Raw genomic sequence first — 42414 nt, forward strand, 5'->3', positions numbered from 1 at the left:
CGGCGGCCGCGCTCGCCCTCGCCTACGGGTGGGGGCGCCGGGCCGGGCGCCTGGCCGCGCGGCGCGACCCCGGCCCGGTCGCCCTCCTCTTCGAACGCCTCGGCTGAGCGGGCGGCGCTCCCCCCTCGCGGGAGGCCGGTGCGCGTCGGGACGCCGCCCGGCCCTCCCTCCCCCTTCCCGTCAGCGTCCTCATGGAGGTCGATCCGCGTGGTCCCCCTGCTTCTCGTCCTGCTCCTGGCCCTCCTCCTCTTCGGCGCCGGCTTCGCCGTCAAGGCGCTCTGGTGGATCGCCGTCATCGTGCTCGTCCTGTGGCTGCTGGGCTTCGTGGCCCGGCCGAAGGGCGGGACGGGCCGCTGGTACCGCTGGTAGGCGGCCCCGTCGCGTGCGCCCGCCCGCGGCGTGACCGAGCCCGGCACCTCCGTCAGGAGAGGGCCGGGCTCGGTCGTGTGGGGCCGGGCCCGGCCCGGCGCCTCCGTCGGAGGGCTCCGGACCGGGCCCCGTGCTCAGGCGCTCAGCACCGAGTCGTCCTCGGGACGCGCGCCCGGCAGGCGGTGGCGGGCCGCGATCAGCGCCGCGTCCACGTCACGCGTACCGGTGGAGACGCACAGCGTGTAGGCGAGGTCGTCCATGCGCCGCCGTACTTCTCCGCCGCCGTTCTCGGCCTGGAGCGCCCTGAGCGTCTCGTACTCCTCGATGAGACCGCGCAGGACCGCGGGGTGGGCCATCAGCACGTACTGCTCCCCTCGTCGTCGGGGCGGGGGACCGCCCGGTTCGACGCGCGTGTACCCCGATCGCGGCGTCGTACGCCCTCCGCCCGGGGCCGGAGAGGGGCGGGTTCCGGCCGGATGACCCGGTACCGCCCTCCTCCTGTCGATCACGGCGGGGTAGTGTCGTCACCATTGCCGTACGGCAACGATCGCGGCAGCCGGAGCCGTCCCGGGGGAGCGGACGTCCGGCGCGCGGTACGGGGCCGTACGGTCCGTGCGCGAGCTTGGTGGGGAACGAGGATGGGGCATGTCTGAGACGACGACCAAGGGCTCCTCCGGCCGGGAGCACCCCGGACCGGCCGCGGTGGTCGAGCCTGAACTCCGTCAGCTGCTGGCCGGACTCACGGCCGTGCGGGACGGCGACTTCGGCACCCGTCTGCCGGACGAGGCGGACGGGCTGATGGGCGAGATCTCCCGGGTCTTCAACGGGATGGTCGACCAGCTGTCCCTGTTCACCTCCGAGGTGACGCGGGTGGCCCGCGAGGTCGGCACCGAGGGGACGCTCGGCGGGCAGGCCGCCGTGCCCGGGGTCTCCGGCACCTGGGCCGACCTGACCGACTCGGTGAACGCGATGGCCGGCAACCTCACCACCCAGGTCCGTGACATCGCCCAGGTGGCGACGGCCGTCGCCAAGGGCGACCTCTCCCAGAAGATCGACGTGGACGCGCGCGGCGAGATCCTGGAGCTGAAGAACACCATCAACACGATGGTGGACCAGCTCTCGGCCTTCGCCGACGAGGTCACGCGCATGGCCCGTGACGTGGGCACCGAGGGCATCCTCGGGGGACAGGCCGACGTGAAGGGCGTCTCCGGCACCTGGCGCGACCTGACCGACTCCGTCAACTCGATGGCGGGGAACCTCACCGCGCAGGTGCGGGCGATCGCCCACGTCGCCACCGCCGTCGCGGGCGGCGACCTGTCGAAGAAGGTCGACGTGGACGCGCGCGGCGAGATCCTGGAGCTGAAGAACACCATCAACACGATGGTGGACCAGCTCTCGGCCTTCGCCGACGAGGTGACCCGGGTCGCCCGCGAGGTCGGCACCGAGGGCAATCTCGGCGGCCAGGCCACCGTCCGGGGCGCCTCGGGCACCTGGAAGGACCTCACCGACAACGTCAACGTGATGGCCTCCAACCTCACCGGACAGGTGCGCTCGATCGCCCAGGTCGCCACCGCCGTGGCCCGCGGCGACCTCTCCCGCCGGATCACCGTGGAGGCCAAGGGCGAGGTCGCCGCCCTCGCCGACACCATCAACACCATGGTGGACACCCTGTCCGCCTTCGCCGACGAGGTGACCCGGGTCGCCCGCGAGGTCGGCACCGAGGGAAGGCTCGGCGGCCAGGCCCGGGTGCCGAACGTGGCCGGCACCTGGAAGGACCTCACCGACAACGTCAACTCCATGGCGAACAACCTGACCGGACAGGTCCGGAACATCGCCCAGGTCACGACCGCCGTCGCCAACGGCGACCTGTCGAAGAAGATCGACGTCGACGCCCGGGGCGAGATCCTGGAGCTGAAGACGACCATCAACACGATGGTCGACCAGCTGTCCTCGTTCGCGGCCGAGGTGACCCGCGTGGCCCGCGAGGTCGGCAGCGAGGGCCGGCTCGGCGGCCAGGCCGAGGTCGAGGGGGTCTCCGGCACCTGGAAGCGGCTGACCGAGAACGTCAACGAGCTGGCGGGCAACCTCACCCGCCAGGTTCGCGCCATCGCCGAGGTGGCGAGCGCCGTCGCCGAGGGCGACCTCACCCGCTCGATCACCGTCGAGGCGTCGGGCGAGGTGGCCGAGCTCAAGGACAACATCAACGCCATGGTCGGCTCGCTGCGCGAGACGACCCGGGCCAACCAGGAGCAGGACTGGCTCAAGTCCAGCCTGGCCCGGATGTCCGCGCTGATGCAGGGCCACCGCGACCTGGCCGTCGTCGCCGAGCTCGTCATGGACGAGCTGACCCCGCTCGTGGCCGCCCAGTACGGCGCGTTCTACCTCGCCGAGGAGGGCGCCGACGGCGTCGAGCTGGGCCTCGTCGGCTCCTACGGACGCCCCGCCGGCGACCGGGACCGGGTCCGCTTCCGGCTGGGCGAGTCGCTCGTCGGACAGGCCGCCCGCAGCCGCCGCACCATCACCGCCGACCACGTCCCCGCCGACTACGTCACCCTCTCCTCGGGGCTCGGCAGCACCTCCCGGGGCAGCCTCGTGGTGCTGCCGATCACCGTCGAGGAACAGGTGCTCGGCGTCATCGAGCTGATGTCCTTCAGCCCCTTCACCCCCGTGCACCGGGACTTCCTGGAACAGCTCATGGAGACCGTCGGCGTCAACCTGAGCACCATCGTCGCCAACGCCCGCACCGACGAACTCCTGGAGGAGTCCCAGCGCCTGGCCGGCGAACTCCGCTCGCGCACCGAGGAGCTCCAGGTGCGCCAGGAGGAACTCCAGCGCTCCAACGCCGAGCTGGAGGAGAAGGCGGCCCTGCTCGCCACGCAGAACCGCGACATCGAGGCCAAGAACCTCCAGATCGAGCAGGCCCGCCAGGAGCTGGAGGACCGCGCCCAGCAGCTCGCCCTGGCCTCCACGTACAAGTCGGAGTTCCTGGCCAACATGAGCCACGAACTGCGCACCCCGCTCAACAGCCTGCTGATCCTGGCCCAGTTGCTGGCCCAGAACCCGACCCGCAACCTCACGGCCAAGCAGGTCGAGTACGCCGGCATCATCCACTCGGCCGGATCCGACCTGCTCCAGCTGATCAACGACATCCTCGACCTCTCCAAGGTGGAGGCCGGGAAGATGGACCTCAACCCGGAGCGCGTGCCCCTGCGCAGGCTCCTCGACTACGCCGAGGCCACCTTCCGCCCCCTCACCTCGCAGAAGAGCCTCGCCTTCGCGGTCTCCACGGCCGCCGGCGTCCCCGTCGACCTCGTCACCGACGACACGCGGCTCCGGCAGGTGCTGCGCAACCTGCTGTCGAACGCCGTCAAGTTCACCGAGCGCGGCGGCGTCGAGCTGCGCATCGAGCCGGCCTCGGACGGCGAGCTGCCCGCCTCCGTGCACCGCGGCGGCCCCGTCGTCGCCTTCCGCGTCACCGACACCGGCATCGGCATCGCCCCCGAGAACCTGGAGGCCATCTTCGGCGCCTTCCAGCAGGCCGACGGGACGACCAACCGCAAGTACGGCGGCACCGGCCTCGGCCTCTCCATCAGCCGCGAGATCGCGCAGCTGCTCGGCGGCGCCCTCACCGTCACGAGCGTGCCCGGCGAGGGCAGCACCTTCACCCTCTACCTCCCCGTCACCCGCACCGACTTCACCGAGCAGCCCGGCCCCGCCGCCCCGCCGGCGAACCCCTCGGCGGTGCCCACCGTGCCGGCGCCGGCCCGGGGCGGCGTGCTCGCGCCGCCCGGCGCCCCGGCCGCCCGGCCGACCCGGCGCCTCCTCGTGATCGAGGAGCGTCCGCGCGGGCTCCTCGCCGTCGTCGCCGAGAACGCGGTCGGCCAACTCGCGGCCGACGGCGGGCACACGGACCGGGCGGACATCGAACTGATCGCGGTCGCCGGCCCCCAGGAGGCCGCCTCCGCGCTCGCCGCCCGGCCGTTCCACTGCGTCGTGCTCGACGTCGACATGGCGGACGGCGACGCCCTGCGCTTCCTGGAGGCCATGGACGGCGACGAGGCGCTGCGCACCGTCCCCGTCCTCGCCCACAACAACCGCCGGCTCCCCGCCGACGAGGAGGGCGCCCTCCAGGACCTCGCCCGCCGGCGTCCGCTGGAACTCCTCTCCAGCCTCGACGAGCTGCGCGAGCGGATCGCCCTCCACCTGTCCGCGGAGCAGCCCGGCGACGTCGTGCCCCTGGTGCGCGGCGACCACCGGGCGCCCGCGCCCCGGGCCGTCGACACCACCCTGCGCGGCAGGACCGTCCTCGCCGTCGACGACGACGCCCGCAACCTGTACGCCCTCAGCGGCATCCTGGAGCTGCACGGCATGACCGTGCTGCACGCCGAGAACGGCCGGAAGGGGATCGAGACGCTCCTGGCGAACCCGGACGTCTCCCTCGTCCTGATGGACGTGATGATGCCGGAGATGGACGGCTACACGGCGACCGCGCGGATCAGGGAGCTGCCGCGGTACGCGGACCTGCCCGTGATCGCCGTCACCGCGAAGGCCATGCCCGGCGACCGGGAGAAGAGCCTCGCCTCCGGGGCCAGCGACTACGTCACCAAGCCCGTCGACGCCGACGAACTCATCGCCTGCGTCAGCCGCTGGCTCGACGGCGGGGCGGCCTCGTGACCGCCCCCGCGGGGTCGCCCCGCACCGCCCGCCCGGCCCCGGAGCGCCGCACCGGCGCGCCCCGGCCCCGTCCGTACGGCGGCCCCGGCGCCGCCCCGACCGAGGAGTCGCCGACGTGAGCGGCCCTCGCTTCCCGGCCGGTGACCCGTCCGCCGACGCCGTCGGCCCGTACCCCGCCGCCGACGCGCCCGCCGACGCGTCCGGCGACGGCCGGCTGGCCGCCACGGTGGAACGGCTGCGCGGCGAGGTGCGCGCCGCGCACGCGGCGGCCGAGGGCCGCGCCCTGATCGAACTCGCCAAGGGGGTCATCGTCGAGCGCCTGGGCTGCGGCCCCGCCCAGGCGGCCCGTCAGCTCGCGGAACTCGCCGACCGGGCCGGACTGTCCCGGCTGGAGCTCGCCGCGGACATCATCAACCAGGCGGCCCGGGACCGGATGGCCGAGGCGGCGGACGAGTTCGTGCGGACGGCCGTCGGCGAGCCCGCCGCCCCCGCCGCCTCGGTCGCCGTGCGGCTGCGCACGGCGGAGAGCGCGGCGCTCGGCGCCGGCGACACCCAGGCCGTCGCCGAGTCGCTGCTCCGGCACGCCCTCGAACCCCTGGGCGCCGTCGCCGTGGCGATCTGGACCACCGGCCCGGACACCTCGCTGAGCCTGCGCGGCCACGCCGGCTTCGGCCTCGACGAGGCGGCCCGCTGGCACTACGTGCCGCCGGGGGTGACCACCGCGGCCCGCCAGGCGCTCATCGGGCGCCGCACCGTCCGGTACGCCTCCCTGGCGACCGCGGGCATCCCCTCGATCGGCCGCGCGCGCCATCCCGACGGCGGCCGGGTCGTCGTCCCCGCCGGGACCGGCGGCCGCATCCACGGCGTCCTGGAGATCTGCTGGGCCCGCCCGCTCGACCCCCTGCCGCAGGCGGTGGAGCGCCAGATCGAGGCCCTCGCCGAGCTCTGCGCCCACACCCTGGAGGCGCTGCCCGAGGCGTCCCCCGGGGGCTTCCCCGTCCCCGCCGGCCTCCCGTTCCCCGGCGGGGACGGGGCGCCGGCACTGGCCGAGCTCTCGGACGGGCTCTACGACCCCGCCCTCGTCCTCACCCCCCACCTGGACGAGGCGGGGAGGCTCGTCGACTTCCGCATCCGGCACGCCAACGCGCACTTCCAGGACCCGGCCGGGCGGCCCCGCGGCTCCGTCGACGGGGCCCTGCTCCTGGAGGCGTACCCGGCGACGGCGGGCGGCGGCGAACTCTTCGAACGGATCGAGCGGGTCTACGCCACGGGAGAGCCGTTCCGCGCCCGCCGGGTCCGGCTCACGGCGCTGGTGGACCAGGTGCCGCTCGCCTCGCTCGCCGACATCAGCATCAGCCGGCACGGCGCGAGCGTCCTGCTCATCTGGCGCGTCGAGGACGAGTCGGCACGCCTCGCCAGCCTCCTCCAGCACGCCCAGCGCCTCGGCCGGGTCGGCGCCTTCGAGGAGGACGTCGTCACCGGGGACATCACCTGGCACGGCCAGCTGTACGAGCTCTTCGGCCGCAGGCCGACGGAGCCGCCGGTCGCCCTGCGCGACCTCGCCGCGCACGCCCACCCCGACGACGCCGGCCCCATCCGCCGCTTCCTCCAGAAGGTGCTGGACCAGCGGCGGGTGGGCTCCACCGCCTTCCGCATGCTCCGCCACGACGGCGTCACGCGGCACATCCGGGTGACCGCCGAACCCGCCCTGGGCACCGACGGCGACCTCCAGGCCGTCCGGGGCGCCTACCAGGACATCTCGGCGCAGCACTGGACCGAGGTCGCCCTCACGGCCACCCGCGACCGGCTGGCGGCGACGGAGGAGGCGGCCGAGGAACGCAACCGGCTGACCCTCCAGCTCCAGCACGCCATCATGCCGCCGGTCAAGCCGCCGCTCGACGTGCCGGGGATCGACGTGGCCGTGCGCTACCGCCCCGCCGAGTCCGAGTCCCTGGTCGGCGGTGACTGGTACGACGCGGTCGTGCTCCCGTCCAAGAAGGTGCTCCTCTGCGTCGGGGACGTCGCCGGCCACGGCGTGGAGGCGGCCACCGGGATGGTGGTGCTGCGCAACGCCCTCCGCGGCCTCGCCGTCACGGGCGCGGGCCCCGGGCAGCTGCTGTCCTGGCTCAACAGCGTCGCCCACCACCTCACCGCCCAGGTCACGGCCACCGCCGTCTGCGGCGTCTACGACCCCGAGAACCGCACGCTGCGCTGGGCCCGCGCCGGCCACCTCCCGCCGGTGCTGGTCCGCGGGGAGGAGGCGGACGACCTGCCGCTGCTGCGCGGGATGCTGCTGGGGGCCCTCGCGGAGGCCGAGTACGAGGAGGCGGAGCTGCGGCTCGAACCCGGCGACACGGTCCTGATGTACACCGACGGGCTCGTCGAGCGGCGGGACACCGCCGTCCACGACTCCATCGCCCAGCTGCTCACCGTCGCCCGGCAGCCGTCCGACGGCCTCGAACGCCTGCTGGACCGGCTGTTGGCGCGCAGCAAGTCGGACACGGACGACGACACGTGCGTGGTCGGCGTCCTGGTGTCCTGACCCCGTCCGTCCGCCCCGAGACCGGCCCCGACCCCCATGGAGAGCAGGGAACATGTCCGAACGAGAACCGAACCTGGACGTCGACGTCGAGATCCGCGACGACCGTACGGCGGTGCTGTCCGTGGAGGGCGAGCTGGACATGGAGACGGCCGGCCGGCTGGAGGGCCTCCTGACGGAACAGCTCGGCCAGGGGCGGCGCCGTCTCGTGCTGGACCTGTCCGCCCTCGCCTTCATGGACTCCTCGGGGCTGAACGTCCTGATCAGGGCGGTCAACAGGGCGCGGGGGACCGGCGGCGACCTGTACCTCGCCGCGCCGACCCCGGCCGTGCGCCGCATCCTGGAGATCACCGGAGTGACGACGACGATCCCGCCCCACGACGGTGTGGCGGACGCGCTGGCCGCGGCCGGCGGCGCGAGATAGCGGACGGACGGCCCGGTCCCCGTGCACGGAACCGGGCCCGGGCAGGAGGAAGGGGAAGGGCAGACCGTGCACGAGATCGCCGAGATCGAGCAGGCGCTCCGCCGGGCGGCTCCGCACCGGCTCGTGGAGGTCGTCGAGGACGCCCTGAGGGAGCGCTGCGGGGTGCTGCGGGTGGAACTCCGCCTGGCCGACTACGGCGTGCGGACGCTCCAGCTCGTCGGCCACGTCTCCGGGGCGGACGCGTCGGTGCCGATCCACGACAGCCCCCAGGGGCGCGCCTTCGGCGCCCAGGAGCCGCACGTGGTCCGGGAGTCCGGGGCGCTCCGGCTCCACCTGCCGGTCACCGTCCGCGGGGACCGGCTGGGGGTCCTGACGGCCGAGCTGCCCCCGGAGGCCGATCTCAGGCCGCTGCTTCCCGGCTTCGCCCAGGTCTGCGAGGCGCTCGGCCACGAGATCCTGGTGGCCGAGCGCGACACGGACCTGTACGTCCTGGCCCGGCGGGCGACGCGGCTCACGCTCGCGGCCGAGATGCAGTGGCAGCTGCTGCCCGGCCGTGCGTGCTCCCGGCCCGAGTTCGCCCTGGCCGCCCACCTGGAGCCCGCGTACGCCATCTTCGGCGACAACTACGACTGGTCGGTCTCGGACGGCCGGCTGACCCTGACGGTCACCAACGGCATGGGGGAGGGCATCGAGGCCGCCCTGCTGACGAACCTCGCGATCAACGCGCTCCGCAACGCCCGCCGCGCCGGTCTCCCGCCGGCGGACCAGGCCGCGCTGGCGGACCAGGCCGTGTACGCCCAGTACCGGGGCGAGGCCTTCGTGTCGGTGCTGCTGCTCCGCTTCGACCTGGCCACGGGCGAGGTGGAGGCCGTGGACGCCGGTTCGCCCCGTCTGTGGCGGCAGCGGGGGCAGGCGGTGGAGGCCATCGGTTTCGAGCCGCAGCTGCCCCTCGGCATGTTCGAGGACACCGTGTACGTCCCCGAGCGGTTCGCCGTGCGGCCGGGCGACCGGCTGCTGTTCGGCAGCGACGGCGTGTACGCGGCCGTCTCGCCCGCGGGGGAGAGCTACGGGGACCGGGCGCTGGCCCGCGCCCTGCGGGGGACGCGGCTGCTGCCGCCCGCGCAGGTGCCGCAGGCGGTGCTCCGGGAACTCGCCGCCCACCACGGCGGCGGCCCGTTGGAGGACGACGCCCTGGTCGTCTGCCTCGACTGGCACGGCACCGCGTGAACAATTGCCGTGCGGCAACTGTATCCTTGGGGAAACACCCGGCGGTGCGACCGGAAGAACGCCGTCGAGGACGACCAGAGGTGGCAATGAGGACACGCGGGACGCGCCCGGCCGGAGCCGGCGCCGCACGGGGATCAGGCCGAGCTGACGTCCTTCAGCGGCGTGCGGGAGGGTGACGGGGCGGCCGCCCCGCTCCCTCCCACGGCCTCGTGGAACCCGGTGAGCCCGCGCAGCAGCGCCTTCCGGTTCGTCGGTGACATGGCGGTGATCACCGCGAGCAGGGCCTCCTCGCGCTGGGCCCTGAGGTCCCGCAGGTACGCCTTCCCGCGCACGGTCAGGTGCAGCTCCAGCTGCCGCCGGCTCACGGGGCTGGGCAGCCGCTGCACGAAGCCCAGCGCCTCCAGCCGGTCGCACATGCGGCTCACCGAGGGCGGTGCGGAGCCGAGCAGCTCGCCCAGGGTGCGCAGGCTGATGCCCTCCTCGCGGTCCAGGCTGTACAACACGCGCAGCTGACTCGCCGAGACGGGTGTCGACGACACCATGTCCCGGCCGCGCTCCCACAGCACCTCCAGCAGCTCGATGAGCTCCCGGGCGGCCTCGGCCGTCCGCTGCGGTTCCCGCGGCGGCGGGGCGGGGTTGCCGTTCATGCCTGCCGACCCTCCTCGGACGTCCCGGGCCAAGGGCGGCGGCCTTGAGACGGACCGGTCATCTCCACATCTCTCCAGAAGGCGGTACGGATCCGGTGGACCGATACCTGACGGTGGAAGGCGCACTGCGCGGGGCGGCACCACACCTGCTCCTGGACTCCCTCCGTACCAGTCTCGCGCACCTGTACGCCGCGACCTGCGCCGACCTGCTGCTCGTCGACTACGGATTCACGACCCTGCGCCCCGTGGAGCCCGTCCAGGCACCTGCCGGGATGCCGCAGGCGCCCGTGGACGCGGGCCCCGCCGGCCGCGTCTTCCGCACCCAGCAACCATATCTTTTCCGTGATGTCGGGCCCACGGCGACCGTTTACCTGCCCGTCACGGTCCGCGGCGACCGGTTCGGCGTCCTGGTCGTCGTGCTGCCGGCGGACCGGATCGCCCCGGAGACCACCGCGAGCCTCGCCCGGGTCGCCGAGACCCTCGGCCACGCCCTGCGCGTCGCCGACCGCCACACCGACCTGTACCGCCGCACCCGCAGGACGCACGCCCTCAGCGTCGAGGGGGAGATGCAGTGGGACACCCTGCCGGGCCGGGCCTGCGCCGGGCCGGCCTTCGACCTCCACGCCCACTGGGAGCCCGCCTACACCTCCGGCGGACACCTCCTGGACTGGAGCGCCACCGAGCGGGACCTGCTGCTCGTCGTCGCCGACGGCGCCGGCCCCGGCACCCCGGCCGCCCTGGCGAGCACCCTCGCCCTGACGGCGATCCGCAACGCCCGGCGGGCCGGACTCGACCTGGTCACGCAGGCGAGCCTCACCGACCAGGCCCTCTACGGGCAGTACCGCGGGACGCACCCGCTCGCCGCCCTGCTGCTCCGGCTCGACCTGACCACCGGCGAGGCCGAGGTGGTGGACGCCGGGTCGCCGGCGCTCTGGCGCGTCCGCCCCCGCGTGACCGAACGCGTCGAACTGGACCGCCAACTGCCCCTGGGCATGTTCGAGGACACCGTCTACGTCCCCCAGCGCCTGCGCCTCCTGCCCGGTGACCGGCTGGTCTTCGTCGCCCACGGCGCCGGGGAGCCGACGGCCGGCGGCGGGCACGAGGCACCGGACGGTCCCGTCGCCCGCGCCCTCACCGGCGACGGCCGCCTGAAGGGCGCGGACGTCCCCCGGGCCGTCGTGCGCGCGCTGCGCGGGACGCCCCGTGGCACGCCGGACGCCACCCTCGTACTCTGTCTCGACTGGCACGGACACGAGGCCGGGGCCCGGGGCGAGGACCGGCACGAGGAGCCCGCGCCGGCCCCGTGACGCGCCGGCGGGGGCGACCGCGCCGCGGGCGGTGTGGGAACCGCCAAGCGGGAAAGACGGGTACGAGGAGTCCAGCCGCCGACCCGGGACGAGGGGAGTGCCAGCGCCATGACGGACGCGATCACCGCGGAGCGCGCGGTCCCGGAGCCCCTGCTGTCCGCGGGCGCCGTCTACGACGACGCCTCCCGCGGCGGGGCCATCGCCGCCGCCCGCGCCTTCACGGCCGAGTTCCTCGCGGCTGCCCCGGCCGTGCTGCCCGGACCGGTCGGCGAGGAGCGCGTCGAGCTCGCGCGGCTGGTGGTCAGCGAACTGGTCACCAACGCGATCCGGCACACGGCCGGCCCCTGCCGGCTCCTCCTCGAACTGGGCCGCGACTTCCTGGAGATCTCGGTCTTCGACCAGGAGGCCGCCGTCCCCGTGCCCCGCGGACACGACCCCCGCCGCATCGGCCAGCACGGCGTCGAGATCGTCGTCGCCGTCTGCGAGAGCCTGACCGTGGAGCCCGCCCCGGAGGGGAAGCGGGTCCGCGCCCGCCTCTCCCTCCTGCCCGGGTAGGCCGACGCGGCGAAGCCGCCGGGCGGTCGCACGGACGCCGCGTCGGCACACGGCCTTCGCGCGGCCCCGCCCGGCCCCGGTCGGCCCGCCCCGCACGCCCGGCGGCGGGTGCGGCCGTGCCCGCGTCCGGCCCGGCGACCGCGCCGGGCCCGTCCCGCGCGACTCGACGGGCCTCTCCGCCCTGCCGCCCCTCCACCGGCTCGCCGGGGCCGCGGAGCCCGCGTACGGCCGGTTCCTGACGGCCTTTCACCACCTTCACCGAATCATGACGGCATCGACACATCCACCACGGCCGTACGAGGTGTAACAGGGGCGGGACGGGTCAAGCGGACACCGCACCCGCTCGCTGACAGCCCCTCAGCCGGAGGACTCCATGACCCAGCACCCCACCGCGCCGCTCCCCGCACCGCGCGTCCTCACCCGGCCCATGGCCATGGACCTGCTCACCCCGGACGCGACGGTCCGGATCGACACCACCGTCGGCTACGACTCCCGCGACCCCCACGCCCTGAGCATCGCCTTCCACCTCCTCGGCGAGGACCCGGTGGTGTGGCGCGCCGACCGCGAGATGGTCCTCACCGGATCGCTCCAGCCCGTCGGCGACGGCGAGATCCAGCTCCGCCCCGCCCCCGAGGGCGGACTCCTCCTGCGGCTCGGGCCGGCGGGACAGCGCGCCGTCGTCAGGTGCGAGCAGGAGGCACTCGCCCGCTTCGTGCGCGACACCTTCGTCCTGGTGCCACAGGGCACGGAGGAACGCCACATCGACTGGGGACCGCTGCTCGCGTCCCTGAGGCGCTGACGTGCGGCGCGCCGGACCGCCGTACGGGGACGGAACCCGCCCGCGCACGGGGCCCGTGGCGGCCGCCTCAGCCGGGACGGCCGGGCGCGGCCGGCCGGAAGCAGGCCGTGACGTCCTTGCCCCGCGGACAGGGGCGGGTCCGCACGTCGTCGGCGAGCGCGTCGACCAGGAGCAGTCCGCGCCCGCCCAGCGCGTCCTCGTCCGGGCCGCGCTGCTCGGGGACCACCGGCGACGCGTCGTGCACCGTGACGTGCAGGCACTCCTCGTCCCAGGTGAGGATCAGCTGCGCGTCGCTGTGCGCGTGCACGTGGGCGTTGGTGACGAGTTCGGAGACCGTCAGCACGACGGAGTCCGCCACGTCCGGGGCGGTGCGGTCCCAGCCGAGCGCCGCCAGGTGCTCGCGCGTCCAGTCCCGTGCCGTCCGCACGCCGCTGCCCAGGGGCAGCGAGCGCGCCCAGCCGACGGCCCTGATCGAGGGATCCCGTGTCATGACTCTCCTTCGGACGTCCGGTCGGAGGTTCCGTCTGCCCCTCGACCGGACGAAAGGAACCGACCGGAAAGACGTGAGCGGTCGACGGGTGTGGACGTGAGAAGACAGGGTATGCGGGCAGCCTCAGGGCCACGCATCCCGATGAGGAACGCACGTGAAAGGGGAACGGTGTGACGGTCACCACGATGCCGACCGCGGGAGTCGAGACCGGGGCGGGGGTGCTGCCGCGGATCCCGGACACATCGGCGGTCGCGCCGAAGGACGCGAGGACCCTGTCGAAGGTCTTCTTCCAGGAGCTCGCGAAGCTGGAGGAGGGGACGCACGAGTACCAGTACGCGCGCAACACCCTCATCGAGATGAACATGAGCCTGGTCCGCTACGCCGCCGGACGGTTCCGCCACCGCGCCGACGAGATGGAGGACATCGTCCAGGTCGGCATGATCGGCCTGATCAAGGCGATCGACCGGTTCGAGCTGTCGCGGGAGGTCGAGTTCACGACCTTCGCCGTCCCCTACATCGTCGGTGAGATCAAGCGGTTCTTCCGGGACACCTCCTGGGCGGTGCACGTGCCCCGCCGGCTCCAGGAGGCGCGGTCGGAGCTGGCCAAGGCGACCGAGGAACTCAGCACCCGCCTCGGCCGGATGCCGACGGTCAAGGAGCTGGCCGAGCTGATGAGCCTCACCGAGGAGGAGGTCACCGAGGCGCGGCTGGCCTCCAACGGCTACAACTCCTCGTCGCTGGACGCCGCCCTCGGCGGCGAGGACGAGGACGGCGACACCTCGCTGGCCGACTTCATCGGCAGCGACGACCCCGCCATGGAGCTGGTGGAGGACTTCCACTCGCTGGCCCCGCTCATCGCCGACCTCGACGAGCGCGACCGCCGCATCATCCACCTGCGGTTCGTCGAGGAACTGACCCAGGCCCAGATCGGCGAACAGCTGGGCTGCTCGCAGATGCACGTCTCGCGGCTGCTCGCGCGGACCGTGCGGCGCCTGCGCGAGGGCCTGCTCGACGTCGACGCCGACTGACCCGGCCGGCCCGCACGGCTCCGGGCCCGCCGCACCGGCCGGACGCACGCGCGGCCGCTCGCCGTCAGGACCGCGTCGAGCCCGCCGGAGGCCGGCTCGTCCGGGGAGACGACGCGGGAGTCGCGCCGCCGGGCCGTCGGTCATCGGCCAGGCGGGGCGCGCGGAAAGGCCGCCGGCGCGGCCCGCCGCCGTCGCCGGGCCGCGGCCGAGCTCCCCGCCCTCGGGCAGGGTGCCGTCCCCGGCCTCGTACGCGATGAGCACGGGACCTCCCGGAGGCAGAATGGGAGGAGACCCGTCGGCAGGGACCGGGCGCGTCGGCACGAGCGAGGGGCACGACCTCACCGAGGACGGCGCCCTCCAGGGCCTTCCGCCGGCGGACCCGCACGGCCACCGCTCCCCAGAGGCGGGGCGAAAGCCGTCCGGGAGCGGGCGACGGCGACCGGGACGCGGCTTCTCGGCGCGTACGGAGAACGCCGACGGGGACGCCCCCCCGGCGTCGACCCGAGCCGGGTGCCGGAGCCTCGATGACGTGCCGACAGCCCGATCCGGCTCCTCCGGGGAGAACCGCCGTGGACATCCTGCTCATCGCCGGCCTGTGGCTCGACGGATCCGCCTGGGAAGACGTCGTACCCGAACTCACCGCGCTCGGCCACCGCCCCGTGCCGGTCACCCTTCCCGGCCAGGGGGACGGCACCGTCTCCGCGACGCTCGACGACCAGCTGGCAGCGGTGCTCGCCGCCGTCGACACGGCGCACGGGAAGCCCCTGGTGGCGGGACACTCCGCCGCGGCGATCCTGGCCTGGCTGGCCGCCGACAGACGGCCGGGGAAGGTGGCCGAGGTCGCGCTGATCGGTGGCTTCCCCCGCGCCGACGGACGGGCCTACGCCGACTTCTTCCCGATCGAGGACGGCGCCATGCGCTTCCCGGGCTGGGGCGCGTTCGGGGAAGCCCACTCCGCCGACCTGGACCAGGAGGCCCGCCACCGCCTCGCGTCCACCGCCGTTCCCGTCCCCGAAGGGGTCGCCCGGGGAGTCGTGCGCCTGACCGACGGACGCCGCTACGACACGCCCGTCGTGGTCGTGTGCCCCGAGTTCACCCCCGCGCAAGCGAAGAAGTGGATCGCCGCCGGTGAGAGTCCTGAGCTCGCCCGCGCCACCCGCCTCGACTACGTGGACCTCGACTCCGGTCACTGGCCCATGGTCACCCGCCCCCGCGAACTCGCCCGCGTCCTGGCCGAGGCCGCCGCCTCCTGACGGTGCCGGACCGGACGATCGGGAGGCGGCGGTGCCGCTGGACGCCCTCCCCGGGGCCGACCTCGCCCATCAGGCGGTGGCCGTGCGCCAGGAGCAGGTCCTGGACCGGCGGGGACGTCGTACACGGTCACCGGCGGATCTCACCTCAGGCTGGCGCCCTGGGCGCGCAGTTCCCGCTGGACCGCGTCGACCGGGACGTCACGGGGCAGGCCGCCCCGGGCGGAGGCGAGGGCCGCGCAGACGCCGGCGGCCTGACCGGTGGCCATCGAGATGGGCATCACGCGGTAGGAGGAGTGGGCCACGTGGTCGCCGGAGATGCACCGGCCGGCGACCAGGATCCTGTCCAGGCCCCGGGGCATCAGACAGCGCAGCGGGATGTCGTACGACTCTCCGCGCGGCAGTCGCCGCAGGGTGGTGCCGCGGCCGCTCGGGTTGTGGATGTCCACCGGGTAGGCGCCCCGCGCGATGGCGTCGTCGAACTTGCGCGCGCCCAGCACGTCCTCGCCCGTCAGCTCGTACGCGCCCGTGATCCGGCGGGTCTCGCGCACCCCGACCTGCACGCCGCTCTGCACGACGTACGACTGCTCGAAACCGGGCACGCGGCCGCGCAGGAAGCGGGAGATCTGCTCCATCTGGCGGTGGGCGGCGAACTCCGCGCGGGTGAGGTCCCACACGCTGGTCCCCAGCACCTCGGTGACGCGGGTGGAGTTGACCGCGATCTCGCCTTCGTTCGGGGTGGCGAAGAAGAGGATGTCCTCGCGGGGCAGGTCCAGCTCGCCGGCGTCGGTGGCGGCACGGACGAGGTCCCACAGGCCGTGCACGCCCTTCCACTGGTCCGGGTGGGCGCGGACGTAGTCGGTGAACCCCTCCTGGTCGAAACGGGCCATCCGGAACATCAGCGTCATCGGCTGGGTCCAGCCGTCCTCGGGCCGGCCGACGTCGTACGCCGCTCCGGCCGCGGCGGCGACGTCGCCGTCGCCCGTGCAGTCGACGATCACGTCGGCGTCGATGACGACCGGCCCCGACTTGGTCTCGAACACCGCGCGGGCGCGCTCGGGATGCGGGGCCACGCCGGAGGCGAAGGCGTGCAGCAGGGTGCGGACCTCGTGCTTCTCCAGCAGGTCGTACACGACCAGCTTGAACAGCTCCGCGTCGAACGGGACCGTGTAGCCGGTCTCGACCGAGGGGCGGATCGCCGCTCCGGCGCGCACCAGCTGTTCGAGGAGCGTCCACAGGACGCCCGCGACGACCGGTTCGCCCTCGCCGTGGTCGGGTGGCAGCAGGCGGGCGGTGTCGCGCGCGACGGCCTGTTTGACTTCGTTGTGGAAACTCATCAGCGGCATGACGAGCGCGGCGGTGGCGTTGCCGCCGAGGAACCCGTACCTCTCCACGAGGACGACCTGGGCGCCCGCGTTGGCGGCGCCGATGGCCGCCCCGATGCCGGCCGGGCCGCCGCCGACGACCAGCACCTGCGTGCTGCCCCCGTGCAGGGCGCGCCGCGGGGGCAGCTCCACGTGCCGGGCTACGCGGGGCGCGATCAGATAGGTCACGGGTCCTCCCGGGGACGGGGCCGGGGCTCAGCCGACGGGGGCCGCGGCCGTCGGCAGGCCGGACGGCGCGGGCGACGGGGCGATGGTCTCCAGATAGGTCAGGAAGCGTTCGGCGGTCCGGTCGGCCCGCTCCCGCATGGCCGCCGTCCGCACGGCGGTCTCGGCCAGCCGCGCGGGCCGTTCGTCCCACAGCCGGTCCACCTCGGCGAGCAGCAGGCCGACGTTCTCCCTCACCACCCCGCGCAGGGCGGGCGCGCCGATCTGCTGGGCGAAGTCGAAGACCTTCCCCGCGTACGGCAGGGGCAGCAGGGGGACGCCGGCGAGCGCGGCGAAGACGAGGAAGTGCAGCCGCATCCCGATGGCCAGGTCCAGCCGCTTGACGATGTCGAGGACCTGCTGCGGGCGGGAGGCGCCGCGCAGCACCGTGCAGGCGCCGGCGTCGGCCATGTGGGACGCCACGGCGTGCGCGTGGCGGATGTCGTCGCGTTCCATGGGCACGAACACGACGTGGGCGTCGAGCCGGTTGACGAGGAAGTCGCCGACGTGGGCGAGGAGCTGGTGGTAGCCGCTCTCGTCGAGGTGCGAGGCGGCCCGCCCCGGTTCGCGCACGCTCATGCCCACCAGGCGCACCCCGCGCGGCACGGCCTCGGCCCTCAGCAGCTCCTCCCCGCCGTCACCGGGCCGCAGCAGCAGGGCGGGATCGGCGGTCACCGTGATGGGGCGTTCGAGACCGGCCTCCTCCAGGACGAGCTTCGACTCCTCGTCCCGCACCGTCACCGCGGCCGCGTCGGTGAGGGTCGAGCGGACCCACTCCCGGTCGACCTCGTCGGTGAGGGGGCCGGCACCCACGGCGTACGTGAAGACGGGCACGCCGTGGCCCTGGGCGGTGCGCACCAGCCGCAGGTACCGGCGGGCCTCCGTGTCGTAGAGGATGCCCCCGCCGCCGAGGACGAGGACGTCGAGCCGGCGCAGGTGCTCGGAGACCCGCTCCCGCGTCACGCCCTCCCAGCCGACCACCTCGACGTCCGGGCGGACGCCGCGGCTGTACTCCGGGTCGCGGGAGAACACCACGACGCGGGCGTCCGGCCGCGCGCCCTGCACGCGGTCCAGCATGGCGGTGAGGATCGCCTCGTCGCCCACGTTCCTGCCGCCGTAGGAACCCAGCACGCCCACGGTCACGCCCTTGCCGTCACGCATGATGCTCCTCGTGCTCTCCAGCGAGTGCGGTTGCTCCCACCAGTTCACCCCATCGGGAGATTTACGCATCTCGGGGCGGCCGGCCCGCCGCGCTCACGGAGCGGACCCGTCGCTCCACGGGTGGGTCCGGGCGAGGAGGAGCGCGACGTCGTCCGGGTCCTCGGGGCGGCGCATCGCCGCGACGAGCCGGCCGCAGGCGGCGTCGAGGGGCGTCCGGTCCTGGCCGAGGGCGTGCACCAGGGCGTCGAGGCGTTCGTCGATGGGAACGTCCCGCGTTTCGACGAGACCGTCGGTGTACAGCAGGAGGCGGGCACCGGGCGGTATCCCGAACGTGCTGGTCTCGAAGTCGACGCCGCCGACACCGAGCGGCGCGCCGGCGGGCAGGGGGAGCAGCCCGGGCTCGTGGCCGGGCCGGACGATCACGGGCGGGAGGTGGCCGGCGTTGGCGATGCGGCACTGCCCGGTGTGGGGGTCGTAGATGGCGTAGAGGCAGGTGGCGATGGAGTGCTCCAGCCCGTGGGTGAGCCGGTCGAGGTGGCGGAGGATCTCGTCCGGGGCCAGGTCGAGGGCGGCGTAGGCGCGGGTGGCGGTGCGGAGTTGTCCCATCGCGGCGGCGGCGTCGATGCCGTTGCCCATGACGTCGCCGATCACGAGGGCGGTCTTGTCCCCGGAAAGCGGGATGACGTCGTACCAGTCGCCGCCGACCTCGTTGGCCGCCTGGGCCGGCTGGTAGAGGCAGGCGGTGGTGAGGCCGGGACGCTCGGGCGGGACGGGCGGCAGCATGCTGCGCTGGAGGGTCTCGGCGGCGGTGCGCACCCGCTGGTGCCAGCGGGCGTTGTCGATGGCGGTGGCGGCCCGGGCGGCCAGCTCGCGGGCGAGCAGGATGTCGTCGGGGCCGAAGGGCGCGGGATTGCGCACCCGCAGGAGGTCGAGGGCACCGAGGGTCTCACCGTGGGCGATGAGCGGTACCGCCAGGTAGGAGTGGGCGCCCGCGCGGGCCAGGGCCTCGGCGGCCCGTGTGTCGCGGGCGATGCGACGCAGGTCCTGCGGTTCGCAGGAGGCCACGAGGACGGGCTGTCCGGTGCGCACGCACCGGGTGATGAGCCGGTCGGGGGCGTAGGCGGCGACCTGGCCGACCGGGTCCGCGACGGTGGTGAGGTCGGTGGGGAAGGCGGAGGCGACGGCGAGCGCCCTGAACAGCTCGGGTCCGTCCGGGGTGCGCGGGTGGCGGCGGTAGGACAGGACCGTGTCCAGGATGTCGACCGCGGCCAGGTCGGCGAGGTCCGGCACGGCGACGTCGGCGAGTTCCCGCGCGGTCCTCTCCACCTCGAGGGTGGTGCCGACGCGGGCGGAGGCGTCCGCGATCAGCGCGAGCCGCCGCCGGGCCTGCTCGGCCTCGGCGGCGGCCAGGTGCCGCTCCGTGATGTCGACGACGGAGGAGGCCACGCCGATCACCCGGCCTCCGGGGCCGTGGATCCGGTAGTACGAGATGGACCAGGCATGGTCGTGATCGGGGTCGGCCCGGGTGCGGCTGACGACGTACTGGTCGATCAGGGGCGTGCCCGTCGCCAGGACCTGACGCAACGCGGACTCGACCCGCTCCACCCCGGGGTGGTGGTGGATGTCGCTGGGACGGCGGCCGATGTGCTCGGCGGCCGGGACACCGTTGATCCGTTCCAGCGCGTGGTTGACCAGCCGGTACCGGAGCTCGGTGTCCAGCAGCGCGAACCCGACCGGAGCCTGGGACACCAGCTGCTCCGACTGCGCGAGCCGCGTCTCCACCGTGTGCAGCGTCGCCTGGTCGACCGCGATCCCCAGCGCGTACACGTCCCCGAGATCGTCCAGCAGCCGCATGTTGCGGAACTCCACCGGCCTCGTCGCGCCGTCGCGGTGCCGCACCGGGAAGACCCCCGCCCAGCTCTGCCCGGTGTCCATCACCTCGGCGAACAGCTCACCGGCCCGGTCCCGGTTCTCCTCACTGAGGAGCAGCCGCGCCGCAGGACTCCCCAGAGCCTCCTCGGCGGAGTACCCGAAGGTCTCGGTGGCCTGCGGGCTCCAGAACACGATCCGGCCATCTGCGTCGAGCACGATCGCGGCGACCTTCAGGAAGTCCAGCAGGCTTCCCGCCGGTTCCCGGCCCGCACCGGCCCCCGCCCCCGCGGCGTCGGAGCCGCCGGGCTCGGGCGGCGCGTGATCGACCATCGCCTGTTCCCTCCGCCTTGGCCCGGTGCGTGGCCCGGCTGCCGCGGGACTTTCCCTCCATGCTGCGCCCCGACCTGATCGTGGGCATCCTGGAGACCGCGATCCGGACCGGCCCGAAGCGCACGGGCCCGGCCACGGTCCGCCGGACACGCCTCGGCCCGCCACGGGCTCGCGGCCCTCACGATTCGTGAGGCCGGTCCATCCATGCGAGGCTATGAGTCGGGAATCCACGGAGATTCCCGCGCGACCGCACCCTGACGGGGAACCCGGACACGCCCCCGCCGGCGCCCTTCCCGCGGGAGCCGCGCGACACCGCCGACACCGCCGGTGCCGGCGTGGCGGGGAGCCCGCGGACGGCACCGCGAGGGCGAAGCCGGGGATCACGGACCCCCGGTGACGACCGGACGCGGTGGAGGCCGGGGCGAGGACGCGCAGGGCGCCGGGACGCCCGGCGAGGTGTCGGCGGCGGGCCGACCGGCGGCGGGCCGACCGACGGCACCGTCCGACGAGCACCGGAAGTTCCCCGTCTCCTCCCTGGAACCGGACGAGTATCGCGAGGTGGGCTATGAGCGGGTGGCTGCCGTTGTCCGCGGCGCCCCGGCTGGCCGTCGCCGTCGTCGCGGGAGCGGTGACCGGTGCGATCGTCGGCGTCCTCACCGACGCCCCCCAAGGCGCTCTGGCGGGGATCGCCGTCACGGAACTGTGCTTCGTCGTGGCGGGATGGTTCGTGGTGTGGCCGATGGACGCCACGGCCACGCATCGCAACGCCCGGCGAGAGCAGTTCCAACCGCGTGCCGAGGAACTCGTCGTCGTCCTGACGGCGGTGGGCGCGCTGGTCGCCATCGTGATGGTGCTCCTGTCGGGCACCGGCGGCGAAGGCCACGCCGCCGCCGCGACGGCGCTCGGCGGCGTCTTCATGGCCTGGGCCGCCGTCCATCTGATGTACGCCACGCGCTACGCGTACGAGTACTACGCCAAGGCGCCGGGCGGGATCGACTTCAACTCCCAGGATCCGCCGGCGTACCGCGACTTCCTCTACTTCAGTTACAACCTCGGCATGACCTGGCAGGTCTCCGACACCAACGTGTCCAGTGCGACGATCCGGTCGATCGTGCTGCGGCACTGCCTGCTGTCCTACGTCTTCGGTACGACCGTCCTGGCGACCACGGTCAACCTCGTGGCCGAGCTGTTCACCGGCTGAAGGACCCGGGTGCGCGGGACGCTCGGCGAGGCCACCCGGTACGACGCTTCGCTTCGACGCCCGAAGTCGCGTGGCGGCTCGCCGGGCGAGCGATGACACTGGGGAAATGAAGCGCCCGGAGGCAGGTGGGGCCATGAACACCGTCGAAGAGTCGATCGAAGTCGCCGTGCCGGTGAGCACGGCCTACAACCAGTGGACACAGTTCAAGAGTTTTCCGCGGTTCATGTCCGCGGTGCGGAGCGTCGAGCAGGTCCGGCCGAATCTCACCCGCTGGGTGATCGGGTTCGGTCCGGTGCGGCACGAGTTCGAGGCCGAGATCGTGGATCAGGTCCCGGACTCGCTCGTCACCTGGCGCGGCCTCGGCCGGCGTGCCGGCCACCGCGGCGAGGTGTCGTTCCGGCCGACGGCGTCGGGCCGTACGGCGGTCCTCGTACGCATCGGCGTCACCCCGCGCGGTGTCGCGGACCGCCTCGTCCACGCCTCCGGGTTCCCGGGCCGGGTGGTCCGCGCCGAGCTCGGCCACTTCAAGGAGTTCATCGAGGGGCTGGGACAGGAGGGCGGGGCATGGCGGGGGACCATCCGCGGCGGACACGTCGAGCACCTGGAGGCGGAGCCCCCCAGGAGCCGGGTCCCCCACTGGCCGGTCGGCTGACCCGGCCACCCGAGAGCAAGAGAGCGAGAGACACCCCCGATGAAGAAGCCACCGCGCCAGGAGCCGGAAGAACACCTGACCGTCACCCCGCCCAAGACGTGGGCGGCCGGCGTGCCGGCGGTGGCCCACGCCCTGGAGTACTCCCTCGACGAGACGTCGGTCAGGCGAACCGGCGTGACGCTGCTGGCCATCAACCAGGTGGGCGGCATCGACTGTCCGGGCTGCGCCTGGGCGGACCCCTCTCCCGGCCACAGGCATCTGAACGAGTACTGCGAGAACGGCGCCAAGCACATCAACGACGAGGCGACGACACGGCGCGTCACGGCTGACTTCTTCCGCCGGCACCCGGTCTCGGAACTGGGCCGGCGGTCCGATCTCTGGCTCAACCAGCAGGGCAGGCTCACCGAGCCGATGGTCAAGCGTCCCGGTGAGGACCACTACGAGCCGATCAGCTGGCACGACGCCATCGGACTGCTGGCGGACGAGCTGAAGGCACTGGACTCCCCCGACGAGGCGGTCTTCTACACCTCGGGCCGGGTCAGCAACGAGGCCGCGTTCGTCCTCCAGCTCTTCGCCAGGGCGTTCGGCACCAACAACCTGCCCGACTGCAGCAACCTGTGCCACGAATCCAGCGGCTTCGCCCTGCACGAGACCCTGGGCACCGGTAAGGGGACGGTGAGCCTGGAGGACATCCACCACGCCGACCTGATCTTCCTGGTCGGACAGAACCCCGGGACCAACCACCCGCGCCAGCTCTCGGCACTGGAGCAGGCCAAGCTGAACGGCGCCCGCATCATCGCGGTGAACACCCTGCCGGAGGCGGGGCTGCTCCGTTTCAAGAACCCGCAGAAGGCTCGCGGGGTGATCGGCCGCGGCGTCCAGATCGCCGACCTGTTCCTGCACATCCGCAGCGGTGGCGACCTCGCGCTGTTCCAGGGCGTGAACCGGCTCCTGCTGGAGGCAGAGGACGCGCGGCCGGGCACGGTGCTCGACCAGGACTTCATCCGCGCCAACACCAGCGGCTTCGAGGAGTTCGCCGAACACGCCCGAGGCGTCGACTGGGACGACGTCCTCACCGCGACGGGACTGACCCGTGACCAGATCGAGAACGTACGGGACGAGGTCCTGCGCAGTGAACGCGTCATCGTCTGCTGGGCCATGGGAGTGACGCAGCAGAGGCACGGCGTCCCCACCATCAGGGAGATCGTGAACTTCCTCCTGCTGCGCGGGAACCTCGGCAAGGCGGGGGCCGGAGCCTGCCCGGTGCGCGGGCACAGCAACGTCCAGGGCGACCGCACGATGGGCGTCTGGGAACAGATGCCGGACTCCTTCCTCGACGCCTTGCGGGACGAGTTCGGTTTCGAACCGCCCCGCGCCCACGGCCTCGACTCGGTGAACTCGATCAAGGCCATGCGCGAGGGCCGGATCAAGGTCTTCCTCGGCGCCGCGGGAAACTTCGTACGGGCGGCCCCGGACAGCGAGGTCACCGAGGACGCCATGCGGAAGTGCCGCCTGACCGCGCACATCTCCACCAAGCTCAACAGGTCCCACACGGTCTGCGGCCGGACCGCGCTCATCCTGCCCGCCCTGGGCCGCACCGAGGTCGACGTCCAGGCCACGGGCGAGCAGTTCGTCACCGTGGAGAACTCGATGAGCGAGGTGCACTCCTCCCACGGCCGTCTGGAACCGGCCTCCAAGGTGCTGCTCAGCGAGGTCGCCATCCTGTGCCGGCTCGCCGACCGGACCCTTGACGGCAGGACCGGAATTCCGTGGAACGAGTTCGAGGCGGACTACGGGACCATCCGTGACCGGATCTCGCGCGTCGTGCCGGGATTCCACCACTTCAACCGGCGGGTGGCCCGCCCCGGCGGCATCCGGCTGCCCAACCCCGTCAACGAAGGGGTCTACCCCACTCCCGTCGGCAAAGCCCTGTTCACCCGCAACGACTGGGAGATGCCCCTGGTCCCCGAAGGCCACCTGCTGCTGCAGACGCTGCGCTCCCACGACCAGTGGAACACCGTCCCCTACACGGACAACGACCGGTACCGGGGGATCCACGGAAGCCGCCACGTGGTCCTGGTGAGCCCCCAGGACGTGTCCCGGCTCGGACTGTCGCGGGGACAGCGGGTTGACCTGGTGAGCGTGTGGGACGGCACCGAACGCCGCGCGAAGGACTTCGAGGTCGTCCCGTACCCGACGACCCCCGGCTGCGCCGCCGCGTACTACCCCGAGACCAACGTCCTGCTGCCGCTGGACAGCGTGGCCGCGACCAGCAACCAGCCGACCGCCAAGAGCATCGTCGTCCGACTGGAGCCCAGAGCCGCCGGCGCGGAATGAGCGGTGGCGCCCAGGACGGCCACGGCACCGGTGCCGGTCGGGGGCGACCCGGACCGGCCGGCCGGCTCAGGCTTCCGGCAGCCGCTCCAGGGCGGCCGCCACATCGGTGCGGCGCGCGACCTCCGTGAGGGCGCGCGCCATGACCGAGCCCGGTTCCCGGGCCGCGACCACGAGCCCGACCGGCACCGCCCGGTCGGGCTCCGTCATGGGCACCGCCCGCATGCCGTGCGGCACGCCGAAGACGTGCAGCCAGGTGTGCGGCACGATGCTGGCCCACCGGCCGGTGCGGACGTGGGCGAAGAGCGCCGCCACCGAGTCGGTCTCGACGCGGGGCGAGGGCCGCGATCCGGCTCCGGCGAACGACTCGTCCAGGATCCGGCGCCCCTGCATGGCCTCGGTCAGCAGGCACAGCGGCAGCCGCGAGGCCTCCGCCCAGGTCGCCGAGGCGCCGGGGGAGAGGCCGTCGGCGGCGTCGACGAGGAGCACGTACCGCTCGTCGTACAGCGGCACCGACCGGAACTCCTCGGGGAGGTCCTGGTGCAGATACGTGATTCCGGCGTCGATCTCGAAGTTCCGCAGGTGCCGCAGGACGTCCTCGGACTGGAGGTCCGCCCTCACCTCGACGGTGGCCAAGGGGTGCGCCGCGCAGAACGGGCCGGTCAGCTGGGCGACGGCCCCGGACGCCGTCGGGACCGCGCCGATCCTCAGCCGGCCGCTCAGCCCGCTGCGCAGGGCGGTGACCTCGCTCCTGAGGGCGTCGCGGTCGGCGAGGATCCGCTGCGCCCGCAGCACGATGCGCTCGCCCTCGGGGGTCAGTCCCTCGTACGTCCGGCCGCGCCGGACCAGCGGCACGTCGAGCTCCTCCTCCAGCTTCCGGACGGCCTCGGAGAGGGCGGGCTGGGAGACGTGGCACGCCTGGGCGGCGCGGGCGAAGTGCCGCTCGCGGGAGAGGGCCACCAGGTACTCGAGTTGACGGAACAGCACCCCACGGGTCTACCCGACCGCGGGTCGGAACGCCAATCCGCGGGGTCGTGTCGACGGACCGGGCGCGTTCAGGCCGTGGCCCGTGGCCCGCGGCGCGAGGCGTTCCTCGCCGGTGTACCCGGTCATCGGCGTGCCGCGGAGGAAGCCGACGAGGGTGAGTCCGCCCATGGTCCGGTCCTCTCCACGGAGCTTCGCCCCGGCGGTGTCGTACGGACGGGCCGGTTGTCCGGCCGGGCGACGCCGGTGCGCCGCGCGACGGGGAGGCGCTCCGGAGAGCGCCCTTCTGCCTCATGGGGTGGCGCGGGACGGTTCCAGACGCACCAGAACGCCCTTGGACGTGGGGCAGTTGCTGATGTCGGCGACGCTGTCCAGCGGCACCAGGACGTTGGTCTCCGGGTAGTACGCCGCCGCCGACCCGCGGCTCGCCGGGTAGGCCACCACCCGGAAGGACTCCGCGCGGCGCTCCCGGCCGTCGTGCCAGACGCCGACCAGGTCCACCAGGTCACGGTCGGCGAGGCCGAGCTCGGCCAGGTCGTCGGGGTTGACCATGACGACCCGGCGGGCGTCGTGGATGCCGCGGTAGCGGTCGTTCGGGGCGTACCAGACGGTGTTCCACTGGTCGTGCGAGCGCAGCGTCTGGAGCAGCAGGTGCCCCGGGGGGACCTCCGGCATCGTGAACGTGTTGCACGTGAAGACGGCCTTGCCGCTCGGGGTGGGGAAGACCCCGTGGTTCACCGGGTTGGGCAGGTGGAAGCCGCCGGGCACGGACACCCGGGCGTCGAAGTCCTCGAAGCCCGGCACGACCCGGGATATCCGGTCGCGTACGGTCCGGTAGTCCCGCTCGAACTCCTCCCAGGGAACGGCGGGTTCGTCGCCCAGCGTGAGCCGGGCGAGCCGGGCGACGATCGCGACCTCGCTGAGCAGGTGGGGCGAGGCCGGCGGGAGCTTGCCCCGCGAGGCGTGGACGTCGCTCATGGAGTCCTCGACGGTGACGAACTGCTCGCCCGTGGCCTGGACGTCCCGGTCGCTGCGGCCGAGCGTCGGCAGGATCAGGGCCGTGTCGCCGCAGACCGTGTGGGAGCGGTTGAGCTTGGTGGAGACGTGCGCGGTGAGCCGGCAGCCCCGCATCGCCTCCTCCGTGACCGCGCTGTCGGGGGCGGCCCGGACGAAGTTCCCGGCGACGCCGAGGAAGACCTTGGCGCGGCCCTCGCGCATCGCCCAGATGCCGTTCACGGCGTCCAGGCCGTGGTGGGCGGGCGGCGTGAAACCGAACTCGCGCCCCAGCGCGTCGAGGAACTCCTGCGGCATCCGCTCCCACACCCCCATCGTGCGGTCGCCCTGGACGTTGCTGTGCCCGCGCACCGGGCACACGCCCGCGCCGGGCCTGCCGATGTTGCCCCGCGCCATCAGGAAGTTGACGATCTCCCGGATCGTGGGCACCCCGTGCTTGTGCTGCGTGACGCCCATCGCCCAGCACACGATGACGCTCCTGCTCGCCAGGACCCGTTCGAAGACCTCCTGGATCTCGCCGCGGTCCAGCCCGGTCGCCGCCAGGATGCCGTCCCACGGGACCTTCCGCGCGTGCTCGGCGAACTCCTCGAAGCCCGTGGTGCGCGCCCGGATGAAGTCGTGGTCGAGGACGGTGCCCGGCGCCGCGTCCTCCGCCTCCAGGAGCAGCCGGTTCAGGGCCTGGAAGAGAGCGAGGTCACCACCGGCCCGGATGTGCAGGAACCGGTCGGCGATCGGCGTGCCGCGCCCCACTATGCCGCGCGCCTTCTGCGGGTGCTTGAAGCGCATCAGACCGGCCTCGGGCAGCGTGTTGACCGCCACGACCTGCCCGCCGTTGCGCTTGGTCTCCTCCAGGGCCGAGAGCATCCGGGGGTGGTTGGTGCCCGGGTTCTGGCCCACGACGAAGACCAGGTCGGCGCGGTGGATGTCGTCGAGGGAGACGCTGCCCTTGCCGATGCCCAGGGTCTCCTGGAGGGCGGACCCGCTGGACTCGTGGCACATGTTGGAGCAGTCCGGCAGATTGTTCGTGCCGTACGCGCGGGCGAGGAGCTGGAGCAGGAACGCGGCCTCGTTGTTCAGCCGGCCCGACACGTAGAACAGGGCCTCGTCGGGCGAGTCCAGGCCCCGCAGCTCCGCGGCGAGCAGGCCGAGCGCCTCGTCCCAGCCGATCGGCTCGTAGTGGGTGGCGCCGGGCCGCTTGACCATCGGCTCGGTCAGCCGCCCCTGCTGGTTGAGCCAGTAGTCGGACCTGCCGCCCAGCTCGGCGATCGAGTGCGCCCGGAAGAAGTCCCGGGTGACGCGCCGCGAGGTGGCCTCGTCGTTGATGTGCTTGGCGCCGTTCTCGCAGTACTCGTTCCTGTGCCGCTCGCCCGGCGCGGGCTCCGGCCACGCGCAGCCCGGACAGTCGATGCCGCCGGCCTGGTTGATGTTCAGCAGCGTCAGCGCGGTACGACGCGGGGATGTCTGGCTCAGCGAGTACTCCAGCGCGTGCGTCACGGCGGGCAGGCCCGTCGCCCAGGTCTTGGGCGGGGTGACCCGCAGATCGTCACTCGGGTCCTCGATGCCGCTCATGCTCTCGTCGCCTCTTCTTCTCGTTCTCGCGTTCTTGTCCCGCGAAATCTCCGCGCGCGCCGCGGAGCAGATTCGACCGCTTCTCGGAAAAAGTCAAAGAGGTGATTTCGATCGACAGACAGGTGCGGCCTATCAGCCGGATAATCACTGGTCACATGGGGTGAAAGGCTTCTTCCGCCGGCTGGATAGGCGGCGCCGATCACATCATCGAAGGTCCCTCTTTGACGTGCCGGAAGAAATCCCGGAGGGTGGTCGGGTGATGAATTCGGCGTCCCGATTCCATTCGTTCCATTCGTTCCATCCTGTTCGTCGGCCGGTTCGGCCGGCGCCGCGACGCCGAGGAAGGGGAAGTGACCTGCCGTGGACCTGCCTCCGTCCCCGCCGGTGGACCGCTTCGACCGGGGCCACACCGATCTGAGGGCCTCCCTCACCGACCGCCGCGACCCGCGCCGCACCTCCCGCGTGCCGGCCGAGGGCCCGGACCGGCCGCCCCGCCCCGGACTCCTCACCGACGAGGTGGCCCGTCCCGTGGACATCGCCGGGCCGCTCGACATGACCGGGGCGGTCGCCCACGCAGTGGCGCGCCCCGCGGCCCCGCTCACGGCCCCCTCCGGCGCCGGTGCCGCTCACGGCACGCCCGCGACCGCCGTCCACGCGCGCGGACGGAGGGACGCGCGGGCCTGTGCCCGGCTGGTCGAGGGCATCGCACACGAGGTGCCGATCCGGACGCACCAGATCCTCGCCGGCGGTGCCGAGGAGCGGGTCGGCGCGTGCTGAGTGCCCGGCGTGCCCTCTCCCCGCGCGGCGCCCTCGCCCTGCAGGGCGTGGACGGCGCCCTGTCCTTCGCCCTGCGCGCCGCGCTCGCCATGGCCCTGCCCGCCGTGCCGATGGCCCTGGCGGGCCATGCCGACCAGGCCGTCCACGCCATGCTGGGCTCCTTCACCACCACCTTCGGCCGGAACCTGCCGTACCCGCGCCGGGCCCGCGTCCTCGCGCTGGTCGCGGTGGCCATGACGGCCTGCGTGGGCGGCGGTTCGCTGCTCGGGGCGTGGGCCGAGCCGCAGCACGGGGGAGCGGGCGCCGTCGCCGTCGTGGCGGCCGTCGCCCTGGTCGCCGGGGCGGCGAAGCTCGCCTGCGACGCCGCCCGCCTCGGCGGACTCGGCGCGGTGCTGCTCCTGTTCTCCTTCGCCGTGGCCGCCAACGGGTCCCCCGGACCGTCCGACGTCCTTCCCCGGACCGCGGCGGCCGCCCTCGGCGCGGTCGTGGCCTGCGTCCTCGCCGTCGCGGGCCGGTTCGTCCATCCGGACCGCCCGCAGCGCCTCGCCGTCGCCGCCGCGCTCCGCGACGTCGCGGCCCTCCTGGACGCGGACGGCCCGGCGGGCGCCGGAGGGAGCGCCCTGCCGGCCGGGCCGGGCCCGCGGGGCCCGTACCACCCGCCCACCGGTCGGGCCCGGTCGGCAGGACGCCCCCGAGGGCCCCTGCGGCACCGGGCGACGGCCGCCGTCCTCCAGGCGTACCGGACGCTCGGCACCCTGCCGCCGACCGCCACCGAGCGGGGCCGACGCGGCGACAGCTGTCTGCGCCTGACCGACCTCGCGTGGTCCCAGCTCGTCGGACCGGCCCGCCGCCCACCGGACGAAACCGCGGCCATGGCACGGAACCTGCGCCGCCAGGCCCGCCTCCTGCTGAGCCGCCGCCTCCGCGCCCCGCGCGTGCTGCCCGAGCTGTCGCTCCCCTCGCTCCCCGACCGGGCACGGACCGCCGCCACCGGCCGATCCGCTTCCGGCACCCGGCCCACCCCCACGAGCCGGCGCGCCGCCGAACTGCGGGCCGCCGAACTGCTGACGGGCCCGCGCCACGACGGCCGCCTCCACCGGGCGGTCCTGTTCGTGCCCGCCCTGCGGATGGTCCTCGGCACCGGCGCGGCGGGCGCGGCGGCCCTGCTCCTCGGCCTCGGCCACGGCTACTGGGCCGCGATCTCCGCCGCGGCCGTGCTGCACTCCGTCAACGTCCGCACGGCGACCGTACGGGCCGTGCAGCGCACCCTGGGGACGGTCGCCGGACTGCTGCTCGCCCTCGCGGTCCTCGCCCTGCACCCCGGTCCCCTGACGCTCGTCCTCGTGATCGTGCTCCTGGAATTCCTGCTCGAGTACGCCGTGGCCCGCAACTACGGCCTCGGCGTCGTCTTCCTGACGCCCCTGGCGCTGCTCCTCACCGCCCTGGAGGCGCCGTCCCCCTCCGGAACGCTCGTCCAGGACCGGGCGCTCGGCAGCCTCCTCGGCATCGTCATCGCGCTCGGCTGCGCGCTGCTCGTCGTCCACGACCGGGCGGCCGTCCGGGTCGACCACGCGCTCGCCGCCTGCACGAAGGCATCGGACCGCGCCGAGCGGGCCCTGGAGGCCCGCTCCGAGGAGCTGTACCCGCTGGTCCAGACGAGGCTCGCGGCGGCCGCGGTGGAGCTGCGCGAGGCCGACGACGCCGCGGCGGGCGAACTCTGGCAGGCGGAGATCGACCCCGTGGAGCCGGCCGCCGCGGAGCACCGGGCCTATCTGCTCCTGGAACGGCTGCTCGCACGGCCGGCCCCGCCGACTCCGCCGGGCTGACGGTGACCCTGACGTGTTTCACGATCGGCCGGAGCACGGCCGCCGTGCGAGCTCCGGAACCCGGCCGGCCTGTCCCGGCCGGTGGCGTCCCGGTCTCCGGAGGACGGCCTCACCTGCGTCGTCGGCACCGCCGCCGAGTGCCGGGACCGGCCCGTCGGCGAACCGCGACCGCGCGCCCCGAGCCGCCCTCGACGGCGCTCGGGAGTGCCGGCAGGACTCGCGTGTCCAGGGGCCCACCTCCGTAGCGGCCCTCCTCGTCCCGTATCAGGCGACGTTCGCCCTGTCGTGGCGGTAGGGTTGCGGCCGGGTGGCGACCTCTTACCAACCACATGAGGGCGATTCATGAACCAGCAGTTGAACCTGGTGACATTGGGTGTCGAGAACTTGAAGGTCAGCCGCCAGTTCTACAGCCACGGCCTGGGCTGGACACCGCTGCTCGATCTGGACGAGATCGTCTTCTACCAGATCGGCAAGGGACTGGCCCTGGCGCTCTTCCCCCTGGCTGACCTCGGCGCCGACACCGGACATCCGGCAACAGCCGGCACGCCCTTCACCCTCGCCCAGAACCTCGACTCGCCCGCCGAAGTCGACGGAGCCGTGCAGCGGGCCCGTGCGGCAGGAGCAACTGTCCTCAAGGAGGCGCAACGCGCGGCGTTCGGTGGTTACCACGGCTACTTTGCCGACCCCGACGGCCACCGCTGGGAGGTGTGCCACAACCCCGGCTGGTCTGTCGCCGACGACGGCACCGTGACCCTGACAGCTGTCGCGGCGGCAGACGCGGAGGATTGACGCCGTTTCAACCCTGCCCACCGTCGAACTGCGCGGGTGGCCGAACGCGTGCGCGTCATCGCGATCGTGCTCGACGACTTCTCGCCGCACCTGACTACGGAAAAAGACACCCGGGTCGGCGGCTGGGCCGCGGCGAACAACGTCGAGTTCGCCTGCACACCGACCAACAGCCCCTGGCTCGACCGGATCGAGTCCCGGTTCACCGCCCTGCGCCACTTCGCCCTCGACGGTACCGACCACCCCGGCCACAAGGCCCGGGGCAGCATGATCCGCCGCTCCATCATCTGGCGGAACGGACACCCTGCGGATGAACGCCTCCGCAGGGTCGTGGCCAGAGCCGACGTCGCCTGACCGGCCGCTACCCGAACGAGCCGTCGGCTCGACCGGCGAAGCTCTCGCGACCGTCGTGCTCGAACCGCACTCGGCCTGGCAGACGTCGCCCGGGTTCTCGCCGTGCCTCCGCGGGCCTCGTCCCGGCGGGAGCCTGCCGCGGACGGGGAGTCGTACGGGCCGACCCACGCGGGCGGGCCGCCGGCCCGGACGGTCCCCGAGGCGTTCTCACCCGCGTCCGCCGCGGATGACCGCCAGGAGCGGTCGGGCGCACGCCTGACCGCCCGGTTCGGGACCTTCGCCGGACGAGGTCGGCGCCGGCCCCTCAGCCGAGCGGGCTCAGGAAGGTGAGGAGGGACTCCTTCTCCTGTATCAGGGGCTGAAGCGCCAGGTTGAAGGGCGGGCCGTAGGGGGCCGCCACGTGCTCCTGGAAGGCGGCCTCGCCCGTGTACGCCTCGAAGATCCAGTACGCCGAGGGGTCGGATTCCTTCGTGTACACCTCGAAGGCGAGGTTGCCGGGCTCTTCGCGGACGCGGGCCGCGTACTCCCGGACCAGCCGGGCGACGCGTTCCTCGTTCCCGGGGCGCACGGTGAACTCGGCCGGCAGCGACTTCTTCTCCATGATTCCGTTTCCTGTTCTGTCGCCGGTCGTCCCGACAGGGCTGGACGGTGCGGAGGCGGTCGGCCGAGGACCGGTGTCCGCCTCCGCACCGTCAGGGGGCCGGGCAGGTGGTCAGCCGCGGTACGACCGCATCTGCCAGACGTCGGCGCTGTCCAGGCGGGCAGTGCCGCCTTCGGCGAACAGCCGGATGCCGTCGCTGTCCGGGCCGGGGAAGATCTGGTCCGTGATCACGGCCTCGCCCCGGCCGCCGAACACCTCGACCGAGGACCAGTCGACCAGGATCCGGAGCTCGATCCTGCCGTTCCTGGGCGTCAGGGGCGCACGCTGGACGCCGGGGAAGTCGCGGTGGAAGTCGACCGCACCCGAACGCGTCCGGTCGACGTACAGCTCCTGGGTCTCCCTGTCGTAGCCGATGACGGTTTCCTGGCCTCGGCCCGTGCGCACCTTGAACCCGAAGCGTTCGGCGCCGGCGAGAGTGAACGTGGCCCGGATGTCGAGGGCCTTGCCGTCCGCCCGTCCCGCTGCCAGCGGAACGGACCCTTCCGCGATGCTGGTGTTCCGCACGCCGGTCAGGGGGCCCCGGAGCGACGCCACGGTGGACACGGGCTGCTGGGTCAGCCGGATCCGGCCGCCGACCGTGCGCAGGGCCATCTCTCGCGGGATGCTCTGCGCGCCGCGCCAGGGGGAGGTCGGGACGTCGTCGCCGTACTGCCAGTTGTTCATCCAGCCGATCATGTGGCGCTTGCCGTCGGGGCTGTCCTCCCAGGAGACGGCGGCGTAGTAGTCCTTGCCGTGGTCGACCCAGTCGGCTCGCTCCAGGCGCGAGCGGGCCGGCCGGTCGGCGGCGACGAAGTGGTCGGCCATGATGTGGCCCCAGCCGGCCGTGTTCATGTCGACGATCTGGATGACGGCCTGCTTGCCCTGGTGGGCGCGGAGGTCGAAGGAGGCCCAGTCCAGGGTTCCGCTGTCCGCGCCGGTCGCGCTGTGGACGACCTCGCCGTCGACGAGGAGGTTGACCGCGGTCTCCGTCGAACGGGGCCGTGCGGGGGTGTCGGACAGCATGACCTGGTCGAGCAGGATGTGGCCCCAGCCGCCGGTGTTCTGGTCGACGACCTCGATGCGCGCGGTCCTGCCGGCGAGGTCGCTCAGGTCCCAGGAGACCCAGTTGAGGGACTCCGAGTCGGTGCCGGTGGCGCTGCGGACCGTCTCTCCGTCGACGACGAGCCGGACGGCGGTGGGCGCGTCGGATCCGGAGGGGTGGTCGCCTCCGCCGACGAGGAGGTTGAGGTGTTTGGCGCTGAGGGTGAACTCCGGTGAGGTGAGGGTGCCCGTGGACGCGTCGCCGCCCAGGAAGGTGTTCACCAGGCCGGTGCCCGCGTGTCCGGACACCGGATGCTGTCCGGGGAGGGTGCCGCGTGCCGGACCGGTGCCGAAGGCGGTGCCGGTGGCGGTCCAGGAGCCGTAGGTGTCCTGCTCGAAGTCGGCGAGGACCTCGCCTGCGGGCGCGGGGGAGGCGCCCGTCACGGAGCCGGGGACATGGGGGTGACGGCCGCCGCCCACCTTGAAGTTGAGATACGGGCTGCTGACGGTGAAGGGCGCGGAGGTGAGGGTGCCGGTCTCGGCGTCGTCGCCGTGGAAGCTGTCGACGAGTCCCCTGCCCTCGAAGCCGTTCGTGCCCGAGGGGTCGGGCGCCGGTGCGGCCGGTCCGCTGCCGAAGGCGGTGCCGGTCGTCCGCCAGTCGCCGTAGCCGGCTCCCTCGAAGTCCTGCATCACCACTCCGGCCGGAGGCGTGTAGGAGCCGTCGTCGTCGGGCGTGAACGTCGTGCCGTCGAAGTCGCCCACGAAGTACTGGGCCGCCGAACCGCCGGCGATGCCACCGGGGTTGATGTTGACGACGAGCACCCACTTGGTGCGCGTGGGATCGCCGTCGACGGGGAGCGGGAACAGGTCCGGACACTCCCAGACGCCGCCCACCGCCCCCTGGGGGCCGAAGTCGCTCAGGTGCGTCCAGGACTTGAGGTCCTTGGAGGAGTAGAAGCGGACCTTGCGCTCGGTGGACAGCGACACCGTCATCAGCCAGCTCTTGGTGGGCGCGTACCACTGGACCTTGGGGTCGCGGAACTCCTTCGACCCGATGTCGAGCACGGGGTTCCCGGCGTACTTGGTCCAGGTGCGGCCGCGGTCGGTGCTGTACGCGAGGGACTGGGCCTGCTTGCCGCTGTCCTTGTGGTGGCTGGTGTAGACGGCCACCATCGCCGGGTTCGTACGGGTTCCGAACCCCGTGGTGTTGTCGTGGTCGACGACGGCACTGCCGGAGAAGACCATCTCCCGGTCGTCGTGGGGGATGGCGAGCGGCAGCTCCTGCCAGCGCACCAGGTCCTTGCTGACGGCGTGTCCCCAGGACATGTCGCCCCAGGTACTGCCGTTCGGGTTGTACTGGTAGAAGAGGTGGTACTCGCCCTGGTACCAGACCAGTCCGTTGGGGTCGTTCAGCCAGTTCTCCGCGGGGCTGAAGTGGAACTGCGGGCGGTACGTCTCCGTGTACGGCCGGCTGTCTTCTGCCGCCGCCCGCGGGGCGACGGCGGTGACGGTGAGGGCGCATGCCGCCACCGCGGCGGCGACGAGGCGCCGCGGGACACGGCGGAGTGCGGGGGCTCGGCTCATGGTTTCTCCTGCACTGTGGGCGTCGTCGTGCCCGCGTCCGCTGCGGTGGGACGACGTCGGGGGATTCGCAGTGCCGGGCGGTGGGGGACGGCCCGGAAACGGGTGTCATCGATGACATATGACAGCGATGACACCCAGTGGGGAGTGATGATGTGCGCGCTCCGGGCCGTACGTCAATGGCCTCGTCCGAGTTCGTCCGGGCCGCCGTTTCAGCCGGCGCCGTGTCCGATCGCGGGTGACGGCTGCGGCAACTGGCCGGCCCACGGCGGGTTCGGCCCGACGACCCCGCAGGTCAGCGCCGCCACCCGAGCGGCGAAAGCGCAGGCGTCGAAGACGTCGTCGACCCGCAGGCCCGTCAGTCGCCCGCCGAGGAGCCCCTTGGCGCCGAGGTGGTGCAGGAAGCCAGCGGTGAAGGAGTCGCCCGCGCCGACGGTGTCGACCACGTCGGTCGAAGGCGTCGGCACGGTGGTGCGCACGCCGTTCAGCGAGGCGACCGCGCCGCGCTCCCCCCGGGTGATCACGACGAGCGGGACGCCCGCCGCGTGCCATGTGTCGCAGGCCCGCTCGATCGTGTGCTCGGGCAGCAGGAGTTCCAGGTCGTCCTCGCTCAGGCGGAGGACGTCCGCGATCGCGCACCAGCGCGGCAGGCGTGCGCGGTAGACCTCGGGCGCGACGAGCAACGGCCGGACGTTCGGGTCGATGGAGATCGTGGCGGTGGCGGAGGCGCGGGCGAGGAAGTCCTCCACGACCGTGCCGCCGGGCTCGCGCACCAGGGCCAGGGAGCCCGAGTGCAGACAGGCCGTGGAGGCCAGGTCGGCAGCGGCGAGTTCCTCGGCCGTCCACTGCCAGTCCGCGGTGCCCCGGGCGTGGAAGGAGTACGCGGCCCGGCCCTGGGCGTCGAGTTCGGCGACCGCCAGTGTGCTGGGCTCGGGCGCGTGGATCGCGGCCGTGAGGTCGACGCCCGAGGCTTCCAGGTGCCCGCGGAACAGGCGCCCGAAAACGTCGTCGGACAGCCGCGCCAGGAAGCGGGCGGGCGTGCCCAGACGGGCGAGCGCCACGGCGGTGTTCGCCGGACCGCCGCCCGGCAGGACCCGCAGGGAAAGCTCGCCCGGAACGGGTGCGGGGACGGTGAAGGCGTCCGCGACGCATTCTCCAAGGACGGTGACCAGAGGCAGGCGCATGGCTCGTTCTCTCCAGGTGGGCAGCGCGGGGAGGCCGCGTCTTCGAGGGGCCTTGAGGAAGCTCACGGAGAGCGGCGCTCTCGGCGTGAGGCGGTACAGGCGGGCGGCGTTGCCGATTTGTGACGGCCGGAAGGCATTGACGTTTCCGGGTGATGGAGTTCATCATCCTCCGCAAGCGGTGTCAACGATGACATCGGTCAACGATGACACCGCTCCGGTGCGTTCGCCAGCAGCAGTTCCTTTGCTCCGCAGCACCTCGATCCACGGCCGTTCCGCCCTCGTTCCGCAGGAGATCAGTCATGCTTCGCAGAAACCGCGCCCTCCGCACCTCCCTCGGATTCACCGCTCTCGCCGCCGTCTCGGCGCTGACCCTGACGGCCTGTGGCTCCGGCGCGCAGGGCGGGACGGGCGGCGGTGACGGGGTCAAGGTCGGGCTGATCACCAAGACGGACACGAACCCGTTCTTCGTGAAGATGAAGGAGGGCGCCGAGCGGGCCGCGAAGGACAACGGCGTCGAACTCGTCAGCGCGGCCGGGAAGTTCGACGGCGACAACGCGGGCCAGGTCACCGCGATCGAGAACATGGTCAACTCCGGGGTCAAGGGCATCCTCATCACGCCCAACGACTCCAGGGCGATCGTCCCCGCCCTAGAGAAGGCACGCGCCAAGGGCGTCATGGTCATCGCCCTCGACAGCCCGACCGAGCCGCAGGACGCCACCGACGCCCTGTTCGCCACCGACAACGTCAAGGCGGGAGAGCTCATCGGCCGTTACGCCAAGGCGGCCATGGCCGGCAAGGAGGCGAAGATCGCCACGCTGGACCTCGCGCCCGGCGTCGCGGTGGGCGTGCAGCGCCACCAGGGCTTCCTCAAGGGCTTCGGCGTCGCGGAGGGCGACCCGTCGATCGTGTGCATGCAGGACACCGGCGGCGACCAGGCCAAGGGCCAGACGGCGATGGAGAACTGCCTCCAGAAGTCCCCGGACATCAACGTCGTCTACACGATCAACGAGCCGGCCGCGCTGGGCGCCTACACCGCGCTCAAGGCCAAGGGCCTGGAGAAGAAGGTCCTCGTCGTGTCCGTCGACGGCGGCTGCACCGGCACGAAGGCCGTCGAGGAGGGCAAGATCGCGGCGACCTCGCAGCAGTACCCGCTCCAGATGGCGTCCCAGGGCGTCAAGGCGGTCGTCGACTTCGCCGAGAACGGCAAGAAGGCGTCCGGCTACACCGACACCGGCGTCACGCTCATCACCGACGCGGCAAAGCCGGGGGTCGACTCCGAGGACACCGCCTACGGCCTGGAGAAGTGCTGGGGCTGAGCCCGGCATCAGGGTGGACCTTCGGCCGTACGGGCCGCTCCCGCGGTCGAACAGCCCGAACCCGCTCTCCCCGTCCGTGAGGCCGGACCACCCGCACCCGGAGGAGGGGCCCTTCGCGGCGGGCGCCGGCGAACGGCCCTCCGCATCCCTCTGACGAACCCCGCTCCGCCGACCACCGACCACCGGCAAGGACCCTCATGACTGCCACACCCCTGCCCTACGACCAGCTGAGAGGACCGACCACGGTCCGCCGGCTGCTCACCACGCCGACCACGGGCCCGCTCGTCGCCCTGCTGCTGGCCTGTGCCTTCTTCTCCCTGACGACCGAGCAGTTCCTCTCCGGCGGCAACTTCTCGCTGATCGTCCAGCAGGTCATGGTCGTGGGCACACTGGCCATCGGCCAGACCCTGATCATCCTCACCGCCGGCATCGACCTGTCCTGCGGCGCCGTCATGGCGTTCGGCAGCATCGTCATCGCCAAGACGGCCGCCGAAACCGGCCTGCCCCCGCTCGTCGCGATCGCCCTCGGTCTGGCCGTGTGCGCGGGCTTCGGCCTGGTCAACGGCCTGTTGGTGCAGCTGATCCCGCTCCCCCCGTTCATCGTCACCCTCGGCATGCTGAACGTGGCCTTCGCCCTGACCCACATCTACTCCGCCGAGCAGACGATCACCGACCTCCCGGGACCGCTGACCGCCCTCGGCGAGACCTTCCCGCTCGGCAACACCGACATCACCTACGGCTCGCTCGTCACCATCGCCCTGTTCCTGATCTTCGCCTACGCGCTGAGCGGCACGTCCTGGGGCCGGCACGTGTACGCGCTGGGCAACAGCCCCGAAGCGGCCCGCCTCAACGGCATCCGCACCTCTCGGCTGACGGTCGGCCTCTACACCCTGGCCGGAGCCGTCTACGGGATCGCCGCGCTGCTCCTGATCTCCCGCACCGGCGTCGGCGACCCGCAGGCCGGACAGACGGACAACCTCGACAGCATCACCGCCGTCGTCCTCGGCGGCACCAGCCTCTTCGGCGGCCGCGGAGCCGTCCTCGGCACCTTCATCGGCGTCCTCATCGTCGGCGTGTTCCGCAACGGCCTCCAGCTGATGGGCGTCGCCTCCATCTACCAGACCCTGATCACCGGCGTCCTGGTGATCCTCGCCGTGACCGTCGACCAGATCTCCCGGAAGAAGGCGCGATGAGCACGTCCGACGCCACGCCCGTGCTCCAGGCCCGCGGCCTGGTCAAGCGGTACGGCCACGTCACCGCCATCGACGGCGCCGACTTCGACCTGCTGCCCGGCGAGGTCCTCGCCGTCATCGGCGACAACGGCGCCGGCAAGACGAGCCTGATCAAGGCCCTCACCGGCGCGATCACCCCCGACGAGGGCGAGATCCGGCTGAACGGCGAACCCATCAGGTTCACCGGACCGCAGAGCGCCCGGCAGCACGGCATCGAAACCGTCTACCAGGACCTGGCCGTCGCCGCCTCCATGGACATCGCGTCCAACATGTTCCTCGGGCGCGAACTCCGCCGGCCGGGCTTCCTCGGCAGCGCGCTGCGCATGCTCGACAAGAAGCGCATGCGCGAGGAGGCGGCCGCCCACATGGCCGACCTCAAGATCGGACTGCGGTCGCTCACCCAGCCGGTGGAGACCCTGTCCGGCGGTCAGCGCCAGGCCGTGGCGGTCGCGCGGGCCGTCGCCTGGGCCAAGAGCGTCGTCGTCATGGACGAGCCCACCGCCGCGCTGGGCGTCAAGGAGTCCGGGCAGGTCCTCGACCTGATCCGCCGCGTCCGCGACAAGGGCATGCCCGTGGTCCTGATCAGCCACAACATGCCGCACGTCTTCGAGATCGCCGACCGCATCCACATCCACCGGCTCGGCCGGCGCGAAGCCCTGATCAAGCCTTCCGACCATTCCATGGCGGAGGTCGTCGCCATCATGACGGGGGCGCTCAGGGTGAACGATGATGGCGGTACGGTCGTTGCCGACGCGGATGCCGCCGAGGCGGCAGGCGTGTCCACCCACTGAGTCACCGCGCGGGCGACGCCGCGCGGGACACAGGACGACCGCACAGCCAGGACAGCGGGCCCGGCCCCCGGCAGGGGCCGGGCCCGGCAGACGCAAGGAACGGTGGTACATGGCCGCGACCCGCCGCCCCACACTGGCCGACGTCGCCAAGGAAGTGGGCGTCAGCGCCAAGACGGTCTCCCGGGTCCTCAACGAGGACGGGCCGAGTTCCCCGGAGACCCGCGAGCGCGTGCTCGCCGCGGTCGCGAAGCTCGGCTTCCAGCCGAACCTGATGGCCCGCAACATCCGTGTCGGGGGCCCCGACACCACCGTCGGCCTGGTCGTACCGGACCTGGGGAACCCTTTCTTCGGAACCGTCGCCGGCGGCATAGAAGACATCGTGCGCAGCCGCGGGCTCACCCTGCTCATGGGCTCGTCGGCCGAGGACCCGGACCGTGAGAAGGCGTTGATCCAGACCTTCCTCGCCCGGCGCGTCAGCATGCTGATGGTCGTCCCCGCGTTCGGAGCCGATCACCGTCACCTCAAGGCAGCGCGTGCGGCAGGGCTGCCGGTGGTCTTCCTCGACCGGCCGGGCGTCGGGCTCTCCGCCGACTGCGTCGTCAGCTCCAACCGGGCCGGCGTCCACGAGGGTGTCTCCCACCTCATCGCCCGCGGCCACCGCCGGATCGGCTTCATCGGAGACCTTCCCGCCAAGCTCTACACCCGGCGTGAACGGCTCGCCGGCTACCGCTCGGCGCTCGCCGAGGCCGGACTGCCCTACGACCGGGCCCTGGTGTCCGGCGCCCACAGCCAGGACGGGGCCGCCGCCGAGACCACGGCGCTGCTGGGCCTGCCGGACCCGCCCACCGCCGTCTTCGCCGGGAACAACATGATGGCCCTCGGCGTCATCGCGCAACTCGCCCGTGCGCGCCGCAAGGACGTCGCCCTGATCACCTTCGACGACCTCCCGCTCGCCGAGACCCTCGAACCCGCCCTGACCGTCGTCGCCCAGGACCCCGCGACCATCGGCGAGACAGCGGCCAGGACCGCGCTCGCCCGCCTGGACGGCGACCGCGGTCGCGTCCGCACCCTCATGGTCCCCACCCGTCTGGTGATCCGCGGCTCCAGCGAACTGCTCCCGCGTCCCGCCGAGCCGGCGACAGCCAGGAACCGAGCAGCACGCCCCTGAGCCTTTCCGGCCCGACGGCGCCGGCCGTGCGCCGGACGGACCGGTGGAACGGCGAAGCGCCTGGTGGACGGGGTCTCGACCAGGATCGCCGCCCCCTGGCGTCGTCGACGCGCTCGTCGCCGCCTGCCGTCAGCTCACGGACTGTGAGGCCGGCAGCCCGGAGGCGGGCTGCCGGCCTCGTGCGTCTGCTCCGCGGTCGCCGTCCGCTCCCCAAATGTGAACGTCCGGGCGCAACGCTCCGCGGTCAGCACCGAACCAGCGCCGGAGAGGTCGGCACCGGTGTCGACGGGGGAGTTCGGGTCAGCACGGGAACGAGTGGTGCTTGACCCTCTGAGGACCTCCGTGCCGAGCACGTGGGTGCCTTGAGCGGTGGATGCCGGCCCTCGTCATCAGGACCGCTTCGTCACCGGTGTCGCCGATGAGGCCCGGGTGCCGCGACGTGTCCTGCACGACCATGTCCGCGCCGGCACCTCGCGCATCGGCCCTATGGATTGTTAGCGCTCACATCGGTGAGGTGTGGCGTTGTGGGCCTCTCCCGTGTCGATACGCAGCCGTGAGCACGGAGAAGGGAGGTGATCGTGGCCCGTCCCGCGGAAGACGTCCGCCCGCCGACGATGGCCGACGTCGCACGGGAGGCGGGGGTCTCCCACCAGACCGTCTCCCGGGTGCTGAGCGGTCACCCCGACGTGCGCGCGGCCACCCGCGAGCAGGTCACCGTGGCCATCGAGCGGCTCGGCTACCGCCGCGACTCCGCCGCCCGCGCCCTGGTGACGCGCCGCACGAGGACGCTGGGCGTCATCGCCGTCAACACCGCCCTGTACGGCCCCGCCGGCACCCTGACCGGTCTGGAGGAGGCGGCGCGGGAGGAGGGCCGCCTCGTCTCGACCTCCTGGTGGACCACGTGGACCACATCGAGGGCCGGGCCAGGAAGGCCGAGCACCTGCTCGTCGAACCGCAGCTCATCATGCGGGCGAGCACCCGCCCGTCGGGCGGGGCCTGACGCGGAGGGCGGCTCTCTCGGCACCGCGATCCGGCCGGCCGTCGGAGGCGGGCTTCTGCCTGCGGCGGCCGCGTGCGCTCCGGCGCCTGGCTGCGCGTCGGGCCCTGTGCGGCGGGGCGCGCGTGCCAGGGCCGTACGCGTGAGGCCGCATGTGTCGGGATCATGACGTCGGCCGGGCCGCCCCCCGTGAAGCTCCTCTGCGGAGTGGCCGCCCTGTCTGTGCCCGTCGATCCCCCACCTCCCGCACAGCCAGGGGGCCAGAGCCCCTGGGACTGCCCGCGCGTGTTCAGGTGAGCGCTCACTTAGAGGACCCGGTTTCTCGACCAATGTTCGGCAGAACTGCACGCGACTCTTGCCCAGTTCGATTGTGAGCGTTAACAATCAGAGGGAACCCCGACCCCGCGCAAGACGAGAGAGACGCATCGTGAGCCCCCACGTCCCGTCCGGTCCCGAGACCCGGCACCACCCCGAGGCACGCACCATCGGAGTCGGCTTCGGCCCCCTCTCCGGGCGCGCCGCCGTGGCCAGGGTCCGGGACGGCGCCGAACTCGGTTCGTCGGCGCACGAGTACCGCCACGCCGTCATCGACGAGGACACCACCGTCCGTGGGTTCACGCGCGAGTTGCGCTGGAACCAGGCGTACCACCGACTGGCGCAGAGCCTGTGACCGCCCCCGCCGCCCCCATCAGGACGGAGTCCGCCG

At 73.1% G+C, this 42414-nt stretch carries 32 protein-coding genes and 2 pseudogenes; 23 read left to right on the forward strand and 11 right to left on the reverse strand.

Features of this window, described 5'->3' with window-relative positions; genetic code table 11:
* Positions 1–207 precede the first annotated feature (207 nt).
* Positions 208–369: a DUF5670 family protein gene (locus tag AB0E83_RS25215; protein WP_030215177.1), complete on the forward strand. Its 162-nt coding sequence runs from the start codon at positions 208–210 to the stop codon at positions 367–369.
* A gap of 134 nt (positions 370–503) precedes the next feature.
* On the opposite strand, the gene AB0E83_RS25220 is transcribed toward AB0E83_RS25215, so the two are convergent.
* Entirely contained in the window at positions 504–731 is a 228-nt protein-coding gene (locus AB0E83_RS25220; protein ID WP_362116110.1) for a DUF5133 domain-containing protein, read from the reverse strand.
* Between the two features lie 283 nt (positions 732–1014).
* Between AB0E83_RS25220 and AB0E83_RS25225 the strand changes: the two genes are divergently transcribed.
* The 4 genes from AB0E83_RS25225 (at position 1015) to AB0E83_RS25240 (ending at position 9233) form a co-directional block, all read left to right on the forward strand.
* Positions 1015–5043 (forward strand): HAMP domain-containing protein, encoded by a 4029-nt coding sequence (locus AB0E83_RS25225; protein ID WP_362116113.1) that lies wholly within the window; start codon positions 1015–1017, stop codon positions 5041–5043.
* Positions 5044–5158: 115 nt separating this feature from the next.
* Positions 5159–7585 carry a SpoIIE family protein phosphatase gene (locus AB0E83_RS25230; RefSeq protein WP_362116116.1) on the forward strand — a complete coding sequence of 809 codons (2427 nt, stop codon included), beginning with the start codon at positions 5159–5161 and terminating at the stop codon, positions 7583–7585.
* Between the two features lie 52 nt (positions 7586–7637).
* A complete protein-coding gene (locus AB0E83_RS25235; protein ID WP_362116119.1) occupies positions 7638–8006 on the forward strand; it encodes an STAS domain-containing protein in 369 nt (122 codons plus the stop codon).
* Positions 8007–8072: 66 nt separating this feature from the next.
* A complete protein-coding gene (locus AB0E83_RS25240) occupies positions 8073–9233 on the forward strand; it encodes a PP2C family protein-serine/threonine phosphatase (RefSeq protein ID WP_362116121.1) in 1161 nt (386 codons plus the stop codon).
* Between the two features lie 134 nt (positions 9234–9367).
* On the opposite strand, the gene AB0E83_RS25245 is transcribed toward AB0E83_RS25240, so the two are convergent.
* Positions 9368–9880 (reverse strand): MarR family transcriptional regulator, encoded by a 513-nt coding sequence (locus tag AB0E83_RS25245; RefSeq protein ID WP_362116124.1) that lies wholly within the window; start codon positions 9878–9880, stop codon positions 9368–9370.
* A 95-nt stretch (positions 9881–9975) separates the two neighbouring features.
* Here AB0E83_RS25245 and AB0E83_RS25250 point away from each other — a divergent pair, with 95 nt between their 5' ends.
* The 3 genes from AB0E83_RS25250 to AB0E83_RS25260 all read left to right on the forward strand — a co-directional run bounded on the left by AB0E83_RS25250 (position 9976) and on the right by AB0E83_RS25260 (position 12541).
* Complete coding sequence (locus tag AB0E83_RS25250; protein WP_362116127.1) at positions 9976–11187, forward strand: GAF domain-containing SpoIIE family protein phosphatase; 1212 nt, start codon at positions 9976–9978, stop codon at positions 11185–11187.
* 108 nt (positions 11188–11295) lie between these two features.
* Complete coding sequence (locus AB0E83_RS25255) at positions 11296–11742, forward strand: ATP-binding protein (protein WP_362116130.1); 447 nt, start codon at positions 11296–11298, stop codon at positions 11740–11742.
* Positions 11743–12115: 373 nt separating this feature from the next.
* A complete protein-coding gene (locus tag AB0E83_RS25260; RefSeq protein ID WP_362116133.1) occupies positions 12116–12541 on the forward strand; it encodes an SsgA family sporulation/cell division regulator in 426 nt (141 codons plus the stop codon).
* A 67-nt stretch (positions 12542–12608) separates the two neighbouring features.
* Here the strand turns inward: AB0E83_RS25260 and AB0E83_RS25265 are convergent, their stop codons facing one another.
* Positions 12609–13031, reverse strand: a complete 423-nt coding sequence (locus AB0E83_RS25265; RefSeq protein ID WP_362116136.1) for an ATP-binding protein — start codon at positions 13029–13031, stop codon at positions 12609–12611.
* Between the two features lie 170 nt (positions 13032–13201).
* Between AB0E83_RS25265 and AB0E83_RS25270 the strand changes: the two genes are divergently transcribed.
* Together AB0E83_RS25270 and AB0E83_RS25275 are read left to right on the forward strand one after the other, a co-directional pair.
* A complete protein-coding gene (locus AB0E83_RS25270; RefSeq protein ID WP_362116139.1) occupies positions 13202–14059 on the forward strand; it encodes an RNA polymerase sigma factor SigF in 858 nt (285 codons plus the stop codon).
* A gap of 569 nt (positions 14060–14628) precedes the next feature.
* The gene (locus AB0E83_RS25275) at positions 14629–15312 is read left to right on the forward strand and encodes an alpha/beta hydrolase (RefSeq protein ID WP_362116142.1); all 684 of its coding nucleotides are present in this window, start codon (positions 14629–14631) and stop codon (positions 15310–15312) included.
* A gap of 140 nt (positions 15313–15452) precedes the next feature.
* Here AB0E83_RS25275 and AB0E83_RS25280 read toward each other — a convergent pair whose 3' ends face one another.
* The 3 genes from AB0E83_RS25280 to AB0E83_RS25290 form a co-directional block, all read right to left on the reverse strand.
* On the reverse strand, positions 15453–16862 hold the full coding sequence (locus AB0E83_RS25280; RefSeq protein WP_362116145.1) for an FAD-dependent oxidoreductase: 1410 nt from the start codon (positions 16860–16862) through the stop codon (positions 15453–15455).
* Between the two features lie 27 nt (positions 16863–16889).
* Entirely contained in the window at positions 16890–18059 is a 1170-nt protein-coding gene (locus tag AB0E83_RS25285; protein ID WP_362116148.1) for a polysaccharide pyruvyl transferase family protein, read from the reverse strand.
* A gap of 93 nt (positions 18060–18152) precedes the next feature.
* The gene (locus AB0E83_RS25290) at positions 18153–20261 is read right to left on the reverse strand and encodes a SpoIIE family protein phosphatase (RefSeq protein ID WP_362116151.1); all 2109 of its coding nucleotides are present in this window, start codon (positions 20259–20261) and stop codon (positions 18153–18155) included.
* Between the two features lie 565 nt (positions 20262–20826).
* Between AB0E83_RS25290 and AB0E83_RS25295 the strand changes: the two genes are divergently transcribed.
* From AB0E83_RS25295 to AB0E83_RS25305, 3 genes are all read left to right on the forward strand, one after another.
* A complete protein-coding gene (locus AB0E83_RS25295; RefSeq protein ID WP_362116154.1) occupies positions 20827–21462 on the forward strand; it encodes a DUF1345 domain-containing protein in 636 nt (211 codons plus the stop codon).
* 133 nt (positions 21463–21595) lie between these two features.
* Entirely contained in the window at positions 21596–22114 is a 519-nt protein-coding gene (locus AB0E83_RS25300) for an SRPBCC family protein (protein ID WP_362116157.1), read from the forward strand.
* A 39-nt stretch (positions 22115–22153) separates the two neighbouring features.
* The gene (locus AB0E83_RS25305; RefSeq protein ID WP_362116159.1) at positions 22154–24451 is read left to right on the forward strand and encodes an FdhF/YdeP family oxidoreductase; all 2298 of its coding nucleotides are present in this window, start codon (positions 22154–22156) and stop codon (positions 24449–24451) included.
* A gap of 66 nt (positions 24452–24517) precedes the next feature.
* Here the strand turns inward: AB0E83_RS25305 and AB0E83_RS25310 are convergent, their stop codons facing one another.
* Positions 24518–25435 (reverse strand): LysR family transcriptional regulator, encoded by a 918-nt coding sequence (locus tag AB0E83_RS25310; protein ID WP_362116162.1) that lies wholly within the window; start codon positions 25433–25435, stop codon positions 24518–24520.
* Between the two features lie 288 nt (positions 25436–25723).
* Positions 25724–28015: an FdhF/YdeP family oxidoreductase gene (locus AB0E83_RS25315; protein WP_362116165.1), complete on the reverse strand. Its 2292-nt coding sequence runs from the start codon at positions 28013–28015 to the stop codon at positions 25724–25726.
* A 360-nt stretch (positions 28016–28375) separates the two neighbouring features.
* On the opposite strand from AB0E83_RS25315, the gene AB0E83_RS25320 reads away from it, so the two are divergent.
* The 4 genes and pseudogenes from AB0E83_RS25320 to AB0E83_RS25335 form a co-directional block, all read left to right on the forward strand.
* The gene (locus AB0E83_RS25320; RefSeq protein ID WP_362116168.1) at positions 28376–28792 is read left to right on the forward strand and encodes a DUF6457 domain-containing protein; all 417 of its coding nucleotides are present in this window, start codon (positions 28376–28378) and stop codon (positions 28790–28792) included.
* 89 nt (positions 28793–28881) lie between these two features.
* Positions 28882–30618, forward strand: coding sequence for an FUSC family protein (locus tag AB0E83_RS25325; protein ID WP_362116198.1), 1737 nt, complete (start codon positions 28882–28884; stop codon positions 30616–30618).
* A 342-nt stretch (positions 30619–30960) separates the two neighbouring features.
* Positions 30961–31407, forward strand: a complete 447-nt coding sequence (locus AB0E83_RS25330) for a VOC family protein (RefSeq protein ID WP_362116171.1) — start codon at positions 30961–30963, stop codon at positions 31405–31407.
* 57 nt (positions 31408–31464) lie between these two features.
* Positions 31465–31758 (forward strand): annotated as a pseudogene (locus AB0E83_RS25335) (IS630 family transposase); the annotation flags it as partial.
* Between the two features lie 304 nt (positions 31759–32062).
* On the opposite strand, the gene AB0E83_RS25340 reads toward AB0E83_RS25335, so the two are convergent.
* The 3 genes from AB0E83_RS25340 to AB0E83_RS25350 all read right to left on the reverse strand — a co-directional run bounded on the left by AB0E83_RS25340 (position 32063) and on the right by AB0E83_RS25350 (position 36204).
* Positions 32063–32359: an antibiotic biosynthesis monooxygenase family protein gene (locus AB0E83_RS25340; protein WP_362116174.1), complete on the reverse strand. Its 297-nt coding sequence runs from the start codon at positions 32357–32359 to the stop codon at positions 32063–32065.
* 111 nt (positions 32360–32470) lie between these two features.
* Positions 32471–35023, reverse strand: a complete 2553-nt coding sequence (locus AB0E83_RS25345) for a GH32 C-terminal domain-containing protein (protein WP_362116177.1) — start codon at positions 35021–35023, stop codon at positions 32471–32473.
* Between the two features lie 209 nt (positions 35024–35232).
* Positions 35233–36204 (reverse strand): carbohydrate kinase, encoded by a 972-nt coding sequence (locus AB0E83_RS25350; RefSeq protein WP_362116180.1) that lies wholly within the window; start codon positions 36202–36204, stop codon positions 35233–35235.
* A gap of 299 nt (positions 36205–36503) precedes the next feature.
* Here AB0E83_RS25350 and AB0E83_RS25355 point away from each other — a divergent pair, with 299 nt between their 5' ends.
* The 6 genes and pseudogenes from AB0E83_RS25355 to AB0E83_RS25380 all read left to right on the forward strand — a co-directional run bounded on the left by AB0E83_RS25355 (position 36504) and on the right by AB0E83_RS25380 (position 42378).
* Positions 36504–37520: a sugar ABC transporter substrate-binding protein gene (locus AB0E83_RS25355; RefSeq protein ID WP_362116183.1), complete on the forward strand. Its 1017-nt coding sequence runs from the start codon at positions 36504–36506 to the stop codon at positions 37518–37520.
* A 197-nt stretch (positions 37521–37717) separates the two neighbouring features.
* The gene (locus AB0E83_RS25360; RefSeq protein WP_362116186.1) at positions 37718–38713 is read left to right on the forward strand and encodes an ABC transporter permease; all 996 of its coding nucleotides are present in this window, start codon (positions 37718–37720) and stop codon (positions 38711–38713) included.
* Positions 38710–39543, forward strand: coding sequence for an ATP-binding cassette domain-containing protein (locus AB0E83_RS25365; RefSeq protein WP_362116189.1), 834 nt, complete (start codon positions 38710–38712; stop codon positions 39541–39543). Before AB0E83_RS25360 ends, AB0E83_RS25365 begins: the two co-directional genes overlap by 4 nt.
* Before the next feature lie 109 nt (positions 39544–39652).
* Positions 39653–40711, forward strand: a complete 1059-nt coding sequence (locus tag AB0E83_RS25370) for a LacI family DNA-binding transcriptional regulator (RefSeq protein ID WP_362116192.1) — start codon at positions 39653–39655, stop codon at positions 40709–40711.
* Positions 40712–41289: 578 nt separating this feature from the next.
* Positions 41290–41595 (forward strand): annotated as a pseudogene (locus AB0E83_RS25375) (LacI family DNA-binding transcriptional regulator); the annotation flags it as partial.
* A gap of 540 nt (positions 41596–42135) precedes the next feature.
* A complete protein-coding gene (locus tag AB0E83_RS25380) occupies positions 42136–42378 on the forward strand; it encodes a hypothetical protein (RefSeq protein WP_362116195.1) in 243 nt (80 codons plus the stop codon).
* The last annotated feature ends 36 nt before the right edge of the window (positions 42379–42414 follow it).

The organism is Streptomyces sp. NPDC035033 (genome assembly GCF_040636735.1).
Classification (GTDB): domain Bacteria; phylum Actinomycetota; class Actinomycetes; order Streptomycetales; family Streptomycetaceae; genus Streptomyces.

What these genes read in the sequence shown, in the direction of transcription:
- AB0E83_RS25225 (WP_362116113.1), top strand. Translation starts at nt 1,015, where the DNA reads ATGTCTGAGACGACGACCAAGGGCTCCTCCGGCCGGGAGCACCCCGGA.
- AB0E83_RS25325 (WP_362116198.1), top strand. Translation starts at nt 28,882, where the DNA reads ATGGCCCTGCCCGCCGTGCCGATGGCCCTGGCGGGCCATGCCGACCAG.
- AB0E83_RS25370 (WP_362116192.1), top strand. Translation starts at nt 39,653, where the DNA reads ATGGCCGCGACCCGCCGCCCCACACTGGCCGACGTCGCCAAGGAAGTG.
- AB0E83_RS25315 (WP_362116165.1), bottom strand. Translation starts at nt 28,015, where the DNA reads ATGAGCGGCATCGAGGACCCGAGTGACGATCTGCGGGTCACCCCGCCC.
- AB0E83_RS25285 (WP_362116148.1), bottom strand. Translation starts at nt 18,059, where the DNA reads ATGCGTGACGGCAAGGGCGTGACCGTGGGCGTGCTGGGTTCCTACGGC.
- AB0E83_RS25305 (WP_362116159.1), top strand. Translation starts at nt 22,154, where the DNA reads ATGAAGAAGCCACCGCGCCAGGAGCCGGAAGAACACCTGACCGTCACC.
- AB0E83_RS25355 (WP_362116183.1), top strand. Translation starts at nt 36,504, where the DNA reads ATGCTTCGCAGAAACCGCGCCCTCCGCACCTCCCTCGGATTCACCGCT.
- AB0E83_RS25260 (WP_362116133.1), top strand. Translation starts at nt 12,116, where the DNA reads ATGACCCAGCACCCCACCGCGCCGCTCCCCGCACCGCGCGTCCTCACC.
- AB0E83_RS25245 (WP_362116124.1), bottom strand. Translation starts at nt 9,880, where the DNA reads ATGAACGGCAACCCCGCCCCGCCGCCGCGGGAACCGCAGCGGACGGCC.
- AB0E83_RS25340 (WP_362116174.1), bottom strand. Translation starts at nt 32,359, where the DNA reads ATGGAGAAGAAGTCGCTGCCGGCCGAGTTCACCGTGCGCCCCGGGAAC.
- AB0E83_RS25295 (WP_362116154.1), top strand. Translation starts at nt 20,827, where the DNA reads ATGAGCGGGTGGCTGCCGTTGTCCGCGGCGCCCCGGCTGGCCGTCGCC.
- AB0E83_RS25300 (WP_362116157.1), top strand. Translation starts at nt 21,596, where the DNA reads ATGAACACCGTCGAAGAGTCGATCGAAGTCGCCGTGCCGGTGAGCACG.
- AB0E83_RS25360 (WP_362116186.1), top strand. Translation starts at nt 37,718, where the DNA reads ATGACTGCCACACCCCTGCCCTACGACCAGCTGAGAGGACCGACCACG.
- AB0E83_RS25255 (WP_362116130.1), top strand. Translation starts at nt 11,296, where the DNA reads ATGACGGACGCGATCACCGCGGAGCGCGCGGTCCCGGAGCCCCTGCTG.
- AB0E83_RS25265 (WP_362116136.1), bottom strand. Translation starts at nt 13,031, where the DNA reads ATGACACGGGATCCCTCGATCAGGGCCGTCGGCTGGGCGCGCTCGCTG.
- AB0E83_RS25330 (WP_362116171.1), top strand. Translation starts at nt 30,961, where the DNA reads ATGAACCAGCAGTTGAACCTGGTGACATTGGGTGTCGAGAACTTGAAG.
- AB0E83_RS25365 (WP_362116189.1), top strand. Translation starts at nt 38,710, where the DNA reads ATGAGCACGTCCGACGCCACGCCCGTGCTCCAGGCCCGCGGCCTGGTC.
- AB0E83_RS25290 (WP_362116151.1), bottom strand. Translation starts at nt 20,261, where the DNA reads ATGGTCGATCACGCGCCGCCCGAGCCCGGCGGCTCCGACGCCGCGGGG.
- AB0E83_RS25235 (WP_362116119.1), top strand. Translation starts at nt 7,638, where the DNA reads ATGTCCGAACGAGAACCGAACCTGGACGTCGACGTCGAGATCCGCGAC.
- AB0E83_RS25350 (WP_362116180.1), bottom strand. Translation starts at nt 36,204, where the DNA reads ATGCGCCTGCCTCTGGTCACCGTCCTTGGAGAATGCGTCGCGGACGCC.
- AB0E83_RS25345 (WP_362116177.1), bottom strand. Translation starts at nt 35,023, where the DNA reads ATGAGCCGAGCCCCCGCACTCCGCCGTGTCCCGCGGCGCCTCGTCGCC.